This is a genomic window from Nonomuraea turkmeniaca (genome assembly GCF_005889735.1).
Taxonomy (GTDB): Bacteria; Actinomycetota; Actinomycetes; order Streptosporangiales; family Streptosporangiaceae; genus Nonomuraea; species Nonomuraea turkmeniaca.
This window is the reverse complement of sequence record NZ_VCKY01000076.1, coordinates 1-42,100: the sequence shown is the minus strand read 5'-3', so window position 1 is coordinate 42,100 and position 42,100 is coordinate 1. Positions and strand designations below refer to the sequence as shown.

Genomic DNA, 42,100 nt, shown 5'->3' with positions numbered 1-42,100 from the left:
GTGGTGGGCGGGGTCGTCGGGGTGCGCGGTGGCCAGCGCCATGACGACGATCGCGGCCAGATCGCGGACGATCAGGTCGGTCCGCACTTGGCCGTGCTGCTGGGCTCTGGTCAGCACCGCGCCGAGCGGGCCCATGAACCGCGCGGTGATGTCGACGGTGAACGCGCCCGATTCCTTGGCCGCCTTCAGCAGCCCTCGATGGGCGGCCAGGGTGGCGACCGTGGCGGTCAGGGCCTCGGCCAGCGCTTGCCCGGCGTCGGGGGCGTCATGGGCGGCCAGCACGAGGGGTTCGATCTCTTCGGCGAAGTACGTCTGGAAGGCGGCCCTCATGACCCCGTCGCGGTCGCCGAAGCGCCGGTAGAGCGTGGCGCTCCCGATCCCCGCGCGGCGGGCGATCTCGTCGAGCGAGACGTCGGGGCCGTGCTCGCGCAGGGTCGCGACCGCCGCTCTGGCGATCTTGTGGGCGTTGCGCAGCGCGTCGGCTCGCTGTCGCTGCTCGTGCACAGGCTGAACGCTAGCAAGCCACGCCGAGCGCATATCACTTAGCCGGGGGCGCACGGACGCCCTGTCGCCGGAGTGGCGTTTTCAGTCCTCCGCCTTCCGGCGAGTTCACACGCGACCAGATAGCGCTCAGCTTCACCCTGGAGGACTACGACAAGATCGCCTACATCGCCGTGCATGGACGACCTGAGGGGACAACGGTGAGTTTCCGGCCGTGCCGAGGTCAGTACCGGCGACACATCGACTACACATGGATGACGACATGGCACTGGATCTCTTCGCCGGCATCCCCGTCACCGACTACGCCGCGGCGTTGCCGTGGTACGAGCGGCTCTTCGGCGGGCAGCCGTCGTTCCTGCCGAACGACATCGAGGCGGTGTGGGAGGTGGCCGAGCACCGGTACGTCTACATCGTGCAGGATCCGGAACGGGCGGGGAACGCCCTGGTGTTGTCGTTCGTCGACGACATCGAGGACCGAGTCGCCGAGATCGCCCGGCGGGGCATCGAGCCCGCGAAGCGCGAGACGTACGACGGTGGCGTGACCAAGGTGACCTATCGGGACGCGGAAGGCAACGAGATCAGCTTCGGGGGCGGCCTGGGCTGACGCCACCTCGGACGTCGACCCTCGCTTTGGCGGATGTCCGTCCATCCAGTCCTGCTGCGCCAGGGGCCCGGTGGGCGTGCGCAACGTGGTTCGAGGTTACGCGGATGCCATGGCAGAGCCCTCAATCAAGCCGCTGTTGCGGCAAAGGGGGGGTATTCAGGCTGGCATGCGCGAAGGGTATGGTGAGGAGTTGTGACGACGTTTCGGATCAGCGAGGCCGCCGCGCTGCTCGGGGTCAGCTCCGACACCGTCCGCCGCTGGGTGGACGCCGGTCGGCTGTCGGCCGAGCGGGACGAGCACGGCCACCGGCGGATCAACGGCGCCCATCTCGCGGCCTTCGCCCGTGACCAGGTGGAGGCGGACGGCGACGGTGGCCGTTCCTCGGCGCGCAACCGCTTTCGCGGGATCGTCACCGAGGTGGTCAGGGATGCGGTGATGGCGCAGGTGGAGATCGCCGCAGGGCCGTTTCGGGTGGTGTCGCTGATGAGCCGTCAGGCCGCCGACGAGCTCGGCCTGGAGGCGGGGGTGGTCGCGGTCGCCGTGATCAAGTCCACCAACGTCGTCGTCGAGATTGCCGGCCATGATCGCGTGACCAGTAGCGTGTGAGGAGCCCTCCTTGGTGTTCAGGCGTCTTTCTCGGTGGGCCGTCGCCCTTCCCGTCGCGCTCGCGCTGGGCCTGTCGGGGTGCGGCTCCGGCGAACCGGCCACCTCCGCGGCCTCCGCTCGGTCCGCCGGCGCCGGCGGGGCGAAGGAGGTGACGGTCTTCGCAGCGGCGTCCCTGACCGGCACATTCACCGAGCTCGGCAAGACCTTCGAGGCCGCCCATCCAGGCACCACGGTCAGGTTCAACTTCGGCTCCAGCGCCACGCTCGCTCAGCAACTCACCCAAGGCGCGCCCGCCGACGTGTTCGCCGCCGCCAGCCCGGCCACCATGAAGACCGTGACCGACGCCTCCCTGGCGAACGCGCCGACCACGTTCGCGCGCAACAAGCTGCAGATCGCCGTGCCCGCCGGCAACCCGGCCAAGGTGGACGAGCTCCAGGACTTGGCCGACCCGAAGGTGAAGGTGGCCCTGTGCGCCGACCAGGTGCCGTGCGGCGCCGCCGCGGTCAAGGCGCTGGGCGCGGCCGGCCTCAAGGTCACCCCCGTCACCTTGGAGCAGGACGTCAAAGCCACGCTGACCAAGGTGGAGCTCGGCGAGATCGACGCCGCGCTGGTCTACGAGACCGACGTGATCGCCTCGGCGGGCAAGGTGCGGGGCATCGCGTTCCCGGAGGCCGACAAGGCGATCAACGACTATCCGATCGCCACGCTGACCAAGGCGCCGGCCGGTGATCTGGCCAAGCAGTTCTTCGATCTGGTGCTGTCACAGCAGGGCGAGGACGTGCTGACCAAGGCCGGCTTCGAGGCTCCCTGACCGCGATGGCGACTTCTGAGCGCTCCGAGCGTCCGGTGAACCCGTCGGGTGGAGCCGCCGGACGCGCGGCGCCCCCGCGCAAGGGTTCCGGCCGCCTGCCGTGGATGTTGGTGCTGCCTGCCGTGCTCGGGCTGGCGTTCCTGGTGCTGCCACTGGCCGGGCTGCTGATCCGCGCCCCCTGGCCCACCTTGCTGCAGCGGCTGGCCGAGCCGCAAGTGCTGGAGGCGCTGCGGCTGTCGCTGTTCTGCGCCACCGTCGCCACCGCGCTGTGCCTGGTGTTCGGGGTGCCGCTGGCCTGGTTGCTGGCCCGGGTGAGCTTCCCCGGCCGACGCCTGATGCGGGCCCTGGTGACCGTGCCGCTGGTGCTGCCCCCCGTCGTGGGCGGTGTGGCGCTGCTGCTGGTGCTGGGGCGGCGAGGGTTGGTCGGGCAGTGGCTGGAGTCTACGTTCGGGGTCACGCTGCCGTTCACCACCGCGGGCGTGATCGTCGCCGAGGCGTTCGTGGCGATGCCGTTCCTGGTCATCAGCGTGGAGGGTGCGCTGCGCGGCGCCGACCAGCGGTACGAGGAAGCCGCCGCGACGCTCGGCGCCTCCCGCTGGACCGTCTTCCGCCGCGTCACGCTGCCGCTCATCATGCCGGGCGTGGTGGCCGGAGCGGTCTTGTGCTGGGCGCGGGCGTTGGGCGAGTTCGGCGCCACGATCACGTTCGCCGGCAACTTCCCCGGCACCACCCGCACCATGCCGCTGGCCGTCTACCTCGCCCTGGAAACCGAGCCGGAGGCCGCCATCGTGCTCAGCCTCGTCCTGCTCGCGGTCTCGGTGATCATCCTGGCCAGCCTGCGCGACCGATGGGTGACCACGCCATGACCCTGCACGCCCACCTTGTCGTCACCCGGCCCGCCTTCACCCTCGACATCTCCCTGACGGTCGCCCCCGGCGAGGTGGTCGCGCTGCTCGGACCCAACGGCGCCGGCAAGACCACCGCCCTGCGCGCCCTGGCCGGGCTCACCGCGCTCGCGCGGGGCGAGATCGTCCTCGACGGCAGCCCGCTGCACACCCTGTCCGTCGAGGAACGCCCGATCGGCATGGTCTTCCAGGACTACCTGCTCTTCCCGCACCTGTCCGCTCTCGACAACGTCGCCTTCGGACCGCGCTGCCAAGGCGTCTCCAAGGCGGAAGCCCGGCGCACCGCCGCCGCCCTCCTCGACCGCGTGGGCCTCACCGACCATGCGACGGCCAAACCCCGCCGGCTGTCCGGTGGCCAGGCCCAGCGGGTCGCGCTGGCCCGGGCGTTGGCCGTTCGGCCGCGCCTGCTGCTGCTGGACGAGCCGCTGGCCGCGCTGGACGCCCACACCCGGCTGGAGGTCCGCTCCCAGCTGCGCCGCCACCTGGCCGACTTCGACGGCGCCACCGTGCTGGTCACCCACGACCCCCTCGACGCGATGGTGCTGGCCGACCGGCTGATCGTCATCGAGCACGGCGCCATCGTCCAGCAAGGCGTCCCGGCCGAGGTCGCCCGCCGCCCGCGCACCGACTACGTGGCCCGCCTGGTCGGGCTCAACCTGTACCGCGGGGTGGCCGACGGGTCCGGGGTCAAGGTGGGCCAGTTGTTGATCAGCACGTCGGACCGCCTGGAAGGGCCGGCGTTCGTCGCTTTCGCGCCGGCGGCCGTGGCTCTCTACCGCTCCCGGCCGGACGGCAGCCCGCGCAACGTCTGGCAGGCCCGCATCGAGGGGGTCGAACGGCACGGCGACAACGTCCGCGTCCACCTCGACGGCCCGATCGTCGCCTTCGCCGACATCACCCCCGCCGCTCTGGCCGACCTCGACCTGACCCCCGGCCAGCAGGTCTGGGCCTCGGTCAAGGCCACCGAGACCCACGCCTACCCGGCATGAGCGGTCAACGGACCGGCAAGGGCCACGACGGCAACGCCATCTGCCTGGGCGGCGCCTGCACGGCCCGCTCACTGCGACCAGGTGGAGCTGTACATCGCCCTGCACTGGGCGCGGATCCGCCCTGTTCCTGCGGCGGCCTGGCACCATGACCGGTCGTCTGGCGCCGGAGGCCTGGCTGATGTGCGCGAGACCACCGAGCGCTGGTCCGGTCGACCACGCCGGGCTTCCGCATGAGCACTCGCGGACCGCCTCTCAGCGGGCGCGGTGAGGCCGCCGAGGGTGACGGTGACGAGGCAATCGGCGTCAAGCCCGAGTGGGCCGCCGAGGCCGATCGCGAGGAGCTTGGACTCGGTCCTCGTACTTCGAGGTCTTCCGAAGCATCGGGGCGATTCATCCGGCGTGTGGTGAGGATGACGGCCCAATGTTGGTGATATGCGACGACTGTATGGCGATTTCGTTACACTTCCCAATCCATTGGGAGAGGGGAGCGCTTCGCGTGGGTCTGGAGATCAGGATCCTCGGTCCGTGGGAAATCCTGGCCGACGGCAGACCGGTCAGGATCGTGGGCCGGCGGCGGATGGGCGTGCTTGCCAGGCTTGCGCTCGACGCCGGCCAGGCTGTCCACATCGACCAGATCCTCGCCGACGTCTGGGGACGGAGCTCGGTGGCTACCGCTGCCAAGCAGCTCCACATCGTGATCTACAAGCTGCGTGAGACGCTCGTCCCGCTCGGTGGCGAAGAGATCATTCAGACCATTCCCGGCGCTTACCGGCTCGCGCTGGATCGTGACCGCGTTGACGCTCACCTGTTCACCCGGCTGGCGGAACAGGCCCGCGCCGCCCGGTCCCAGGGCACGACGGCCACCGCCGACGCGCTGTTCCGCCAGGCGCTGGGCCTGTGGCGTGGTCCGGCACTTGCCGAGGTGACCGGGCCATGGGCCGGCATCGCAGCGACGCGTCTGGAAGAGGAACGGGTCGCCGTACTGGGAGACCATTTCGATCTGCGACTCGCCGCCGGCCAGCACCACGCCGTGGCCGCCGAGCTCGCCGCGTACGTCAGGGCCCATCCCTTACAGGAACGGTTCACCGCCCAGCTCATGCTGGCGCTGTATCGAGCCTCGCGGCAGGCAGAGGCGCTGGCCGTCTATCAGGAGACCCGGCGGGTCATGATCGAGGAACTCGGTCTCGAGCCCGGAGCCGAACTGCGCCGGCTCCACCAGGCCGTGCTCGTCAAAGATCCCGCGCTCGATCTGACCACCCCGGCGCAGGAGGGCCCGGTGAGTGAGCCGATCGTGCGCTCAGAGCTTCCCGCCGACATCAACGTGTTCACCGCCCGGGCCGCTGAGATCGAGTGGTTGCGCGCCGCCCTCGCCGCGGACGGCGGACCCACGGTCACCGCGATCGACGGGCCCGGCGGTATCGGGAAGTCGGCGCTGGCCATGCACGTCGCGCATGCCGTCACCAGCCGCTTCGCCGACGGCGTCAGCTATGTCAACCTGCACGGCTCCACCCCCGGCATCGCACCTCTGACCCCCCTCGAAGCGCTTCGTCACCTGCTGCGCTCGCTGGGACTCGACGGGCCCGCCGTACCCGCCGACCCCGATGAGGCCGCCGCGCGCTTCCGATCGCTCACCGCGAAGAGCAACCTGCTCCTGATCGTCGACAACGCCCGCGACGCGCGCCAGGTTCTCCCGCTGATCCCCGCTGGGCCCGGCTGCAAGGTCGTCATCACCAGCCGCGACCCGCTGGCCACCCTGGACAATGCCCACCACCTGCACCTTGGCAGGCTCGACGACTCGGACGCCGCCGAGCTGCTCGCCCGCGTCGTCGGGCCTGACCGCGTGGGGGCCGAGCCGGAAGCGGCCGAGGAGATCGTACGGCTCTGCGGTGGTTTCCCGCTCGCACTGCGGATCGCGGGCGCCCGGCTGGCCGCTCATCCCGACTCGGCACTCTCCGACCTGGCCGTACGGCTTGCCGACGCCACCCGCCGCCTCGACACGCTGGAGTACGCCGACCTGGCGGTGCGCGCCGGCATCGCGGTCAGCCACCAGCACCTGCGCGAGGAAGCCGCCGACCGGGGTGCTGCGCACCTGCTCACCCTGCTTGGCCTGCTCGACCTGCCCACGCACACGCCGGCCGCGTCCGCCGCGCTGGCCGGCTGGCCGGTTGCCCGAGCCGAGGCCGCCCTGGAACGGTTGCTGGACGCCCGCCTCCTCGAACCGGCCGGGCCGAACCGGTACCGGTTCCACGACCTCATCAGCCTCTACGCCCGGGAACGAGGAGCGGAAGACCTTCCTGAAGAGGAACGCAGAGCTGCCGTCCGCCGCGTCCTGCACCACTACCTGGCGACAGCGCAGCGCGCCGACACCCTGCTGAACGGCAACAGCACGGACAACGCCACCCGGTTCCCCGCCGAACAACCCGGGGAGGAACTCCCCACAGTGGAAGCCGCGAACGCCTGGACCGAAGGTGAACGGGAGAACCTCTTGGCCGCGGTTCATCAGGCGGCCAGAGACTTCGCCGACCAGACCGTGACCGGTCTCGCGAACATCGCTCACTGGTTGTTCTCCTGGCGTGGCTGGTTCCCCGAAATGGTCGCGGTGGGCCAGGAGGCGATGCGCATCGCCGCGGGTCACGGCGACTGGGAGGGTCAGGCCGTCCTGGGCCAGGGGCTCGGCGGCGTCCACCAGGAACTGGGGCGGTTCGAGGATGCCGTCAGGTACTTGGAGGCGGCGCTGGCCTGCTGGGATCGTGCTGGACAGCCGAATCAAAAGGCGGGGACGTACAACGACCTCGGCATCACGTACGCCATGATGGGGCGCTACGACGACGCGCTGTCCGCCCTGGAACGCGCCCAGACCCTCACCAGGGAGAGGGGACGCCCGGACCTGGAGTCCTACGTCCGTAACAATCGCGTGCACGTCTATTACCGTCAGGGAAGGCACGATGAGGCCGTTGACGAGGCGCGACACGCCCTGACCATGGCGGAGCGGTGGTGTGACCCCGGCGAGGTGGGCATTGCCCGTGACACGCTTGCCGACGCTTATCGGGCCGGCGGACTGCTCGCCGAGGCGGTGAAGGAGTACCGTCAAGCGATCAAGATCCAGCGCGGCCTGGGCCGGAATGTCGGCGCCGCCGTGTCCTGCTGGTGGCTCGGCCACACCCTGCACGACCTGGGACGGGGGGAAGAGGCGTGGGCTTCTTGGCGGGAGTCGCTCGACCTGCTGCGTGAGGCCCGCCTCCTCACCTCTGGCGAGGTGTCGAGCCTCATGGCTCAGCCGCTTCCCGACACCCCGGAACCCATCAAGAACCAGCTCTGAGCAGCAGTGCCGCTTCGGCGGGATGCCAATGGCACCAGCGTGGTGTGCATCGTGGCGGCCTCCGCGTCTGCGGCCTTCAAGGCTCTGGTAGTGGGTTCACAGGCGGACGACGAGCAGGGCGATGTCGTCGCGGGCGCTGCTGGAGTCCAGGCATGCCAGGAGGGCGTCGGCGAGGGGTTCGGGATCGAGCGTGCCGGACCCGGCGAGCGCGTCGGTCAAGCGTGCCAGACCGACGTCGATGTCCCGGCCGCGGCGTTCGATGAGACCGTCGGTGTACAGGACGAGGGTGCCGCCGGGTGTGTAGGACAGTTCGGCCTGCGGGCCGGTGACGTGCTCGGGGCGGGCACCCAGCGGAGGGTCGGTGGCCTCGTCCAACAGCGCGCAGGAGCCGTTCGGGTGGAGCAGGACGGGCGGCAGGTGGCCGGCGCTGCTGTAGGTGATGCGGCGATTTCTGGTGTCGATCAGAGCCTCGACCGCCGTGGTGGCCAGCGCCCCGTCCAGCGAACGGGCGTACAGACCGAGCACTTCCAGCGCCCGGGCAGGCTCCCGCACGACGCGGATCGCGGCGCTCAGCGCGCTGCGCAGCATCCCCATGGTGGTGGCGGCTTGCAGGCCGTGACCTACGACGTCGCCGACGGCGACGGCGAAGCAGCCGTCCGGCAGGTCGACGATGTCGTACCAGTCGCCGCAGACGTTCAGTGTTCCCACCGCGGGCAGGTAGCGCACCGCGATGTCGGGATGCAGGTCCAGGCCGGGGCAGTGGAGCATGGCCTCCTGAAGGGTGAGCGCGACCTCGCGTTCGCGGGCGTGGGCATGGCGGAGTTCTTCGTACAGCCGCTGAAGTTCCTGCGCCCTGGCATACAGCTCGGCCTCCATGGCCTTCTGTCGCCTGGTCAAGCTGTGGACGGCGGGCCGCTCCTGGCCGCAGGAGCGGACGAATTGCGTCACGTCCTCGACCCGGTGGATGATCCACGACAGCGTCCCGTCAGGCGCCAGGACGGGGGTGTTGATCGGGTACCACCAGCGCTCCTCGAACGCCCCAGGGCAGTCGGTGAGGGGGATGTCGTATTTCTGCAGGCCCATCGTGTCCCGCTCCCTGGAGGCCAGCACCCGGTGCAGCGAGGCGCGCAGGTTCTCCACCCCGTCGGCGTTGGGATCGTCGGGATTGTCGGGGAATGCGGCGAAGATGTGCTGCCCGATCAGTTCCTCGGCGGTGCGGCCGGTCGCGTGCAGGTAGGCCTGGTTGACATCGACGATCATCAGGTCGGGGTCCAGCACCAGGCATGGGGACGGCGTGGCGGCGAACAGCGCCGCGTGGTCGATGCGTGGCGTGACCGATTTTCGCGTGGCCGGCCTGTGAAGGCTGGTGGACCTGCCCACGCCATCCACTCTATGAGGTGTTTTGCCTGGTCACCAGAGGTAGGGGTCAGGAGATCAGCGCGCGAGCCTGGCGGGCGATCTCCCATTCCTCGTCGGTCGGGATGACCAGCACGGGCACCTCGGCACCCTGTGGGGAAACGGCCCGCTCGCCGGTCGTGTGCGCCTGGTTGAGCGCCGGGTCCACGGCGATGCCGAGCCGTTCGAGCCCGGCCAGAGATGCCGCGCGGGTGGCGGCGTCGTTCTCGCCCACTCCGCCGGTGAACACGATCGTGTCCACCCGCCCCAGCAGCGCGTAGTAGGCGCCCACGTACTTGCGGATGCGCCGGGTGTAGATCTCCAGCGCGAGCCTGGCCTCGTCGTCGTGGCGGCCGCGTACCTCGCGCATGTCCCGGGTGCCGGTGAGCGCGAGCAGGCCGCCGCAGTGGGTGAGTGCGTGCTCCACCTGCTGGGCGTCCAGTTCCTTGACCCGGGCGAGGTAGCCGGCGAGCGCGGGGTCGACGTCACCTGAGCGGGTGCCCATGACCAGCCCCTCCAGCGGCGTCATGCCCATGGAGGTGTCGACGCTGTGGCCGCCGTTGATCGCGGTGGCGCTCGCGCCGTTGCCTAGATGCAGCACGATCAGGTTGAGCTCGGTGAGGTCGCGCCCGAGATGGGCGGCGGCGCGGCGGGAGACGTAGGCACAGGAGGTGCCGTGGAAGCCGAAGCGCCGCACCCCCCAACCCTGCGGCACGGCGTACGTGTACGCCTCCGGCGGCAGCGTACGGTGGAACGCCGTGTCGAACACGGCCACCTGCGGCACCCCGGGGAACGCCGTGCGCGCGACCCTGATCCCGGTCACGTTGACCGGGTTGTGCAGCGGCGCGAGCGGGCTCAGCTCCTCGATCGCCGCGATCACCTCGTCGTCGACGAGCACGGCCTCGGTGAACCGGGTCCCGCCGTGCACGACACGGTGCCCGACCGCGACGGGCGCCATGTCGGGCCCCGCCGCGGCGAACGCCTCCATCATCGCGTCCAGCCCCTCGCCGTGCCCGGGGAAGGGCCGCTCACGTACGTACGGCGGCGCGTCCCCGGCTTGGTGCGTGATCCGCCCCGTCTCCTCGCCGATGCGCTCGATCAGGCCTCTGGCCGGGCGCTCGTGGGTGTCGACGTCCACGAGCTCATACTTGATCGACGAGGATCCCGTGTTCAGGACGAGAATGCGGCCGGCCATGCCCCCGAGCCTATTTCCACGGTTTCCCCGCCGTGCTCGCGGGTCCACGGTGCGCCTGAAGCCGGGCGCCGGCCGCTCTCCTACGGCCCCTCACGCTCGCCGACGGGCCTCTTCACGCTCGCCGACGGGCCCCGTCACGCTCGCCGACCGCAACCAAACGGAGATCTCGGTGTAGGGCATTCACCGGACACCGATGTCTCCTTTGTCCTTGTAAAGTGACGACCAGTCGCGGTCAAGCCGTGTGTTTCCCTTTCGGGGAAGAATGTGCAGGCCATGGGGGAAGGTTCTTGCTCTTGTCGTTGATCTTGGCGACGAACATGCTCGGCGACGACTACGCAGCCACCGAAGTGCCTGAACCAGGCGCTCGGACCGCTGAGGAGCACGGCGGCGAAGCCCGGTCCTGGCGGCGGAGCGGCGGGAGCGATCACGGGAGTGGCCGCCGCGCGCAATGCGGCGACGATGCCGTTCCCGCCGGAGGCATCCCCGGACCAGCGGGATCCTCGAGCTAGCCGGTCGCGGCCTGCGACGTTTCGCGCCCTGCGCCGATACCTCGGGCAGCGCGGCTTGACAGCTGTGTCATCACAAGCGATCTCTCCTTGCCCCCGCGCCCCCTGCGCAGAGCTTCGCACCTGTTCGGTACCTCTATCCGATGTGGCGGGAGCCTTGATGGGACTACTGATCAAAATCCTCGGGCCATGGGAGATCACGGCGAACGGTGAGCCGGTGAAGGTGGCCGGTGAGCGGCGGATCGCGCTCCTGGCCCGGCTGGCGCTGAGCGCGGGCCGGGCAGTTCCCGCGGAACAACTCCTCGCCGACGTGTGGGGCCAGAGCACAGCGGCGACGGCAGGCAAACAACTGCACATCGTGGTGTCGAAGCTTCGCAGCGTACTCTCACCGCACCAAGACGACGACGTCATCGCGACCGTGGCCGGTGGGTACCAGCTGAACATCGCGTGCGAGCGCATCGACGCCCACCTGTTCGCCATCCTGGCCCGCCAGGCTCGTACCGCATGGGCGCAGGGCGAGATCGAGACGGCTGATGCCCTGTTCCAGCGGGCTCTGGCACTGTGGCGGGGGGACGCGCTGTCCGGCATGTGCGACTCATGGGCCCAGGTGGAGTCCGCCCGCCTGGAAGAGGAGCGCATGACCGTGCTGGAGGACCATGTCGACCTGCGCCTGGCGGCAGGTGATCATCACGCGGTGGTCCCGGTGGTCACAGCCCACGCCGAGGCCCAGCCGCTCCGGGAGCGTCCTCGCGTCCAGCTGATGTTGGCGTTGTACCGGGCTTCTCGATCGTCCGAAGCGCTCGAGGTGTACCAGGAGACTCGCCGCATCATGGCCAGTGAGCTGGGCATCGAGCCTGGGCCGGCGTTGCGCCGGCTGCAGCAGGCGGTGCTCCGCCGAGATCCCGCACTCGATCTCGGTTCTCCGAGGCAGCGAGCCGTGCTCGCCAAGCCCGTCGTCCCGATCGAACTTCCCGCCGGCACCCAGGCGTTCACCGCGCGCACCAAGGAAGTCGCCTGGCTGCAGAAGACGCTCACCGACATCGTGCCCGGACTGCCCGCCGTCGCTGCGATACACGGTCCCGGCGGGATCGGCAAATCCGCGCTGGCCGTTCACGCCGCGCACACCATCGCCGACCGCTTCGCCGACGGCGTCCTCTACGTGAACCTACGCGCCGCCACTGCCAAGGCCCGGCCGCTGTCGCCGTTCGAGGCTCTGAGCCGGCTGCTGCGCTCACTCGGGCTTGAGGGCAGTGCCGTACCGCCCACCCAGGACGAGGCCGCCGCCCGCTACCGCTCCCTTACCTCGACGCGCAATCTGCTCGTCATCCTCGACGACGCGCTCGACGCCAGCCAGGTCCTGCCTCTCATCCCCGCCGGGCCCGCATCCGCGGTCATCGTCACCAGCCGCCAGATCATGGCCTCACTCGACAGCACGAGCCGTCTGCCCCTCACCGCGCTCGACCACGCCGACGCCACTGCGTTGTTCGCCCGAATCGCCCATCCCGCCCGGGTCGCCGCCGAGCCGGAAGCGGCGCAGCAGATCGTACGGCAGTGCGGCGGCCTTCCTCTCGCGCTCCGCATCGCGGCGGCACGCCTGGCCGCGCGGCCCGGTAGCACGCTGTCCCACCTGGCCGATCAGCTCGCCGACCCCGGCCGCCGCCTCGATGCCCTGCAACACGCCGACCTGTCGATACGCGACAGCATCGAGGTCAGCCTTCAGCACCTTCCCGACGAGCCGGCGGGTCACGACGCCACCTACGCGTTCCTTCTGCTCGGCCTGCTGGAATCCGCCACCCACACGGCGGCGGCCATGTCCGCTCTCGCCGACTGGCCGGAACAGCGCGCGGAAGCCGCGCTCAACCGCCTCTTGGACGCCCGCCTGCTCGAAGCCGCCGGGCCCGGTCGCTACCGGATGCACGACCTGATCCGCCTTTATGCCCGCGAGCAGGCCGTCCACCGTGTGCCCGAACACGAGCGCGTCACCGCCACCCGTCGCGCGTTCCGTCACCATCTGACCACGGTCAAGCACGCGCACGTCCTGATCGACCCCCTCACGGACAGCCCCATGGTGCGGTATCCGGCCGATCGGCCCGGCCTCCGATCGGTACTCCGCAGCGGTATGGCATTGGTGGGCGGACCGGCCTATCAATGTCGGACTCACCGGCACGGGCAGTCTCTGGACGCTGATCTCTGGGCTCACTGACGAGGAGCATGTCCTCCACCGGCGACACCGCGATTTCGCGGATACCGGCGGCGGCATGATGTCTCCCCGATGAGTCTGTCTCTTCGGCAGGACGTCACACTTCAACCCCGCCGGACCTCTCAGGAGACGACATGACAAAGGAGATACATCATGACCGTCACCACGGAGGACCTTCAGGTGCTGCGCACCCCGGAGGCGCGCTTCGAGAATCTGCCGGACTACCCTTTCGAGCCGCACTACGTGGCGGTGGAGGGCGGGCGGCTGCGCATGCACTACGTGGACGAGCGGCCCGAGGACCCGGCGGCTTCGGGGGAGACCGTCCTGCTGCTGCACGGCAACCCCTCGTGGAGCTACCTGTACCGGCACGTCATCCCGCCATTGGTGGCGGCCGGGCACCGATGCGTGGCCGTCGATCTGATCGGGTTCGGCAAGTCCGACAAGCTGGCGGACCGTTTCGCCTACACCTATGAGCGGCACCTCGGCTGGCTGCGCGAGGCCGTGTTCGACAGGCTGGACCTGCGCGAGGTGACCATGGTGTGCCACGACTGGGGCGGCGCGCTGGGCCTGCCGCTCCTGGCCGCGCATCCCGAACGGTTCCGCCGGGTGGTGGCCGGCAACACCGGGCTGAGCACCGGGGACGAGGACCTCGGCGCCGGATGGCCGCTCATGGCCGCCTGGTTGCAGTCCAGCCAGCGCACCTATCCGTTCCAGCCGTCCATGATCGTGGACGCCATGACCGTCACCGGGCTCGACCAGGCGGTGCTGGCCGCTTACGACGCGCCCTACCCCGACGAGCCGTACCTGACGGGTATCCGGCAGTTCCCCCTGCTCATCCCCATCTCGCCGCAGGACGAGTACACGCCCGCACTGCGCGCTGCCTGGACTGTGCTGGAGAGGCTGGAGTTGCCCTTCCTGTGCGCGTTCAGCGACCAGGACCACGTCACCCGCGGCGATCACAGCGCCTTGAGCGGGCGGATCCCGGGGGCCAAGGGCCGGGCCCATCCCACCATCACCGGCGCCGGCCACTTCCTCCAAGAGGACGCCGGACCGGCGCTCGCGGCCGTCGTCGACGACTTCATCCGTTCGACCGTCAACGAGCACTCAGCATGACCATCCCCGTCGCCGGGGCCGCCGGCACCGGCGACGGGGATGAGCCGAGGTCGGGGTTGATGGACGGGTGGTCGTTGTACGTGACGATCATCCGTCCCGTGCCACACCTCGCAGGTACGCCGCCACGCGGTGCTTGCCGCCGTACTCGGCCCAGCCGAGCGGGGTCGAGTCGTGTTCGGTGTCCTTGATCGTTGGGTCGGCGCCGAGCTCGATCAGTGTCCTGGCCGTCTCGACGTCGTCGTTCCAGGCCGCGGCGTGCAGCGGGGTGGAACGCCGCCGGTGGTTCACACCGAAGCCGAGACCGGCGAGCAGTCGCACGGCCGCGGGCTTGCGCAGCTCGGCCGCCCTGTTGATCAGCTCCGGGGATTGGGCGAGCGCTCGTGTCAGCGGTTCCGGGCCGAATCCGGCCACCGCGTCGGCGTCGGCGCGCATGCAGGCGGCGGTGAACGCGTCCATCTCCTCCAGCGCCGCCGAGGCGCCCGCCGCGGCCAGGATCTCCGCGACCTCGGTGTGCCCGTTCAGCAGTGCCAGCTCGTACGGCGTGCGTCCGCCGTATGCAGGATGCCCGCCGATGCCGTTCACCTCCGCGCCGTGGGCGAGGAGCAACCGGGCCCGCTGCGGGCCGCCGCGCAGTGCGGCGGTGGCCAGTTCTTCGCGCAGCATCTGCTGCGGGGACTGCAGCGTCGGGCCCAGCCTGGCATGCCACGGCCCGCCCTCGCCGCGGCCCAGGCCGAACTCGAGCAGCAGCTGAAGGTGGGTGGTGTCGTGGGAGAAAGAGCCGCCGAGCCCGAGGTTGTAGAGGGTCTGGCTGTCGTTGGGGTCCGCTCCGGCCTCCAGCAGCAGCCTGGCCAGCGCCAGTCCCTGCGGGTGCGGCGGCTGGTGGCCCTCTCCTCCGCCGAACGCCCCGGTGAGTGCGGTGAACGGCGAGGTCAGCCCGTCCCACAGGAATCCCGCGTTCGGATCGGCGCCGTGTTCGAGGAGGAGCCGGGCCGCCTCCACATACCGCCCGGGGGCTTGAAGACGCGCGTAGGCCAGATACAGCAGCGGCTCCCACCTGTAGGGACCGCCCTGCGCCCGGGTGAGCCCCGGATCTCCGGCCAGCGCGTCAGCCAGCGCATCGGCCGAGCCGGTGGCCGCCATCGTGAAGACGTTCGCGGTGGGCAGCTGCGGATGCCGGGCCAGCAGCAGGTCGGCCTCCCCGGTCCGGCCCGGGTAGTCGGCGCCGTAGGTGAGGCAGGCAAGCCGCAGGAACTCCTCCGGCAGCTCCCCACTCGGCGCCACCCGGTGTGGCGAACGGGAGTACCGCTCGACGGTGCCGATGTGTTCCCGCAGCTTGAGCCAGCTGGCGAAGCCGTACATGCGGGCGGTGACGAGCTGCGCGTCGGCCAGTTTGAGCGTCTCCGGCGGCCGGGGATGGAACTCGGTGACGAGCCCCAGCGCCTCTGGAACCTCCGCCTTCACGTACTGGAGGAGGGTCTTGGCCTGCTTGCGGAGCCGTTCGATGCTGGGGTTGTCGGGCAGGGGATGGATGGGCACGAGGGCCTCCTTTCCGTGTGGCCTGGTGCCCGCATGATCAGGCCGGAAAAGAGGTCGGGCCGCGGTCGTTCGATGAACATCAGGTGGGCTTGGCCCTTTCCGCGGACTGGTGGCGCCCTGAGCGCGCACCACCCAGCTTATACCGATCAGTGGCGATCAGGGGAGGTGCCACTGAGCTCGGTCAGAACATGCCGTTCGGGATCTCGGCGGGCTCGGGCACCGGCTGAACGACGTCCCAGTGCTCGACGATCTGGCCGTCCACCAGCCGCCAGATGTCGACCACCGCGACGCCGCGCTCGTCTCCCGGCGGCACCATGCGGTAGTGCACCACGGCGTACTGGTCGTCGGTGATGACCCGCTTGAGCTCCAGCCGTGCCCCGGCCACCGGGGCCTGGGCGATGAACTCGATGAACGCCTCCCGGCCCGATGGGTTCCCCGGGCTGTGCTCGATGAAGTCCGCGCGCAGCAGCGTGCGCAGGACGTCGATGTTGCCTGCCGCGAACTCCGCGAAGCCGTGCAGGACGAGTTCCTTGATGCGTTGTGCCTGACTGATGTCGTTCATACCGTCGACCGTGGCGGCCGTGCATCCGGCTTGTCGATTACATGGCAGGTAAAGGCACGTGCTGACCCGCCACCGGAGCCAGAGCCTCGTGCCAGCGCGCGGTGTCGGTGTACTGGTGCAGCCAAGAGATCCGTCCATCGGTGACGCGCCATAGGTGCACGAACTCCGCATGGTACGCACGGCCGGTGGCTCGTGCGGTGCCTCGGTAGTGTCCGGTGACCACGACGATCCCATCGGCGGTCTCGTGCCAGGTCTCATCGAAGGGCGCGGTGTCGTACGCGGCGAACACCGCGCCCCAGACCCGGGTGAGCGTCTCCTGCGGCCCCTGGAACGTGCCTCCGGCACCGCACGGCATGCCAGGGGCGGTGTGGGCCTGGAACTGTGGATGGAGGAGGGCGAGGATCCCGGCGCCGTCGCCGGCTTGGGCGGCGCTGTAGAAGCCTTGGACGACTTCGGATGACGTGTGCATGCCCACCCTTATTAGAGGTAATATTCTAGAATACCTTCACTATTACCACGGGGAGGCGCCTGGTGGGAAGGCCGGCCAAGTTCAGCCGCGACCAGATCCTCGATGCGGCCCTGGCGATCGCGGCCGAGGACGGGCTCGGCGCCGCCACGATGACCGCCATCGCCGCCAGGCTGGGCGCTCCCACTGGATCGCTGTACCACCGATTCGGTTCCCACGATCTCTTGCTGGCCGCTTTGTGGATACGCACCGTACGGAGCTTTCAGGGCGGGTTCGTCGAGGCCTTGGTCGCGGGTGACGCTGAGATGGCCGCCCTGCACACACCAAGGTGGTGCCGGCGGCATCCCGCCCAGGCCGCGTTGTTGTTGCTCCATCGCCGTCAGGAGTTGGCCGCGAGATGGCCTGCCGAGCTGGGTGAGGACCTTGACCTGTTGAACACGCAGATTTCGGACGCGCTGAACTCCTTCGCCTCTCGGCATCCCGGCGTCGATCACGAAAGGCTGATCTTCGCCACGGTCGATGTCCCCTATGGTGCGGTCCGGCGTTATCTGCTGGAGGGACGCCCGCCGCCGCCGTTGGTCGACGAGATGGTCATAGCTGCCTGCCGTGCAGTCCTCCCGCTGGGAGAGGCTTGACGGCACATTCAAGATCGGAATGCTGGCCGGCACATCACCCTGGCCATGCACGCCCCGACCCTGCCCGGCTGACCAGGCTTACATGGCAGGTAATCGCCAGGACCGTGGACGCCCGGAGATACTCGGGGACATGCATCATGATCGACCGGTCGGTGAGCTGCTGCGCATGTGGCGGCACCGGCGCGGGCTCACCCAGCTCGACCTGGCGATCCAGGCGGAGGTGTCGGCCCGGCACGTCAGCTTCGTGGAGACCGGGCGAACCATTCCCAGCAGCGCGATGGTCCTGCACCTGGCCGAGCAGCTGGCCGTTCCGTTGCGCGAGCGCAATCGCCTGCTGGTCGCCGCCGGGCACGCGCCCGTCTTCCGGCAGCGTCCCCTCGAGGACCCGGATCTCGTACGAGCGCGGGGCGTCCTGGAGCAGATCGTGCGCGGGCACGAGCCGTACCCGGCCCTGGTGGTCGATCACCGCTGGAACCTCGTGCTCGCCAACGAGGCGCTGGAGGTGTTCCTGGACGGCGTGGACGAGGCCCTGCTCAAACCCCCGGTCAACATGATGCGCCTGGGCCTGCACCCGGGCGGTTTCGCGCCCCGCCTGCTCAACCTGGCACAGGTACGCGGCTTCCTGCTGCCCCGGCTGGCCCGGCAGGTGGCGCGGACCGGGGACCCCGAGCTGAGCGCGCTCCACGAGGAACTGCTGTCCTACGGCCCGGCCGGTGAGCCGCCGCCGCTGGACCCCGCCGACATCGCCCTGCCCATCCGGATCCGGCACCGAGGCGCGGAGCTCTGCTTCGTCAACACGATCACGACGTTCGGCACGGCCTTCGACATCACCCTGGACGAGATCGCCGTCGAAGCGTACTACCCGGCCGACGTCGAAACCGCCCGCCACTTTCGGACGGAGAAGCCCGCAGGCGGCGATAGGCGCGCGGAGCTCCTCGGGGAGGAGTGACTGAGGACGGGCCGGCCTCAAGATCGGGTGTGCCGCATCTCCTCTTCGATGTCGCGGGCGGTCAGGCTCAGGGCGCCGACCAGATCCGGGAGACGATCTCGGGAGAAGCGGCTGGTGGGCATCGACAGCGACACGGCCGCCTGGGCGCGGCCGTCCTCGCCGCGCACGGCCCTGCCGATGGCGGTGACGCCCGACTCGGTCTTGCCGGCGTTGATGGCGAAACCCCGCTCCCGGACGTTGCGCAGCTCGCGGCGCAACGCCGCCAGGTTGGGCCGCTGGTCCAGGCGGTCGGCCCACTTGGCCTCACGGTACAGCGCGTCGAGCCGCTCGGGCGGCAGGTCGGCGAGCATGACCTTGCCACCCGAGGCCAGATGCGCGGGGAAGACCATGCCCTCGCGGTTGCCGACCCGCAGAGCTTGGGTGCATTCGACCGACCCGATGAACCGCACGTGGTCACCGGACAGGATCTGCAGGTTCGCGCTCTCCTGGACCCGCTCGACCAGGCCGGCGAGGTGCGGCATGGCGACCGAGCGCAGCAGCGCGGTATGCGACTGGGTACTCCCGCCCAGCGACAGGACGGGCCCGGCGGCGTATCGGTGGTCCTCGCGCCGGACGGCGAAGTCCCGGTAGACGAGCATGGCCAGCAGCCGGTGCGCGGTGGAGGGCGCCACCCCGAGACGCTGCGCCGCCTCACCCACGCCGAAGGGGCCCTCGACCTGCAGCATGACCGCGAGCTGGAGCGCGTGATCGACACTCCGCACGGAGTAGTTGGGCGGATTCTTCACAGCAGAATCTCCTGTTCTATTCCGGTCCACACGATACAAGCTGAAACACCGCGGGGTAGGGGACCGACCGCCGCGTCACTGAAGGAGCAGACATGACCGAGACCGCGAACTCCCCGGTTCGCCTCGCCGTGGTCGACTCGCCGGACCAGCCGACGCCGTCGGCGGGGTTGGCGGAGTTGTACCGCGGCTTCGAGAAGGAGCTGCTGGTCCCGCTGTGGACCGAGATCGGCGACCTGATGCCGGCGCACCCACGGTCCAAGGCGGTTCCGCATCTGTGGCGGTGGGAGAGCCTGGTGGCCCTGGCGGACCGGGCCGGGCATCTGGTGCCGGTCGGCCGCGGCGGGGAGCGGCGGGCGATCGCCCTGGCGAACCCGGCGCTCGGCGGCCGGCCGTTCGCGACACCGACGTTGTGGGCGGCGATCCAGTACCTGATGCCGGGCGAGGACGCCCCGGAGCACCGGCACACCCAGCACGCGTTCCGCTTCGTCGTCGAGGGGGAAGGGGTGTGGACCGTGGTCGGCCGTGACCCCGTGCCGATGCGCCGCGGAGACTTCCTGCCCCAGGCCGGGTGGAACTGGCACGCCCACCACAACGCGGCCGACCGGCCGATGGCGTGGATCGACGGCCTGGACATTCCGTTCCAGTACGTCACCGAGACGCAGTTCTTCGAGTTCGGCCGCGAGCAGATCAGCGAAGCCGAACGCACCACCCCCGAGCGGTCCCGTTCCGAGCGGCTGTGGGGCCACCCCGGCCTGCGCCCGGTCTGGTCCCCCGGCGCCCAGCCCGGCACCCCGTTGCTGGCCTACCGGTGGGCCGACACCGACCGCGCGCTGGCCGACCAGCTCGAACTCGAGGCCGAGGGCCACGCCGGGACGGTCGAGCCCGGTCACGCGGCGGTGCGCTACACCAACCCCACCACCGGCGGCGATGTGCTGCCGACCATCCGGGTCGAGATGCACCGGATCCGCAGCGGCGCCGAGACCGCACCCAGCCGGGAGACCGGCTCCTCGGTGTACCAGGTCTTCGACGGCAGCGGGCGGGTCACGGTCGGCGACGTGTCCTGGTCGGTCACCCGGGGTGACCTGTTCGTCGTCCCGTCCTGGGCGCCGTTCTCGGCGAAGTCCGAGGCCTCGGCGTCCGACTCCGACTCCGCCGCCCTCGATCTCTTCCGATTCACCGACAGCCCGATTTTCGAGGCGCTGCACCTGAACCGCGCCCACGTAGAAGGACTCAACGCATGAAGCTCGCCACCATCCGCACCGCCGACGGCGCCACCCGGGCCGTGCGTGTCGAGGGGGAGACCCTGGTCGACCTCGGCCTCGCCGACGTCGGTGAGCTGCTCGCCCGGCCCGGCTGGGCGGAGCACGCCGCGCGGGCGGAGGGGCGTACGGCCGAGTCCGCCGGCTACGCGCCCGTCGTGCCCCGGCCAGGCAAGATCGTCTGCGTGGGGCTGAACTATCGCAACCACATCCTCGAGATGGGCCGGGAACTGCCGCGGTATCCGACGTTGTTCGCCAAGTATCCCGAGGCGCTCGTCGGGGCGTACGACGAGATCAGGCTCCCGCCGGAGTCCGACCAGGTGGACTGGGAGGCCGAGCTCGCGATCGTCATCGGCAGGACCGTGCGGCGGGCCGATGAGGCCGACGCGGCCGCGGCCATCGCGGGGTTCGCCGTGTTCAACGACGTCACCATGCGTGACTGGCAGTACCGCTCCCCGATGTGGCTGCAGGGCAAGACCTGGGAGGGCAGCACCCCGTTCGGCCCTTACCTCGTCACCCCCGACGAGCTGGACGGCGGCACCCGGCCCTCGCTCACCCTGACCGGATACGTCGACGGTGAGGTGGTGCAGCAGGCCGACACCTCGGACCTCGTGTTCGACCCCGTCGCCCTGGTGCGGTACGTCTCCACGATCCTCACGCTCAGTCCCGGCGACGTGATCGCCTCCGGCACTCCGGGCGGGGTGGGCCACGCCCGCAAGCCCGCCCGGTACCTCACCGACGGCAGCGTCCTGGCCACCGAGGTCACCGGGCTCGGCCGGTCCGAGGTCAAGGCCGTCGCCGAGCCGGTCGCGTGATGGCCGCCGACAGGAGCCGCGCCGACAGCCTGCGGTGGACGGCGCAGGGCACCGAGACCTTCTTCGGCGCCCTGGCCACCCTGCCGGACGACCTGCTGGACCAGCCCACGGCGCTCGACGGCTGGACCGGCAGGCACCTGCTGGCCCACGTCGCCGCCAACGCCGACGCGCTGGTCAATCTGGCGCATTGGGCCCGCACCGGCGAGGAGACGCCGATGTACTCCTCCCCGGCGCAGCGTGACGCCGACATCGAGGCGGGTGCGACGCGGCCGGCGGCCGAGCTGCGCGCCTGGGCCGCTCAGGCCGCTCAGGCCCTCGACGCGCGGCTCGCCGAGCTGGACGAGCAGCAGTGGAACCGGAAGGTCCGCACCGCCCAGGGCCGCACCGTACCGGCCGAAGAGATCCCCTGGATGCGCGCACGCGAGGTCATGGTGCACGCCGCCGACCTCGGCGCCGGGGTGGAATTCGACGATCTGCCGGCCGATTTCCTCGCCGCCCTGATCGACGACATCACCGCCAAGCGGTCCGGCGCCGACGGGCCCGCGCTCACCCTCACGGCCACCGACCACGGCGGCACCTGGACCGTCTCCGGCGCCGGCGACCCCGCCCCGGTCACCGGCACCCTCGCCGACCTGGCCGCCTACCTCTCCGGCCGGCGATCGGGGGGCGGGCCGTGGCCCGTGCTTCCGCGGTGGCTGTAGCTCAGAGAGGAATCCCAAGACATGACTGGAGAGAGCCACGACGTCGTGGTGGTGGGCGGAGGCATCGGCGGTCTGGCCAACGCCCTGGCCCTCACCCGGAAGGGCCTGCGGGTGCGGGTGCTGGAGCAGGCTCATCGATTCGGCGAGGTGGGCGCCGGTCTGCAGATCGCGCCCAACTGCACCCGCATCCTCCACCACTGGGGTCTGCTCGACGAGATCAAGTCACTCGGTGTGCTCCCCGAGAACATCGTCATGAAGGACGCGGTCGACGGCGGCGTCCTCAGCAGGCTCGACCTGCGGGACGTGGAGCGGCGCTACGGCTTCCCGTACATGGTGATCCACCGCAGCGACCTCCACGGCACGCTGCTGCGCGCTTGCCAGCGGGCCGGGGTGGATCTCGTCAACGACGTCACGGTGACCGGGTACGAGCAGGCCGACGGAGGCGCCGTCGCCGTGCACGCGGGAGGGCGTGAGTTCGGTGAGGTCGTCCTCGCCGCCGACGGCCTCCACTCCGTGGCCCGCCGGATCGTGAGCGACGACGAGCCGGTCAGCTCCGCGTACGTCGCCTACCGGGGCGCCGTGCCCATCGAGAAGGTCGCCGGCCTCGATGTGCATCCCAAGGACGTGGTCGTCTACGTGGGCCCCAGGTGCCATTTCGTCCAGTACCCGCTGCGCCACGGCGAGATGTTCAACCAGGTCGCGGTCTTCGAGTCACCGAAGGCGCTGGCCGGCGAGGCGGACTGGGGCACGCCGGACGAGCTCGACGGGGCGTTCGCGGCCACCTGCGACCAGGTGCGGGCCGGTCTGCCGCTGATGTGGCGCGACCGCTGGTGGCGGATGTTCGACCGCGAGCCGATCATGGACTGGGTACGGGGCCGGATCGTGCTCACCGGGGACGCCGCCCACCCGCCGCTCCAGTACCTCGCGCAGGGCGCGATCATGGCCATCGAGGACGCGTGGGTGCTGTCCGAGCACGTGGGCGCGCAGGGCCGGGGCCGCTCCGCCGACTGGGACGCCGCCTTGGCCGCCTACAACGCCGTCCGCCCTGAGCACTGCCGTCGTGTGCTGACCACCGCGCGGGCCTGGGGGAACCTGTGGCACCACGACGGGGAGAAGCGGGAGTGGCGCAACGCGGTGCTCCGTGACCGCGACGTCTACGACTACACCTACGTGGACTGGCTCTTCGGGCCGACCGCCCGCACCCCCGACCAACTGCCGCCGATGTTTCCGGAGTACGACACCCCCCGCCCGATGACCGCGTAGCGCGACCGGCCGCGATGACGCGCAACCGACGACCGCGATCGGGCGCCGATGAAAATTTCATCCGGCGTTGCAACTGAAGCAGGCTCCCGGCATAGGGCTTGACCTGCCCCGATGACTCGACGGCCGGTGGCGGCGTCATGGAGGGCTTCTCGCCGTCGACCCTCCTGTGCTTCACTCCTCCCGCGCACTCGGAAAGCGCTTACCGTAAGTCGGTAAGCGCATTCCCAGCGATGTCCGGCATGCCTGCCAGTTCTCGCGGAGGGAGCTCCACCGTGGCACGAACGACAAGGACGGGTGACCGGCGGAAGGCGGTGTTGGGCGGGGTGGTCGCGGCCGCCCTGGGCGCCGGCACGCTGTCGCCGGCCGCCTCCGCCGCGCCCGTCACGAGCGGCGCGTCCGCCTCGCCCGGGATGGTGGGCTGGGCGACGCAGGGAGGCGGCACCACGGGCGGCGGCAGCGCCGCGGCCACCACGGTCAACAGCGCCTCGGCGCTGGTCACGGCCGCGGCCGGGACGAACCCGGCGGTGATCCGGGTCTCGGGCACGATCACCTGCTCGGACATGGTGCGGGTGGGGTCCAACAAGACGATCGTCGGCAACACGGGCGCGACGATCGTCGGCTGCGGCCTGCACGTACGGCGCGCCGCCAACGTGATCATCCGCAACCTGACGTTCCGCGGCTGGAACGACGACGCCGTCAGCGTGGAGGGGTCCACCCGGGTGTGGGTGGACCACAACACCATGTCGAACGGCTACGACGGCGCCATCGACATCAAACACGCCAGCGACTACGTGACGGTGTCGTGGAACCACATCTTCGACCACGACAAGGCGATGCTGCTGGGCCACAGCGACGACAACGGCGCCGCGGACACCGGTCACCTGCGGGTGACCTACCACCACAACCGGCTGGAGACCGTGCAGCGCAACCCGCGGGTGCGGTTCGGCAACCCGGTGCACGTCTACAACAACTACTACGTCGCCAACCCGGGGTACGGCGTGGCGTCCACGGAGAACGCCGGGGTGCTGGTCGAGGGCAACTACTTCGAGAACGTTCCTGATCCCTTCCACCGCGGCGAGGGCTCCTCCGACCCCGGCAACCTGGTCGCGCGCGGCAACCACCTGGTCAATTCCGGCCCCGGCGACCAGGGCGGCGCCGTGGCCGCCATCCCGTACCCCTATGCGATGGACCCGGCCGCCGACGTCAAGTCCATCGTGATCGCCGGCGCGGGCACCGGAAAGATCACCCCCTGACCGACACCCTCTCCCGACCGGCGCAGGCCTTCCCTGGCCATGCCGCCGTGTCTCGTCCCTTTCGGCAAGCACATCTCATCGAACGGAGCCCACGTGCTGAAACACAGAACACCCGGCATCAGGCTGGCCATCACGATGACGGCCGGTCTCCTGATGACCGGCGGTCTGACGGTGCTGATCACCATGCCTGCCTCGGCCGCCCACTCCAACGGCAACTACACGCTGGCCAACGCCGGAAGCGGCCTGTGCGCCGCCGTACCGGGGCAGAGCACCGGCGACGGCGTGCAGCTCGTCCAGGCCACCTGCGCCGGCACTGCCGGGCAGGTCTTCACCGTCACCGCCTCAGGCGGCGGCTACCAGATCAAGGCGGCGCACAGCGGCAAGTGCGCGGGCGTCCGCGACGCCTCCACCAGCGCCGGCAAGCCGGTCCAGCAGGAGACCTGCACCGGAGCCGCGTCACAGACCTGGCAGCTCACGGCCTCGGGCTCCAACTACCAGGTGGTCAACGCCAACGGCGGCAAGTGCCTCAACGTCAAGGACAACTCCACCGCGGTCAACGCCCTGCTCCAGCAGAACTCCTGCGACTCGGTGGCGACCAAGCACTGGACGCTGCGGCCCGCCGGCGGCTCCACGCCCGGCCCGACGCCCACCGTCACCCCCACGGGCGGGAGCGGCGGCGACGGCAGCGGCCCATGGCCGTCGGACACCGGCAGCGTGCATCAGACGACGACCCGCGAGACCGGATCGTTCTTCGACGGCGGCATGAAGCGCTACTACGGCATCGGCGACGGCGGCCAGAGCGAGAGCCAGGACCCGATGTTCGTCGTGCCCAACGGCGGCACGATCCAGAACGTCATCATCGACGCCCCGGCCGGCGACGGCATCCACTGCGAGGGCTCCTGCACCATCCGCAACGTGTGGTGGAACGACGTCGGCGAGGACGCCGCCACGTTCAAGAGCTCCAGCTCCTCGGCCACCTATCTGGTGGACGGCGGCGGCGCCAAGTCCGGCGCCGACAAGGTCTTCCAGCACAACGGCGCCGGCACGCTGACCATCAAGAACTTCCAGGTGCACAGCTCCGGCAAGCTGTACCGGGCCTGCGGCAACTGCTCCACCTCCTACCAGCGCCACGTGGTCATGGACGGCATCACCGCCCGGACCACCAAGGTGCTGGCCGGCATCAACTCCAACTGGGGCGACACCGCCCGCTTCAGCCGGATCACGGTGTACGGGAGCGCCACCATCTGCGAGAGGTACCAAGGCGTGCCCAAGGGCAGCGAGCCGGTCAAGCTCGGCTCCGGCCCGGACGGCGTGCACTGCCGGTACTCCGAATCCGACATCACCTATCGGTAGAGCCCCCCGGCAGGCGGGTGCGGCCGGGCCGCACCCGCCTCGCCAACACCATCGGAGAAAGATGATGAGACTGAGACCGTTCATCGCGTGCGCCGCCCTGGCAGCCGCCGCGATCGTGGCATTACCCGCCGCCACGGCGTCGGCGGCGACCACCCGCCATGAGGCGGAAGCCGCCCCGGCGACGTGCGACGGCACCATCGACTCCAATCACTCCGGCTACTCGGGGACCGGCTTCTGCAACGCCGGCAACGCCGTGGGGGCGGCGGCGCAGTTCACGGTCAACGCGCCGGCCGCGGGCGCCGCGACGGTGGCGGTCCGTTTCGCCAACGGGACCACGACGAGCCGGCCCGCCGGCCTGATGGTCAATGGCTCGACCGTGCAGTCGGTGTCGTTCGAGGGCACCGGCGCCTGGTCGACGTGGGTCACGAAGACCTTGACCGTTTCGGTGAACTCCGGGAGCAACACGATCCGGTTCAGCCCCACGGCCTCCGGCGGCCTGCCCAACATCGACTTCATCGACTTCACCACGGACGGCACGCCACCGCCGGGCAACACGCTTCACGTCGCGACCAACGGCAACGACAGCAGCCCCGGCACGCTCTCGCAACCGCTGCGGACGATCCAGCGCGCGGTCGACCTCGCACAGCCCGGGCACACGATCCTCGTCCGCGGCGGCACGTACGCTCCGAGCACCAACATCCAGCTGCTGAAGAACGGCACCGCGAGCGCCCCCATCACGCTGACCACCTACAACGGGGAGCGGGTGGTCATCGACGGCAAGAACATGCCGCACACCCCGGCCCCGGTCGGCGGCAGCATCCCCCGCCCGGAACGCGGCGCGATCCACATCGAGGGCGACTACTGGCGGCTGATCGGCCTGGAGATCATCCACGGTCCGTACGCCGTCTTCGGCCTCGACACCAACAACAACGTCTTCGAACGTCTCGTCACCCGGGACAACTACGAGAGCGGCCTGCACCTGCAGGGCGCGTCCGGCAACAACCAGATCATCAACCTGGACGCGTACGGCAACCGCGACCCCCGCAACAACGGGGAGAGCGCCGACGGCCTCGCCATCAAGGAGGGCTCCGGCACGGGCAACGTGGTACGCGGCGTCCGGTTGTGGAACAACTCCGACGACGGCCTGGACTTCTGGGAGTTCCTGTCACCGGTGACGGTGGAGAGCAGCATCGCCTACGGCAACGGCTTCAACCGCTGGAACCTGCCCGACTACACCGGTGACGGCAACGGGTTCAAGCTCGGCGGCGGGGACGAGGACCTGCCGGCGGCGCACGTGGTCCGCAACAGCATGGCCTGGGACAACGCCACCGGCGGCTTCATCGACAACGCCAACCCCGGGCAGATGATGCTCGACCACTGCACCGCCTGGGACAACCCCGGCACCGGCTTCGACTTCGCCGACGCCGACGCGACGCTGACCAAGAACCTCGCCGTCGCCAACGGCACCAACGTGTCACTGGGCGCCGACTCCGGCGGCAGCGGCAACTCGTGGAACCTCGGCGGCAGCTGGTCGTTCGCCAGCACCGACCCCGGCACCATCACGGGGCCGCGCAACGCCGACGGCTCGATCCGGACCTCCTCCTTCCTGCGCCCCTCCAGCGGCGCCGACGTCGGAGCCCGGATCTGACAGTCACCCTTGCGTCCACCCTTGCGTCCGGGCTCCGCTACGGGGACCCGGACGCAAGGGTGGACGGCGCGCTGGGGGTCGCGGACGAGAGGACAGGGCCGCGTTCGCACGCTCCAGTACACAAAAGGGCTATACAAATCGGACTTAAAGTCATAATCTCGACATGCCTCAGTCGGGGGAGCTGAGGCCCAAATCTTCCCCTGAGGGGTCGGCGGAGCCGGGTAGTGCGCCGCGCACGATGGCGCGGGCGACACCTCGGACGGCGTCCTCGCTGATGCTCTCCGGCGGTGCGGTCACCAACGTGAACAGCGCACCGCCGTAGAGCGTGATCAAGGTGGGGACGCACTCACGGGGGATGGCGAGGCCGAGCTCGGCGTGGTGGCCGGCGGTGAACGCCGTCGAGGTGTCCTGCATGCCGGCGAGGGCCGAGGCCAGCACCGGTCGTCGTGCCGCCTCCAGCTGGAGTTCGAAGATCGCCAGATAGCGGTTTCGCAGGATGGTCGCCGCCGCGAGCAATGATTCGGTCAGCAGGCCGGCGAGTTGTCCGGTCATGCTCTGGGCGTGCGCGGCGCCGGTCTTGTGGTGCTGGGCGGCCTGGTCCATGTCGGCGTGGTGCAGCTCGACGATGCGCTCCGCGGCGGCCACCAGCAGGGCTTCCCGGCTGCGGAAATAGTTGGACGCCGTGCCGGACGGCAGTCCGGAGGCCTTCTCGACCGCGCGGTGGGTCAACCCGTGAACCCCGGACGTGGCCAGCAGATCTATGGCGGCATCGGCCAAGGCTCGGCGACGGGCTGGGTTGGTCGGTGGCACCCGGCCATGGTATAGCAGTAGCCGTACTAGAACGATCGTAGTGGTACGGTACGGAGGAGTGTCGTGAAGGTCGCGGTGGTAGGAGCCGGCTTGGGCGGGGTGTCGGCCGCGGTGGGGCTGCATCGCAGAGGTCATGAGGTGACGCTGTACGAGCGCGGTGCCGAGCTGCGGGAGGCGGGCACCGCCATCGTCATCACGCCCAACGGCGTACGGGCGCTGGATGAGCTGGGGCTGGGCGACTACGTTCACGCCCAGGCCATGCCCGCCGTCCTCGGCGGATTGCGGGACTGGCGCGGACGGCCGCTGCTGGTCACCGACGCGGCGCAGGCGCAGCAGTCGGTCGGGACGACAGTGGTCGTGCGCCGAGCGGAGTTGCACCAGGCGCTGCGCGGACCGCTGCCCGCCGAACTGGTGCGCACCGCAACGCCGATCGAGCGGCTCGAGCCCGGCCCCGCCGGAGTGACGGTGATCAGCGACGGCCGGCCCATCTCCCGCGCCGACGCCGTGATCGTGGCCGACGGCATCGGCAGCAGGCTACGTGGCCGGCTGTTCCCCGGTCACCCGGGGTTGCGGCAGGCCGGCCGGTTGGACCTGCGCGGCATGTTGCCGGCCCCTGCAGGTCTGGACGTGACCGGCCTGCTGGCCGGCATCCTGATCGACCGGCGCAGCGGGTCGATGTTCGGCCTGTTCCCGGTCGGTGAGAATGATCTCTACTGGTTCACCGACTCCGCGCTGAGCGGAGCGCCGCCCGGGGCCGATGAGGCGCGCCGGCAACTGCTGTCCCTGATGGCCGACTGGCACCCGGCGGTCCCGGCGCTGATCGAGGCCACCCCGCCTGCTGACATTTACGTCGACCCGATCGCCTGCCTGGCCGAACCGCTTCCCTCGTTCGCGCTCGACAGGGTCGCGCTCCTCGGCGACGCGGCGCACGCCATGACGCCCGATCTCGGCCAGGGCGCCAGCCAGGCTTTCGAGGACGCGGCCGCGGTGACCCGGCACCTGGCCGGCGCCGGGCCTGCGGGCGTCGCCGAGCGGCTGCGCCGCTACGACGCGGAGCGCCGGCCCCGGGCCAACCGCCTGATGCGGGCGTCGTCGCGGCAGTCACGGCTGACCTCGCAGACCGGCGCCACCGCATGGGTACGCGACGCGCTGCTCCGCGCGGTGCCACGGCGGCTCGCCACCCGGCAGCTCGCCGCCATCTGGCGCGCCTAGCGGGCCGCACCCGCTCCCCGGCGCCCGCTCCGTGCGTGCGGCCGGCGCCGGCGGCGCCCGCTCCGTGCGTTGCGGCCGGCGCCGGCGGCGCCCGCTCCGTGCGTTGCGGCCGGCGCCGGGGAGCGCGCCTACGCGCTACACGGGGACGGCGAGGGTGACGGTGAAGCCCGAGGGCACGCTGCCCGTCACCGTGCCGAGCTGGTTCGTGTGCCCGTCGCTGAAGATGTTGTCGCCGTCCAGGGAGACCTCGCTCAGATCACGCACACTCTGGCTGTAGCCGTCGGTCGCGTACACCGCGTCGCACGTGTCCTTGGGCAGCGCCAGCTGGGAGGTCGCGATCTTGTTGTCGGCGGTCGTCGCCTTGGCCAGGCTCGGATAGACCTCGAAGTGGACGTGCGGCCACCGGCCCGCGTAACAGGCCGGGAAGATGCTGGTGAAGGAGACCTTTCCGCTGCTGTCGGTCTCCTGGACCCCGCGCAGGTAGTTCTCGCCGGCGATGGCTTCGGAGTACATCGAGTAGTTGCCTTCTCGGTCGCAGTGCCACAGGTAGACCGCGGCCCCTGATAACGCCGAGCAGTTGGCCGAGGTGTCCTGGATGGTCAGCTCGATGGTCAGCGGGACGCCTTCCGCGGTGCCCGAGGCCGAGCCGATGCTGGAGCGGATGTCGCTGCGGACGATGCCGCTCTGGGAGAGAATGTTGGGGCCGTTCGATCCGTCGCCCGGGTACGGGCCGGCGGTCTCCTCGGGGATCTCGGCGCAGCTTCCGGCCGCCGAGCCGGAGGAGGCCGCGGAAGCCGTCGGCGTGGTGCCGGTCGAGTCGCTGCCGCAGCCGACCAGGGTCGCCACGCCCGCGCCGGCCAACAGGCCCAGGATCCGACGGCGCTCCAGCAGCGTCGACATGTCGAACTGCAGGCCTCTGTCGAAGATGTCGTCGTCGTGGGGGTGGCGCATGGGGGACCTCGTCTAAGCAGGTTGCGCATTGAGTGTCACCTTAAGTCATATAGGTGTGCTTTGTAGTGATGAGGGAGGCCGAACGCCGCGCTTCCGGCATAGCTTTCCGTTTTCCGCCATACTCAAGGAGCTACCGACCGCTGGAGGTGCGACGCATGGGTGACGAGGACACGTGGTTCGCAGGTGTTGACACCAGCACACCCAACCTCGCCCGCATGCACGACTACTTCATCGGCGGGAAGGACAACTTCGCCATCGACCGGGAGGCGGCCGAGGCGGTGCTGGCCATCGCCCCTGAGGTGCGGGTGATGGCGCAGGAGCACCAGGCGTTCCACGTACGGGTGGTCCGGTATCTCGCGGAGCAGGGCATCACCCAGTTCGTCAACCTGGGTTCGGGGCTTCCGACCGAGCTCAACACGCACCAGCTGGCCCGCACGTTCGTTCCTGACGCCCGCGTGGTCTACGTCGACAACGATCCCGTGGTCCTGACCCATGGCAGGGCCATTCTGGCCAGGGCGCCGGGGATCGCCGTCGTCGAGGGCGACGTCATGCATCCTGCCGACCTGCTCGCCGACCCTGTTCTCCGGGAGACGATCGACCTCGATCAGCCGGTGGCGGTGTTGTTGTTCGCCGTCCTGCAGTACATCCCGGACGAGAGAGATCCCTTCCGGCACGTGGCCGCGCTGCGTGACGCGCTGCCGGCCGGCAGCCACTTCGTCGTCACACACGTCGTCCTCGACTCACGCCCGGAGATCGCGGAGCCGATCGTCGATCTGTACAAGAAGATTCTGGGCGAGGCCGAGGGCGGGGCCCGGCCGCGGGAGGGCGTGTCGGTCTTCTTCGACGGCCTCGAGATGGTCGAGCCCGGGTTGGTCTACGTCCGTGACTGGCGGCCTGACAGCCCCTTCGTTCCCGGGCGGTCGGACAAGGTCTGGGTGATCGTGGGGGTCGGGCGCAAGGCCTAGAAGATCCCGTGGGACGTCCCGCGGAGTGGCACGGGAGCGTGCTCTCCCCGTGCAGTCGGCCGTCTTACGTTCGGCAATATGACGGAAAGTTTCGGTCAGTCGGCCGGGGGAGCGGTGCTTTCGCGGACGATCAGTTCAGTGGCCAGCTCCACCCGGGGCTGCGCCAGCGGCTCGCCCTGCGCCAGCTTCACGAGCATGGCGGCGGCCGCGGCGGCCATGTCGGAGAGCGGCTGGCGCACCGTGGTCAGCGGCGGGACGGCCCACTGCATGGGCGAGAGGTCGTCGAAGCCGACGACGCTCAGATCGCCGGGAATGCGCAGGCCCAGCTCGTGCGCGGCGCGGTAGACGCCGGTCGCCATCCCGTCGTTGCAGGCGAAGATCGCGGTCGGCGGGTCGGGCAGGCGCAGCAGCCGGTGGGCCTCGGCCCGCCCGCCCTCGATCAGGAAGTCGCCTGAGCCGATCAGCTCCGGGTCGGCGGGGATCCCGGCCAGGTCGAGCGCGGTGCGGTGGCCGTCGAGGCGGGCCCGGCTGGACAGGGCCCAGTTGGGCCCGGTGATGATGGCGATGCGGCGATGGCCGAGGTCCAGGAGGTGGCGGGTGGCGGACAGGCCGCCGCTCCAGTTGCCCGCGGCGACGGAGGGGATCCGGGACCGCGGGTCGCCGATGGGATCCAGGAGGACGATGGGGATGTCGCGGACGACGAGCTGGTCGCGCTGGGCCTCGGTCAGGCCGGAGAACACCGCGATCACGCCGGCCGGGCGGCGGCTCACCGCGCTCTCGATCCACCCGTGCCCGGGTGTCGCATACTGCATGTCGGAGACCACCACCCCCAGGCCGTGCTCGCGCGCGACCCGGTCGACGCCCTTGATGATCTCGACCGGGTAGTCGCCTCCCAGCGCGTGGAAGACCACCTCCACCAGGGCGGCCGGGCTGACGCGCCGCCGCTGCCTGCGGTAGCCGTGCCGGCGGATGAGGCCCTCGACGAGGGCGCGGGTCTCGGGGGCGACCTCGGTGCGGCCGTTGACCACCTTGGAGACGGTCGCGGTGGACACACCGGCCAGCTCGGCGAGCTGGTTGATGGTCAGCGGCCCGCCCTGCGTGGTCTGGGTCTCTGACGGCTCCTCGGACGCGGTCATGGGCGAAGTCTAGCTCCGATCGTTTCGGAGATCTTACGGCCGTGTTCTTGACGGGTTTCGGGACACGTGCCTAAAGTTTCGGGTTAACGATCGGAACATTTGCCGAAAATAGTCGGAAACTTGCGACTACCCCCCTCTCTTGAACACGGAAAGAGATCGCCCGTGAAGCTCCGTATCGCAACCCCGGTCGTCCTCGCTACGGCCGTTGCCCTGACCCTCTCCGCCTGCGGAGGCGGCGGCGGGAGCGGCCCGTCGCAACCGGCGGGTAACAGTAAGTCGTTCGAGTTCTGGTCGTTCACCGGGATCGATCAGAAGGTCTCGGTGGAGGACTACCAGAAGAAGAACCCGGGTGTGCAGATCAAGCTGACCGAGGTGGGCAGCTCGGTCGAGACGGCGCAGGCGCTGACCACGGCGCTGGCCGGCGGCAAGGTGCCCGACCTGGTGCTCATCCAGGGTGACGACCTGCCGAAGTTCGTGCAGCAGTCGCAGAACTTCCACGACCTGAGGCCGCTCGGCGCCGACAAGATCAAGGGCGACTACCTGGACTGGGTGATGAGCCAGAGCACCGCCAAGGGCGGGGAGATCATCGGCATCCCCACCGACGTGGGCGGCATGGCGGTGGCCTACCGGACGGATCTGTTCAAGGAGGCCGGGCTGCCGACGGACCGGGAGGAGGTCGGCAAGCTCTGGCCCACCTGGGACGCGTTCATCGAGACGGGCAAGAAGTACACCGCCGCGACCGGCAAGGCGTTCGTCGACAACGCCGCCACCAGCGTGTTCTACCAGGCGGTCAATCAGGGGCCGCAGAAGTACTACGACCCGTCGGGCAACGTGGTCTACAGCACCAGCCCGCAGGTCAAGACCGCGTTCGACCTGGCGATCAAGGCGGCGCAGGCGGGCATCACCGCCAAGCAGAGCTCGTTCTCCGAGGGGTGGAGCGCGGGCATGGCCAAGGGGCAGTTCGCGGTGATCGCCGCGCCGTCGTGGATGCTCGGCGGGATCCGCAGGAACGCGCCGGACACCGAGGGCAAGTGGGATGTCGCCACCATCCCGGGTGGGGCCGGCAACTGGGGCGGCAGCTACCTGGCCATCCCCAAGGGCGCGGCGAATCCGAAGGCCGCCTGGGACTACATCACCAAGACCCAGTCGCCGCAGGCCCAGCTGGAGCACTTCGCCAAGTCCGGCTCGCTGCCCACCACCCCGTCGGTCTACAAGGACCCGAAGCTGACCGGCCTGAAGGACCCGTTCTTCTCCGACGCGCCGACGGGCACGATCTACACCAATTCCCTGCTCGGACTCAAGCCGTTCTTCATCGGCCCGGACAGCTCCACCATCGGCCAGGAGTTCCAGAACGCGATCACCAACGTGGAGCAGGGCAAGGGCGACGCGGCCAAGGCGTGGGACGCCGCGGTGGCCAACATCAAGACCGCCATCGGCAAGTAGATGACGGTCACTCTCGAGACGCGGCGGACGGTGCCCGAGGTCGAGACGCGGGTGCGGCGGAGCATCTCCGAACGCCTCGCACCGTACGCCTACATCGCGCCGTTCTTCCTGCTCTTCGCGGTGTTCGGGCTCGTCCCGCTGCTGTTCACGTTCTACGTGGCGCTGTTCGACTGGAACCCCATCGGTGAGCACGTCTTCATCGGCTTCGACAACTTCACCCGTCTACTGGGCGACGCCCGGTTCTGGAACGCCGCCTGGAACACCATCAGCATCTGGCTGCTGTCCACCGTCCCGCAGTTGCTGCTGGCGCTCTGCGTGGCGCACCTGCTCAACCATGCGCGGTTGCGGCTGGCGGTGTTCCTGCGGATGTCGATGCTGGTGCCGTACATCACCTCGGTGGCGGCCACCGCGATCGTCTTCGCCCAGATGTTCGACCGCGACTACGGCCTGCTCAACTGGCTGCTCGGGCTCTTCGGCGTGGAGCCGATCAACTTCCTGCAGTCGGTGTGGGGCAGCCACCTGATGATCGCGGTCATGGTCACCTGGCGCTGGTTCGGCTACACGACCCTGCTGTACCTCGCCTCGCTGCAGGCGATCCCGCGCTCGCTGTACGAGGCGGCGGCCGTGGACGGCGCGGGCTCGTGGAAGCAGTTCCGCCACATCGCCCTGCCGTCGCTCCGGCCCGTGATCGTCTTCACCGTGGTGACCTCGACGATCGGCGGTCTGCAGATCTTCACCGAGCCGCTGCTCGTCTCCCGCGCGGCGCCGTTGACCTGCGGGCCGGTCCGGCAGTGCCAGACGCTCACGCTCTTCCTGTACGAGCAGGGCTTCGGCCAGTTCCAGTTCGGCTACGGCGCGGCCATCGGTGTGGCGCTGTTCGTGCTGATCGTCGCCATCGCCACGCTCAACTACGTCCTGTCCACCCGCATCCGCAAGGAGCGAGGATGAACAAGTCGAATCGGGTTCGCTGGTGGACCTACCTGCTGCTCGGGCTGGCCGTGTTCGCCTGCCTGTTCCCGCTGTACTGGATGTTCGTGGTCGCCACCACCGACACCGCGACGGCCACGAAACTGCCGCCCGAGATCGTGCCAGGCGGGAACTTCTTCCACCTGGCCGGGCTGGTGTTCACGACCGTGCCGTTCGTCCGCTCCATCCTCAACAGCCTCATCGTCGCGGGCACGATCGGGATCGGCCACGCCGTGCTCTGCTCGCTGGCCGGGTTCGCCTTCGCCAAGCTGCGCTTCCGCGGCCGCAACGTGCTGTTCCTGAGCGTCGTCCTGACCATGACCGTGCCGACCCAGCTCGCCGTCATCCCGCAGTACATGATCATCTCTTCCTTGGGCTGGGTGGACACCCTGCAGGCGATCATCCTGCCGGGCCTGGGCCTGGGCAGCGCGTTCGGCATCTTCTGGATGCGCCAGCACCTGGGCGCCACGATCAGCGACGAGCTCCTCCAAGCCGCCCGCATCGACGGGGCAACGACCTGGCAGATCTTCTGGCGGATCGCGTTCCCGCTGGTGCGGCCGGCCGCTTTCGTGATCGGCCTGCTCGGCTTCGTCACCGCGTGGAACGACTTCCTGTGGCCGTTCATCGTGCTGAAGTCGCCCGAGATGTACACCGCGCAGATCGCCATCAAGGCGCTGCAGAACAGCTTCCACATTGACCTCGGCCTCGCCATGTCCGGCTCGTTCCTGGCGACGCTGCCGCTGCTGGTGTTGTTCGTCTTCGTCGGCCGGCGGATGGTGGCCGGGATCATGGACGGCGCCTTCAAGGGCTGATGCGCCGGGCGGTCGGCCTGGTGCGCGGCGCCACCTGTGCGCCGCGCACTGGCCGCCGGTATAGGAGCAGGTCAGAGGGCGTTTTCGCGATCTAGGCCGAACCCGCGGTCAAGCGCTGGGAACGGACGGCCGCAGCCGCCCGCTGCGCACCAGCCAGATGGCCCGCTCCAGGTCAGGGGTGAGATAGCGGTCCTCGCCCAGGGGCGCGATGTACCGCCGGATCTCCGCCAGCAGGCCTCGCGTGCCGGCGCCGAGCGGCAGGCCCGACATCTTCCGCGCGATGAGGTCGATGCCCTGGGCCGCCATCAGGTACTGGACGGCCAGGACGATTTGGAGCCGGTCGAGGTTCTCGTGCAGATGCCGGACCGAGGCCATCGCCATCGTGTTGTGGTCCTCCTGCCCGTCCTTGACCGGCCGGGACAGCGTCCCCGCGGGTGTGGCCCTGACCTGCATCTCCGGGATCAGCGCCGCGGCCACCGTCTGCACCTGCACCATCCCGGAGTTCAGCCCGACCGTGCCACCGGCGAGGTTCGCCGGCAGGTCGTAGCTCCACCGGGGCGACAGCAGCCGGCCCGAGAGCTCCTGCGACAACACCCCGATGTCGGTGATCTCGGCGTTCAGGCTGTCGGCGAGATGCCCCATGACGGAGCCGTCCCAATTGCCGCCCATCACGAACTCGTACCCGCGGCCTCGGTCCCGCTTGAAGATCAGCGGATTGGAGGTCGAGGAGTTGGCCTCCCGGACGAGAGCCCGGCGTGCGTCGGCGAGCTCGTGCCGCAGCCCGGCCATGATGTGCGGAGCCGCCCGCACCGACACCGCGTCCTGGACCCGCGGGTGGTAGTTCGCCGGGTCGAGGCGCTTGCGGCCCTCTTCTGTCATCCAGCCCGAGCCCGCCACCATCCCCCGCAGCCGCGCGGCGACCGCGTCCTCCTCGGGGATGTGGCGTTCCTTGTGAGTACGCGCGTCCAGCGAGCCCTGCTCGGCCCTGGTCGCCTCCATGAACAGGGCGAAGGCGCCCTCCGCCTGGTCGGCGAGCACCGTGGCCCGGTGCACGGCGTGCATCAGCGTGGCGGCCAGGACCGTGCTGCCGCTGACGATCGGCAGCGCCTCCCCGGCCTGGAGGGTGAAGTCCCTGGCCAGTCCGGCCTTCGGCAGCAGCTCGGAGGCGGGTCCCTCGACGCCCCGGTACCGCACCGGCGCGTTCTCGCCGATCGCCGCCAGCCCCGCCGCCGCCTGTGGCTGCAGGTCCCCGGTGCCCAGCGAGCCGATCTGCGGCATGCGCGGCACGACTCCCGCGTTGACCATGGCGAGCAGGCGCTGGGGCACGTCAGGCCGTACCCCGACCTTTCCCCTGGCCATCTGGTTCGCCTTGAGGATCAAGGCCAGCCTGACGACGTCGTCGGGCAGCGGCTCCCCGACGCCCGCGGCGTGGGAGCGCAGGACGTTGCGCTGGAACTGCTCCGCCTGCTCGGACGAGAGCGGACGGTCCTTCAGCGGCCCGAGCGCCTGATTCCAGCCGTACACCCGCTGATCGCCCAGGGCCTTCAGCGCGCCCGCCCGCGTTTCGATCATGTTCGCCCGGGCGTCCGGCGCGAGCCGGGCGGAGACGGGACGGCCGTCGAGGATCGCGAAGGCGTCCCGGAGCGAGAACGAGTCGCCGTCCAGCACCAGGTCCAGCACCGGCCGCGGCGCCGCCTCCGCAGGGGGTTCGGCGACCGCCTGCCCCGGCACGCACAGGGCGGCGAGCAGGCCCACGCCTGTGGCGATCCGTCCTCTTTTGGTCATCAGCTTGGTCTCCCGGCCCACACGACGACGAGCAGTGCCGCTCCGTTATAGCGAGGGAGCGAAGGCGCACCGGGAAGGGCGCAACGCGGGCGGGACGAGTGCTGACCTGGTCTCGACCGGCCCTATGCCTGCTCTGAAGCAGCGGGCAGCCGGAGCACGAACCGAGCGCCGGAGTCGGAATCCTCGATGGTCAGCGTGCCGTGATGGGCGATCGCGATCTCGCGGGCGATCGGCAGGCCGAGCCCGGTGCCGCCGGCGTCGCGGCTACGCGAGTCGTCCAGGCGGGTGAAGCGCTGGAAGACCATTTCGCGCTGGTCCGGCGCGATGCCCGCGCCGTCGTCGAGCACCTCGAGCACGGCCTTCCCGCCCTCCTGCCGCACCGTCACGATGATCTGCGTCTCGGCGTGCCGTTCGGCGTTGTCCAGCAGGTTCGTCAGCAGGCGGGCCAGCTGCAGCCGGTCGCCCATGATGACCACGCTTCCGTGCGGGCTGGTGACGACGTCCTTGGCGCGCGGCCTCGCGGTCTCAGTGGCCACCAGCTCGCACAGGTCCAGAGGCTCGCGGCGGCTCGGGGCGCCCGCGTCGAGCTTGGTCAGCGTGAGCAGGTCGGCGACGATGGCGTGGAGCCGGTCCAGGCTGGCGAGCACCTCGGTGCACATCTCCTGCCAGTCGGTGTCCTCGTGGTGGAGCATGGCCCCCTCGACCTGCGCGCGCATCGCGGTGATCGGGCTGCGCAGGTCGTGCGAGGCGTCGGCGGCGAACCTGCGCTGCCGCTCCATCGCGAGCTCCTGCTGCTCCATCGCCGACTCCAGCCGCTCCAGCGTCTGGTTGGCGGTCTCGGCCAGGGCCCTGACCTCGTCGTCGCTCTCCGGCACGGGGACCCGCATCCCGCCGCCGTCCGCGGTGATCTCCGCCAGCTTCGTCGTGATGCGGCTGACCGGCGCGAGCGTCCTGTCCACGACCCGCGACACCCCGAACCACGTCGTGGCCACCAGTCCGGCCGTCATGCCGATCAGAAATATGATCACCTGCGGGCTGACGTACCACGGCACCGTCGGGCCGAAGCCGTAGATGACCCACGTGCCGTCCGGCTGGAACGCCCGCAACGCCACCACGAGCTCGCACTTGCCGGGGAAGGCGGGCAGATCGCAGAGCTCCGCGTCGTCGTTGGCCTGGTCCGGGCGGGGGATGGCGGTCGTCTGGCGGGGCAGGCCGGCCAAGTTCGGCGTCCAGGCCACCGGCCGTCCGGCGGGGTCGACCACCTGCATGCCCTCGAGCCCGCCCGGCTCCAGCACCTGGGGCAACTGGTTCCGCTTGACCAGGAGCAGCACGCGCATGGCCTTGCTGGATTCCTCGAGCGACTGGATGTCGCTGGCTTCGTCCCGGGTGATGTACAGCACGAACGCACTCAGGACGACGTTCAGCAGCAACATGGCGATGCTGGCGAGCAGTGCCAGCCGCGTGCGCAACGACCGGCGCAACCGTGCTCTCACGCGTCTTCCCTCCGGCATCAGAAGATCACGGTTGTCGCGCTCGCCGCTAACTTAGGGAGATTCCTCGATAAAGACGGCTACGCAGCAATGAATGTGGGCAATCTTCGCCGTCGGCTCGAGGCCTCCCAGGGGCCGGAGGCGGCGCTGCGTGCGGTCATCGGCACCCCCGCGGGCACGTGACCCTGCACTGACCAAATGGCGAGACGGGCGAACCAGCCCCTTGACGGAACCGTGAACAGCATTAATCATTATTCCTACTTGCAAAGTAGAGAAAGGGGAGATTGTGCGAGCGCTCATCCTGCTCGGGCTCGTCGGTTTCGCGGCCCAACTCGTCGACGGCAGCCTCGGCATGGCCTACGGCGTCACCTCCAGCACCCTGCTGCTGGCCATCGGCAGCAACGCCGCCGCGGCTTCGGCCACCGTGCACCTCGCCGAGATCGGCACCACGCTCGCCTCGGGCATCTCCCACTGGCGGTTCGGCAACGTGGACTGGAAGGTCGTCGCCAAGATCGGCATCCCGGGCGCCGCAGGCGCCTTCGCCGGGGCGACGTTCCTGTCCAGCCTGTCGACCGAGATCGCCGCGCCGGTCATGTCGATCATCCTGCTGACGCTCGGCGCGTACATCCTCGTGCGCTTCACCGCTTTCGGGCTGCCGCGCGGCAACCTGGGCAAGCCGCTGCGCAAGCGCTTCCTGGCTCCGCTCGGGGTGGTGGCCGGATTCGTCGACGCCACCGGCGGCGGTGGCTGGGGTCCGGTCGGCACCCCCGCCATCCTGGCCAGCGGCCGGCTGCAGCCGCGTAAGGTGATCGGCTCCATCGACGCCAGCGAGTTCCTCGTCGCGATCGCCGCCAGCATCGGCTTCTTCGTCGGCATCGGCTCGGAGAACATCGACTTCGCGTGGGTCGCCGTCCTGCTGCTCGGCGGCGTCATCGCCGCGCCGATCGCGGCCTGGCTGGTCCGCCACATCCCCCCGCGCATCCTCGGTTCGGCCGTCGGCGGCGTGATCATCCTGACCAACGTGCGGACCCTGCTGCGCAGCGATTGGATCGACGCGTCCGGCGGTGTCCAGGCGGTCGCCTACATCGCCATCGCCCTGGTCTGGGCCGGCGCGATCGCCTACTCCGTCCGCGAATACCGCCGTGACAAGGCCGCCGAGTCCGTCGAGGCGGTCGAGGCCGGGCTACGCGGCCGTACCGCAGAGGAGGAGCAGGCCTCCGCATGACGGCCGTACGCACCGGGCCCGGTCCTGAACAGGAGCCGGGCCGCGGTGCTTTCCCACCTATGAGGATCTCCGCCCGCACCCAGTACGCGCTCACCGCCATGCTCGCCCTGGCCGCCGCCGAGGGCCCGGTCAACGCCGAGTGGATCGCCGCCACCCAGGAGATTCCCCGCCGATTCTGCGACAACATCCTGCTCCAGCTGCGCCGGGCCGGCCTCATCCGCAGTCAGCGCGGCCCGGAGGGCGGCTACTGGCTGGCCCGTCCCGCCACGGAGATCGCGCTCGCCGACGTCATCCGCGTCACCGAAGGGGTCGAGCCCGTCGGGCGGCCGTTACCGAAGGCGGCGGCCCCGCTGGCCGAGATCTGGGCCGAACTCCACGACCACGAGGACCGCCTGCTGAGCGGGACCACGCTCGCCGACGTCCTCGCCGGCTCCGGCTAGACACCTTCGGGCGGCCTCACCGGTGCCGGGCGGCCGCGACCGATTCCCGCAACCGTGCCAGGAACGTCTGACCGGCCTCGCCGATCCTTCGCTTCGCCGCGTGATGCGCTGCGCCACCATGTGCTCGGGCACCACGAACGCCGCCGCGATCGGCCCGGTCGTCCGACTCCGGCGGCCCCGCGGCTCACTCGGGGTCGTTCTCGGCGTGGCCGCCCACGGTGAAGCGCGTGGTGACCCCCTCGTACATCAGGTGGGCCGTGAGCCCCTCCGAGGCGTGGGGCAGGTTGTGGCAGTGGTCCATCCAGACGCCGGGGTTGTCGGCGACGAAGGCGATCTCGTACGACTCGCCGACGCCGACCTCGAGGGAGTCCACCCACCAGGGGCTACCGGCGGCGGGCACGCCGTCGCGGCTGAGCACCACCGCGTGGTGGCCGTGCAGGTGCATGGGGTGGGCCTCGCCGCTGTCGTTGGAGATGCGCATCCGCACCACGTCGCCCTCCGCCACGTGGAACATCGGCACATCGGGATAGAGGTGCCCGTTGATCGTCCACCACCACCCGGGGACCCCGTCGAGGAAGCCGGGGCGGCGCCCCATGTCGTACGCGAACCGCCGATCGGGCTCACCGGGGTCGAAGGCGAGCGGCGCCGGGGTGCCGTACGTGAGAAGGTCCAGCGTTGCCACGGGCCGGGGGACCGGGGCCAGGTCGTACGACGCCGACCCGAGCACCACGCCGGCCGGGCCGCCGAGGTGGATCCGGACCGGCGAGCCGTCCGCGGGCATGGTCACCTCGATGTCGGCCCGTCCACCGGCGGCCACCGCCACGGCCTTGTCCCGCACCGGCGCGGCGCCGTTGATCTCCGTGCCGTCGACCGCGGCCAGCCGGTACGGCGCACCGCTCACCCAGGCCGGCATGAGGCCGTACTCGGTGTTGATCACTCGTACCCGCACGTGGGTACCGGGCGGCGCCTGGACGGGGACGTCGCCCTCCCGCCCGTTGACGGTGCGCACCCCGTTGTACAGGTGCACCAGCGCCACCACATCCGTGGCCCGCTCCTGCGTCGCCGGCACGACCACCAGCGCCCCGAGCAGGCCACCCCGAACCTGCTCATGCGACATCTGATGCGAGTGGTACCAGAAGGTGCCCGCCTGGTCGGCGACGAACCGGTAGGTGAACTCCCTGCCGATGCCGACCGCGTCCTGCGTGACGCCGGCGACTCCGTCCGCCGCGTTGGGCACGTCGACGCCGTGCCAGTGCAGCGTGATCCCGCCCGGCACCGACTCGTTGACCAGCCGCACCTGGACCAGCTGCCCCTTGGCGGCCGTGATGACCGGTCCCGGCGACTGGCCGTTGAGCGTGTAACCCTCGAAGTCCCGGCCGGACGCCAGCCGGAACCGCTGCTTGCGGGCCACCACGGTCACCGCGACATCGGCGCGGCGGTCCGGGTCGGCGATCAGCCGCGTGACGTCCCGCCCGGCCACCGCGTGCCCCCCTGTC

Annotated in this window: 37 protein-coding genes; 24 read left to right on the top strand and 13 right to left on the bottom strand. The window is 70.2% G+C overall.

Annotated features, from left to right (window positions below; genetic code table 11):
* Positions 1-504 (bottom strand): TetR/AcrR family transcriptional regulator (locus ETD86_RS22910; protein ID WP_170223219.1); only part of this gene is annotated, 504 nt, incomplete at its 3' end.
* 259 nt (positions 505-763) lie between these two features.
* Between ETD86_RS22910 and ETD86_RS22905 the strand changes: the two genes are divergently transcribed.
* From ETD86_RS22905 to ETD86_RS22880, 6 genes are all read left to right on the top strand, one after another.
* The gene (locus ETD86_RS22905) at positions 764-1,105 is read left to right on the top strand and encodes a VOC family protein (protein WP_138668209.1); all 342 of its coding nucleotides are present in this window, start codon (positions 764-766) and stop codon (positions 1,103-1,105) included.
* Between the two features lie 192 nt (positions 1,106-1,297).
* Complete coding sequence (locus ETD86_RS22900) at positions 1,298-1,711, top strand: TOBE domain-containing protein (protein WP_138668208.1); 414 nt, start codon at positions 1,298-1,300, stop codon at positions 1,709-1,711.
* A gap of 10 nt (positions 1,712-1,721) precedes the next feature.
* Positions 1,722-2,522, top strand: a complete 801-nt coding sequence (gene modA / locus ETD86_RS22895) for a molybdate ABC transporter substrate-binding protein (RefSeq protein ID WP_138668207.1) — start codon at positions 1,722-1,724, stop codon at positions 2,520-2,522.
* A gap of 5 nt (positions 2,523-2,527) precedes the next feature.
* Positions 2,528-3,388: an ABC transporter permease gene (locus ETD86_RS22890; protein WP_138668206.1), complete on the top strand. Its 861-nt coding sequence runs from the start codon at positions 2,528-2,530 to the stop codon at positions 3,386-3,388.
* Positions 3,385-4,416 (top strand): ABC transporter ATP-binding protein, encoded by a 1,032-nt coding sequence (locus ETD86_RS22885; RefSeq protein WP_138668205.1) that lies wholly within the window; start codon positions 3,385-3,387, stop codon positions 4,414-4,416. The genes ETD86_RS22890 and ETD86_RS22885 overlap by 4 nt, the downstream gene beginning before the upstream one ends.
* Positions 4,417-4,912: 496 nt before the next feature.
* Positions 4,913-7,735, top strand: a complete 2,823-nt coding sequence (locus ETD86_RS22880; protein WP_170223218.1) for an AfsR/SARP family transcriptional regulator — start codon at positions 4,913-4,915, stop codon at positions 7,733-7,735.
* 96 nt (positions 7,736-7,831) lie between these two features.
* On the opposite strand, the gene ETD86_RS22875 is transcribed toward ETD86_RS22880, so the two are convergent.
* Together ETD86_RS22875 and ETD86_RS22870 are read right to left on the bottom strand one after the other, a co-directional pair.
* Positions 7,832-9,115, bottom strand: a complete 1,284-nt coding sequence (locus ETD86_RS22875) for a SpoIIE family protein phosphatase (RefSeq protein ID WP_211370243.1) — start codon at positions 9,113-9,115, stop codon at positions 7,832-7,834.
* Positions 9,116-9,161: 46 nt separating this feature from the next.
* Positions 9,162-10,325, bottom strand: a complete 1,164-nt coding sequence (locus ETD86_RS22870) for an acetate/propionate family kinase (protein ID WP_138668203.1) — start codon at positions 10,323-10,325, stop codon at positions 9,162-9,164.
* Positions 10,326-10,991: 666 nt separating this feature from the next.
* On the opposite strand from ETD86_RS22870, the gene ETD86_RS22865 reads away from it, so the two are divergent.
* Together ETD86_RS22865 and ETD86_RS22860 are read left to right on the top strand one after the other, a co-directional pair.
* Positions 10,992-13,034: an AfsR/SARP family transcriptional regulator gene (locus tag ETD86_RS22865; RefSeq protein ID WP_170223217.1), complete on the top strand. Its 2,043-nt coding sequence runs from the start codon at positions 10,992-10,994 to the stop codon at positions 13,032-13,034.
* Positions 13,035-13,184: 150 nt separating this feature from the next.
* Positions 13,185-14,144, top strand: a complete 960-nt coding sequence (locus tag ETD86_RS22860) for a haloalkane dehalogenase (RefSeq protein WP_138668201.1) — start codon at positions 13,185-13,187, stop codon at positions 14,142-14,144.
* 87 nt (positions 14,145-14,231) lie between these two features.
* On the opposite strand, the gene ETD86_RS22855 is transcribed toward ETD86_RS22860, so the two are convergent.
* The 3 genes from ETD86_RS22855 to ETD86_RS22845 all read right to left on the bottom strand — a co-directional run bounded on the left by ETD86_RS22855 (position 14,232) and on the right by ETD86_RS22845 (position 16,711).
* Positions 14,232-15,680: an ankyrin repeat domain-containing protein gene (locus ETD86_RS22855; protein ID WP_138668200.1), complete on the bottom strand. Its 1,449-nt coding sequence runs from the start codon at positions 15,678-15,680 to the stop codon at positions 14,232-14,234.
* Positions 15,681-15,861: 181 nt separating this feature from the next.
* Complete coding sequence (locus tag ETD86_RS22850; RefSeq protein WP_138668199.1) at positions 15,862-16,242, bottom strand: nuclear transport factor 2 family protein; 381 nt, start codon at positions 16,240-16,242, stop codon at positions 15,862-15,864.
* 37 nt (positions 16,243-16,279) lie between these two features.
* The gene (locus ETD86_RS22845; protein WP_138668198.1) at positions 16,280-16,711 is read right to left on the bottom strand and encodes a nuclear transport factor 2 family protein; all 432 of its coding nucleotides are present in this window, start codon (positions 16,709-16,711) and stop codon (positions 16,280-16,282) included.
* 62 nt (positions 16,712-16,773) lie between these two features.
* Here ETD86_RS22845 and ETD86_RS22840 point away from each other — a divergent pair, with 62 nt between their 5' ends.
* Complete coding sequence (locus ETD86_RS22840; RefSeq protein ID WP_170223216.1) at positions 16,774-17,343, top strand: TetR/AcrR family transcriptional regulator; 570 nt, start codon at positions 16,774-16,776, stop codon at positions 17,341-17,343.
* A 130-nt stretch (positions 17,344-17,473) separates the two neighbouring features.
* Complete coding sequence (locus ETD86_RS22835) at positions 17,474-18,292, top strand: helix-turn-helix domain-containing protein (protein WP_138668196.1); 819 nt, start codon at positions 17,474-17,476, stop codon at positions 18,290-18,292.
* A gap of 17 nt (positions 18,293-18,309) precedes the next feature.
* Here ETD86_RS22835 and ETD86_RS22830 read toward each other — a convergent pair whose 3' ends face one another.
* Positions 18,310-19,077, bottom strand: coding sequence for an IclR family transcriptional regulator (locus ETD86_RS22830; RefSeq protein ID WP_138668195.1), 768 nt, complete (start codon positions 19,075-19,077; stop codon positions 18,310-18,312).
* Between the two features lie 92 nt (positions 19,078-19,169).
* Here ETD86_RS22830 and ETD86_RS22825 point away from each other — a divergent pair, with 92 nt between their 5' ends.
* The 7 genes from ETD86_RS22825 to ETD86_RS22795 all read left to right on the top strand — a co-directional run bounded on the left by ETD86_RS22825 (position 19,170) and on the right by ETD86_RS22795 (position 27,369).
* Positions 19,170-20,318, top strand: a complete 1,149-nt coding sequence (locus ETD86_RS22825; protein ID WP_138668194.1) for a cupin domain-containing protein — start codon at positions 19,170-19,172, stop codon at positions 20,316-20,318.
* Complete coding sequence (locus ETD86_RS22820) at positions 20,315-21,151, top strand: fumarylacetoacetate hydrolase family protein (protein ID WP_138668193.1); 837 nt, start codon at positions 20,315-20,317, stop codon at positions 21,149-21,151. The genes ETD86_RS22825 and ETD86_RS22820 overlap by 4 nt, the downstream gene beginning before the upstream one ends.
* On the top strand, positions 21,151-21,852 hold the full coding sequence (locus ETD86_RS22815) for a maleylpyruvate isomerase family mycothiol-dependent enzyme (RefSeq protein ID WP_138668192.1): 702 nt from the start codon (positions 21,151-21,153) through the stop codon (positions 21,850-21,852). The genes ETD86_RS22820 and ETD86_RS22815 overlap by 1 nt, the downstream gene beginning before the upstream one ends.
* Positions 21,853-21,873: 21 nt before the next feature.
* A complete protein-coding gene (locus ETD86_RS22810) occupies positions 21,874-23,115 on the top strand; it encodes an FAD-dependent monooxygenase (RefSeq protein ID WP_138668191.1) in 1,242 nt (413 codons plus the stop codon).
* A gap of 272 nt (positions 23,116-23,387) precedes the next feature.
* The gene (locus tag ETD86_RS22805; protein WP_246148088.1) at positions 23,388-24,368 is read left to right on the top strand and encodes a pectate lyase family protein; all 981 of its coding nucleotides are present in this window, start codon (positions 23,388-23,390) and stop codon (positions 24,366-24,368) included.
* A 93-nt stretch (positions 24,369-24,461) separates the two neighbouring features.
* The gene (locus ETD86_RS22800) at positions 24,462-25,721 is read left to right on the top strand and encodes a pectate lyase (RefSeq protein WP_211370242.1); all 1,260 of its coding nucleotides are present in this window, start codon (positions 24,462-24,464) and stop codon (positions 25,719-25,721) included.
* A gap of 61 nt (positions 25,722-25,782) precedes the next feature.
* Positions 25,783-27,369 carry a right-handed parallel beta-helix repeat-containing protein gene (locus tag ETD86_RS22795; protein ID WP_211370241.1) on the top strand — a complete coding sequence of 529 codons (1,587 nt, stop codon included), beginning with the start codon at positions 25,783-25,785 and terminating at the stop codon, positions 27,367-27,369.
* Positions 27,370-27,537: 168 nt separating this feature from the next.
* Here the strand turns inward: ETD86_RS22795 and ETD86_RS22790 are convergent, their stop codons facing one another.
* Positions 27,538-28,179 (bottom strand): TetR/AcrR family transcriptional regulator, encoded by a 642-nt coding sequence (locus ETD86_RS22790; protein ID WP_138668190.1) that lies wholly within the window; start codon positions 28,177-28,179, stop codon positions 27,538-27,540.
* Between the two features lie 63 nt (positions 28,180-28,242).
* Between ETD86_RS22790 and ETD86_RS22785 the strand changes: the two genes are divergently transcribed.
* Positions 28,243-29,391: an FAD-dependent monooxygenase gene (locus tag ETD86_RS22785; protein ID WP_138668189.1), complete on the top strand. Its 1,149-nt coding sequence runs from the start codon at positions 28,243-28,245 to the stop codon at positions 29,389-29,391.
* 135 nt (positions 29,392-29,526) lie between these two features.
* On the opposite strand, the gene ETD86_RS22780 is transcribed toward ETD86_RS22785, so the two are convergent.
* Positions 29,527-30,342, bottom strand: coding sequence for an intradiol ring-cleavage dioxygenase (locus ETD86_RS22780; RefSeq protein ID WP_138668188.1), 816 nt, complete (start codon positions 30,340-30,342; stop codon positions 29,527-29,529).
* Between the two features lie 155 nt (positions 30,343-30,497).
* Here ETD86_RS22780 and ETD86_RS22775 point away from each other — a divergent pair, with 155 nt between their 5' ends.
* On the top strand, positions 30,498-31,307 hold the full coding sequence (locus tag ETD86_RS22775; protein WP_138668187.1) for an SAM-dependent methyltransferase: 810 nt from the start codon (positions 30,498-30,500) through the stop codon (positions 31,305-31,307).
* Between the two features lie 95 nt (positions 31,308-31,402).
* On the opposite strand, the gene ETD86_RS22770 is transcribed toward ETD86_RS22775, so the two are convergent.
* Positions 31,403-32,443, bottom strand: a complete 1,041-nt coding sequence (locus tag ETD86_RS22770; protein WP_138668186.1) for a LacI family DNA-binding transcriptional regulator — start codon at positions 32,441-32,443, stop codon at positions 31,403-31,405.
* Between the two features lie 162 nt (positions 32,444-32,605).
* On the opposite strand from ETD86_RS22770, the gene ETD86_RS22765 reads away from it, so the two are divergent.
* The 3 genes from ETD86_RS22765 to ETD86_RS22755 are packed head-to-tail and all read left to right on the top strand — an operon-like array spanning position 32,606 to position 35,664.
* A complete protein-coding gene (locus ETD86_RS22765) occupies positions 32,606-33,886 on the top strand; it encodes an ABC transporter substrate-binding protein (RefSeq protein WP_138668185.1) in 1,281 nt (426 codons plus the stop codon).
* Positions 33,887-34,834 carry a carbohydrate ABC transporter permease gene (locus ETD86_RS22760; RefSeq protein ID WP_138668184.1) on the top strand — a complete coding sequence of 316 codons (948 nt, stop codon included), beginning with the start codon at positions 33,887-33,889 and terminating at the stop codon, positions 34,832-34,834.
* Positions 34,831-35,664, top strand: a complete 834-nt coding sequence (locus ETD86_RS22755; RefSeq protein ID WP_138668183.1) for a carbohydrate ABC transporter permease — start codon at positions 34,831-34,833, stop codon at positions 35,662-35,664. The genes ETD86_RS22760 and ETD86_RS22755 overlap by 4 nt, the downstream gene beginning before the upstream one ends.
* 108 nt (positions 35,665-35,772) lie before the next feature.
* Here ETD86_RS22755 and ETD86_RS22750 read toward each other — a convergent pair whose 3' ends face one another.
* Together ETD86_RS22750 and ETD86_RS22745 are read right to left on the bottom strand one after the other, a co-directional pair.
* A complete protein-coding gene (locus tag ETD86_RS22750) occupies positions 35,773-37,449 on the bottom strand; it encodes an HAL/PAL/TAL family ammonia-lyase (RefSeq protein ID WP_138668182.1) in 1,677 nt (558 codons plus the stop codon).
* Between the two features lie 122 nt (positions 37,450-37,571).
* On the bottom strand, positions 37,572-38,942 hold the full coding sequence (locus ETD86_RS22745) for a sensor histidine kinase (protein ID WP_246148087.1): 1,371 nt from the start codon (positions 38,940-38,942) through the stop codon (positions 37,572-37,574).
* 283 nt (positions 38,943-39,225) lie between these two features.
* Here ETD86_RS22745 and ETD86_RS22740 point away from each other — a divergent pair, with 283 nt between their 5' ends.
* Both ETD86_RS22740 and ETD86_RS22735 read left to right on the top strand, forming a co-directional pair.
* Positions 39,226-40,164, top strand: coding sequence for a sulfite exporter TauE/SafE family protein (locus tag ETD86_RS22740; RefSeq protein WP_138668180.1), 939 nt, complete (start codon positions 39,226-39,228; stop codon positions 40,162-40,164).
* Positions 40,165-40,223: 59 nt separating this feature from the next.
* Positions 40,224-40,604 carry an RrF2 family transcriptional regulator gene (locus ETD86_RS22735; protein WP_138668179.1) on the top strand — a complete coding sequence of 127 codons (381 nt, stop codon included), beginning with the start codon at positions 40,224-40,226 and terminating at the stop codon, positions 40,602-40,604.
* Positions 40,605-40,788: 184 nt separating this feature from the next.
* Here the strand turns inward: ETD86_RS22735 and ETD86_RS22730 are convergent.
* The coding region (locus ETD86_RS22730; protein WP_138668178.1) for a multicopper oxidase family protein at positions 40,789-42,100 on the bottom strand (1,312 nt) is incomplete at its 5' end.

Coding starts and splice junctions, on each gene's coding strand:
- ETD86_RS22905 (WP_138668209.1), top strand. CDS start 764: ATGGCACTGGATCTCTTCGCCGGCATCCCCGTCACCGACTACGCCGCG.
- ETD86_RS22890 (WP_138668206.1), top strand. CDS start 2,528: ATGGCGACTTCTGAGCGCTCCGAGCGTCCGGTGAACCCGTCGGGTGGA.
- ETD86_RS22885 (WP_138668205.1), top strand. CDS start 3,385: ATGACCCTGCACGCCCACCTTGTCGTCACCCGGCCCGCCTTCACCCTC.
- ETD86_RS22870 (WP_138668203.1), bottom strand. CDS start 10,325: ATGGCCGGCCGCATTCTCGTCCTGAACACGGGATCCTCGTCGATCAAG.
- ETD86_RS22865 (WP_170223217.1), top strand. CDS start 10,992: ATGGGACTACTGATCAAAATCCTCGGGCCATGGGAGATCACGGCGAAC.
- ETD86_RS22860 (WP_138668201.1), top strand. CDS start 13,185: ATGACCGTCACCACGGAGGACCTTCAGGTGCTGCGCACCCCGGAGGCG.
- ETD86_RS22850 (WP_138668199.1), bottom strand. CDS start 16,242: ATGAACGACATCAGTCAGGCACAACGCATCAAGGAACTCGTCCTGCAC.
- ETD86_RS22845 (WP_138668198.1), bottom strand. CDS start 16,711: ATGCACACGTCATCCGAAGTCGTCCAAGGCTTCTACAGCGCCGCCCAA.
- ETD86_RS22835 (WP_138668196.1), top strand. CDS start 17,474: ATGCATCATGATCGACCGGTCGGTGAGCTGCTGCGCATGTGGCGGCAC.
- ETD86_RS22825 (WP_138668194.1), top strand. CDS start 19,170: ATGACCGAGACCGCGAACTCCCCGGTTCGCCTCGCCGTGGTCGACTCG.
- ETD86_RS22820 (WP_138668193.1), top strand. CDS start 20,315: ATGAAGCTCGCCACCATCCGCACCGCCGACGGCGCCACCCGGGCCGTG.
- ETD86_RS22815 (WP_138668192.1), top strand. CDS start 21,151: ATGGCCGCCGACAGGAGCCGCGCCGACAGCCTGCGGTGGACGGCGCAG.
- ETD86_RS22810 (WP_138668191.1), top strand. CDS start 21,874: ATGACTGGAGAGAGCCACGACGTCGTGGTGGTGGGCGGAGGCATCGGC.
- ETD86_RS22795 (WP_211370241.1), top strand. CDS start 25,783: ATGATGAGACTGAGACCGTTCATCGCGTGCGCCGCCCTGGCAGCCGCC.
- ETD86_RS22780 (WP_138668188.1), bottom strand. CDS start 30,342: ATGCGCCACCCCCACGACGACGACATCTTCGACAGAGGCCTGCAGTTC.
- ETD86_RS22775 (WP_138668187.1), top strand. CDS start 30,498: ATGGGTGACGAGGACACGTGGTTCGCAGGTGTTGACACCAGCACACCC.
- ETD86_RS22770 (WP_138668186.1), bottom strand. CDS start 32,443: ATGACCGCGTCCGAGGAGCCGTCAGAGACCCAGACCACGCAGGGCGGG.
- ETD86_RS22760 (WP_138668184.1), top strand. CDS start 33,887: ATGACGGTCACTCTCGAGACGCGGCGGACGGTGCCCGAGGTCGAGACG.
- ETD86_RS22755 (WP_138668183.1), top strand. CDS start 34,831: ATGAACAAGTCGAATCGGGTTCGCTGGTGGACCTACCTGCTGCTCGGG.
- ETD86_RS22750 (WP_138668182.1), bottom strand. CDS start 37,449: ATGACCAAAAGAGGACGGATCGCCACAGGCGTGGGCCTGCTCGCCGCC.
- ETD86_RS22735 (WP_138668179.1), top strand. CDS start 40,224: ATGAGGATCTCCGCCCGCACCCAGTACGCGCTCACCGCCATGCTCGCC.